The organism is Agrobacterium genomosp. 2 str. CFBP 5494 (assembly GCF_900013495.1).
In the GTDB taxonomy this organism is placed as follows: Bacteria; Pseudomonadota; Alphaproteobacteria; order Rhizobiales; family Rhizobiaceae; genus Agrobacterium; species Agrobacterium pusense.
In genome coordinates this window covers 776,984-828,756 of the sequence record NZ_LT009719.1, presented here as the reverse complement: position 1 = coordinate 828,756, position 51,773 = coordinate 776,984, and the positions used below count along the sequence as shown (strand labels likewise).

Genomic DNA, 51,773 nt, shown 5'->3' with positions numbered 1-51,773 from the left:
TTTTATTGGTTCCGGACGCCTTAGGAGGCGCCAGCGGCGCCGCGCGTGCGGGCAACGCCATCCAGTGCGGGCTTGTATTTGGGATCGAGTCGCGCCGCATGCGCATAGGACTTGGCCGCCTTGGCCATTTCGCCGCGTCGCTCATAGACCAGCGCCTGGTTGGCCCAGGATTCCGCCACATTCCCGTCAAGCGAAATGGCGTGGTTGAAATCCGCGAAGGCGTTTTCGTCGTCATTGAGCGCGACGTAGGAAAGGCCGCGACCGTTATAGGGCTCCGGTGACGTCGATGACAACGAGATTGCCTTGGAGAAGTCCTCGATGGCCTGGGCATGCTGGTTACGCAGCTGGTAGATCAGGCCGCGATTGTGCCAGGCGCGACCGTCGGTGGTTTCCAGCTCGATGGCGCGGGAGAAATCGTTGAAGGCTTCGTTGACGCGTCCGGACTGCCGGTAAAGATTGCCGCGACCGATCAGCGCCACATCGTAGCTCGGATTGATCTGCAGGGCGGCGTTGTAGTCCTGAAGGGCCTGCTGCTGCTGGCCGCTATTGCGGTAAACCAGCGCGCGGTTGGCATAGGCCTGGTAAAAGCGCGGGTTGAGCTGCAGCGCCTTGTTGAAATCTTCGATGGCACGGCGCGAATCGCCGGCGCGGCCGTAGGCCGAGCCGCGGACGTTGTAACCTTCAGGATCCTGCGGATTGGCGTTGATGACCGAGGTGAGCGAGGCGATGTTTTCCTGCGAGCCCTGTGCGCGGTCGATCCGGAACACATCTTCCGTCTGGTTGGATGTCGCGCAGCCGGAAAGACCGGCAAGCACGGCGCAGACGACCAGAGAAGCGCGGAACCCTCTGTTGTTTTTTAATGGCAACCGGCGCGTGGAGGCATCGGCGTTTTTCACAACACAGGTGTCGACAGCGATCATTCGGTGTGGGTTCCCTCGCAGGCCGGTCTCACGGTCGTTTTCAAGAGCGTTCTCCGGCCACAAACACAAAGAGCGGCGGCGAATTGATCGCCCCCGCCCAACAAGCATTCAAAAACGTCCAAAAGACGGCCTATTAACGGCCTGCGCGGGGGCCAGCAACCAGACCTTCGCGCTGTGCACGCTTGCGTGCCAGCTTGCGAACGCGGCGAACGGCTTCAGCCTTTTCGCGAGCGCGCTTCTGGGAGGGCTTTTCGTAATAATCACGCATCTTCATTTCACGGAAAATGCCTTCGCGCTGCATCTTTTTCTTCAGGGCGCGGAGCGCCTGATCAACGTTATTGTCGCGGACTAGTACCTGCACGTTAAACCCGTTCCTTTAGTTTGGTTATCTTGCTGTGTGAATAAAGGCATTCGCACGCAAACAAAAAGTGGTTCATCCGGCTGTTGAGCCGGGCGATTGGTGACGTGCAATAACAGATCATTTGCAGCAAGTCCAGCCGGTAGCGCATATTCAGCCACAAAATGCGCGCCGTCCCGCAATCTTTCGGTCATGTCGAAACAAAACCATTGCCGCGTCGCAAAATGGATATTGCCTCCCATCCCGATTTGCCATGTGTATGATACGGGCCGGGGCTATGTTCCAGGCCTCTGGCCGGTTCTCGAGGAGCAGATTGCGAATGCGCAAATATTCCGTTTTTGCCGTGGCGCGTGAGGCGCTCAGGGGTCATAAGGGCTGGGATGCGCAATGGGCCTCACCCGAGCCGCGCAAGGACTATGATGTCATCATCATTGGCGGGGGCGGCCACGGTCTCGGAGCGGCATATTATCTTGCCAAGGAACATGGCATTACCAATGTCGCGGTTCTGGAAAAAGGCTGGCTCGGCGGTGGCAATACCGGCCGCAACACCACCATCATCCGCTCCAATTATCTCTATGAAGAGAGCATGGATATTTACGAGCATTCCCTGAAACTGTGGGAAGGCTTGAGCCAGGATCTCAATTATAACGTCATGTATTCTGCGCGCGGCGTGATGATGCTGTCGCACAATATCCATGACCGGCAGTCCTTCAGCCGTCATATCAATGCCAACCGTCTTTATGGCATCGACAATGAGTGGCTGACGCCGGAGCAGGCAAAGGCGTACTGTCCGCCGCTCGACATATCCGGCAATGCGCGTTACCCGATCAATGGCGCAGCCCTTCAACGTCGCGGCGGCACGGCACGCCATGACGCTGTCGCCTGGGGTTATGCGCGCGCGGCCTCCGACCGCGGCGTGCATATCATCCAGAACTGCGAGGTGACCGGCATTCGCCGCGGGCCTGATGGCGCGGTGACGGGTGTCGAGACAAATCGCGGCTTCATCGGCGCAAAGAAGATCGGCGTATCGGCCGCCGGTCATTCCTCCGTCATCATGAAGATGGCAGACGTGCGCGTTCCCTTGCATTCCAACCCGCTGCAGGCGCTGGTTTCGGAGCCGCTGAAGCCGATTTTCCCCTGCGTCGTCATGTCCAACACGGTGCATGCCTATATTTCGCAGTCGGACAAGGGCGAGCTGGTCATCGGAGCTGGCACCGACCAGTATAATTCCTACTCCCAGACCGGTGGTCTGCAGATCATCACTCACACGCTCGACGCCATCTGCGAGCTGTTTCCGATCTTCCGGCGGGTGAAGATGATGCGCCAGTGGGGCGGCATCACCGATAACACACCTGATCGTTCCGCCATCCAGAGCGTGACGCCGGTGCCAAACCTCTTCGTTAATTGCGGCTGGGGCACCGGCGGCTTCAAGGCGACGCCGGGCTCCGCCAATCTCTTCGCGCATCTCATCGCCCGCGGTGAACCGCATCGCCTGGCGGCCGGGCTGACGCTTGACCGGTTCCGCACCGGCCGCCTGATTGATGAGGCTGCCGCTGCCGCGGTGGCGCATTGATGCTGGCGGCGGCCATGCTTGCGATCAATATATCAGGCGCGGCCGAGGCCGTGCCCGCCGGTAGCGTCATTCCCGGGGCCGAGGATTTTCGCAGCCAGAAGATTGCGAAGATGCAGGGTGAGAAAGACTGGCCCTTCACGGCGGAAAAAGGCCTGCTTTTGTGTGCTCCCAGCCTCGCGGACAAGATGGTCTATTTTGTCGGAGAGAAGGAGGATGGCGAGCAGGATTATCCCTTCGCGATCGACACCGACATGATGGCGGTCGCCATCGTCAATATGGGCCGGGCCTCGGCGTTGCGCCCCTTCGATAATTTTGAGCAGCTTTTAAAGCGGCTTTCCCCTTTTGTAGCCATGGGGAAGCGGCTGTGTGACCAACCCGCCGGAACGATCCTTCCGGAAAATTCTCTCTAGGTGGAGCGACGATGCTTCTGATCCATTGCCCCTATTGCGGGGAAGACCGTTCCGAACTGGAATTCCGCTGGGCGGGCGAAGCCCATATCGCCCGGCCGGAAAACATCGCCGATATTTCCGACGAGGCCTTTGCGGAATATTTCTTCATCCGCGACAACGACAAGGGCCTCGTTTTCGAGCGCTGGCGTCACATTCACGGCTGCGGCCGCTTTTTCAACGCCGCCCGCGATTCGGTGAGCGACAGATTCCTGATGACCTACAAGGCGGGTGAACCGAAACCCGATATTGAAACGGTCCTTTCGGCAGAAAAGGGAGCCGGGCAATGAGCGGCGATTATCGTATCAAGGGCGCAGGCCGTCTCACGCCGGCGAGAACCGCGCGCTTTACCTTTGACGGCAAGATTTATCCTGCGCTGGAGGGCGATACGGTTGCATCAGCCCTTCTGGCCAATGGCGTGCATCTGATCGGCCGCTCGTTCAAATATCACCGTCCGCGTGGTTTCCTGTCCGCCGGGCCGGAGGAGCCGAATGCGCTGATAGACGTGTCCCGTGACAGCCTGCGCAAGCAGCCCAACGTGCGCGCCACGGTCCAGGAAGTCTTCGACGGCGCGATTATCGCCTCGCAGAACCGTTTCCCGTCACTGTCCTTCGATCTGAGCGCCATCAACGATCTTCTGTCGCCGATGTTCGCGGCCGGTTTCTACTACAAGACGTTCATGTGGCCGAAGGCCGCCTGGCACAAGATTTACGAACCGCTGATCCGCCGCGCCGCCGGCCTCGGCAAGGCGCCGAGCGAGCCGGATGCGGATCATTATTCCGGACGTTATGCCCATTGCGACGTGCTGGTGGCCGGCGCCGGTGTCGCCGGTCTCACAGCTGCGCTTTCTGCCGCGAAAACTGGCGCCAGCGTCATTCTGGTGGATGAGAATGCGGACGTCGGCGGAGCCCTGCGTTTCGATGCCGGCGCGGTCATCGACGGTCTGCCCGGTTATGAATGGGCGCAGAAGGTTTTTGCCGAGCTGAAGTCCCTGCCCAATGTGCGGGTTCTGACGCGCACGACCGCCTTTGGTTATTACAACCACAATTTTGTCGCGCTCGCCGAACGCGTCACCGATCATCTCGCGACGCCGGCCAAACATCAGCCGCGCGAGCGCCTTTGGCAGGTCCGCGCCAAAAAGGTCGTGCTGGCGGCCGGTGCGATCGAGCGCCACATGGTCTTCGCCAACAATGACCGGCCTGGCATCATGCTGGCTTCGGCCGCCCGCACCTATCTGAACCATTACGGCGTCGCCGTGGGCCACAATGTCGGTGTCTACACCGCTCATGATTCCGCCTATGAGACTGCCTTTGATCTGAAGAAGGCCGGGGTGAAGATCGCCGCCATCGTCGATTGCCGCGAAAATCCGGACCAGCGTCTGCTGGACGAGGCCCGGGCGCTCGGCATTGAAGTGCTGGCGGGTCACAGCGTTTACAACACCGCCGGCCGCCTGCGCGTATCTTCCATGACGGTCGGCCGCAATGGCGGGTCGAACAAGCGCAAGATCGCCATCGACGCGCTTGTTGTCTCCGCCGGCTGGACGCCTTCAGTGCATCTGTTCTCGCAATCGCGCGGCAAGCTGAGGTTTGACGCGGCTAACCAGCGTTTCCTGCCTGACATTCATGTGCAGAACTGCGTCTCCATCGGCGCCTGCAATGGCACGGATGATCTTTCGGCGCTGATCGCCGAGGCCGCGGCTGCGGGTGGCGGCGCGGTGGCGTTTTCCGGTGAAAACGCCCGGGCCTGGACAGGCGGCATGATTGGTGCGGCGGAGGGTGCAGGCGAGGGCACCGGCGTCAAGGCTTTCATCGATTTCCAGCACGATGTCTGCGCCAAGGATATTCGCCTTGCCGTCCGCGAGGGCATGCATTCGGTCGAACACATCAAGCGCTTCACCACCAATGGCATGGCGTCCGACCAGGGCAAGATGTCGAACATGCATGGCCTTGCCATTGCATCGGAAGCGCTCGGCCGGGATTTGCCCAAAGTCGGTCTCACCACCTTCCGCCAGCCCTATACGCCGGTTACTTTCGGCACGCTCATCAACCATTCACGCGGCGCGCTGTTTGATCCCGCGCGCAAGACGCCGATGCACGACGAAGAGCTGGCGGCTGGCGCGGTATTCGAGGATGTCGGCAACTGGAAGCGTGCCTGGTTCTTCCCGCGGGCGGGCGAGGACATGCATGAAGCGATCAACCGTGAATGCAAGACGGTTCGTGAGAGCGTTGGCGTGTTTGATGCCTCAACCCTCGGCAAAATCGAGGTGGTTGGCCCGGATGCGGCGAAGTTCCTGAACCTCATCTACACCAATGCCTGGGATACGTTGAAACCCGGCCGCTGCCGTTATGGCATCATGACCCGCGAAGACGGCTTCATTTACGACGACGGCGTTGTTGGGCGCCTGGCCGAAGACCGTTTCCACGTGACGACGACGACGGGCGGCGCGCCGCGCGTTCTCCAGCACATGGAGGACTATCTCCAGACCGAATTCCCCGATCTCAATGTCTGGCTGACATCGGCAACCGAACAATGGGCCGTGATTGCCGTGCAGGGGCCGAAGGCGCGTGAGGTTATCGCGCCTTTCGTCGAGGGTATCGACCTTTCGCCGGAGGCCTTCCCGCATATGGCGGTGGCGGAAGGCAAGTTCTGCGGCGTGCCGACGCGGCTTTTCCGCGTCTCCTTCACCGGCGAACTCGGTTTCGAAATCAATGTGCCTGCCGATTACGGCGCAGCCGTCTGGTCTGAAATCCGGGAGAGGGCGGAAGCCGTCGGCGGCTGCCTCTATGGTACCGAGACAATGCATATCCTGCGTGCCGAAAAGGGCTATATCATCGTCGGGCAGGATACGGACGGCACCGTGACGCCCGATGATGCCGGGCTTGCCTGGGCTGTCTCCAAAAAGAAAACGGATTTCGTCGGTATTCGCGGTCTGAAACGCCCCGATCTAACGCGCTCCGGCCGCAAACAGCTTGTTGGCCTGAAGACGAAGGACCGGCTGACCGTTCCGGAGGAGGGCGGTCAGATCGTTGCCGATCCAAACCAGCCAAAGCCAATGACCATGCTTGGCCACGTCACTTCAGCCTATTGGTCGGAAAATCTCGGCCACTCCATTGCTTTCGCCTTGGTGGCGGATGGCAGGGCGCGCATGGGCGAAACGCTCTATATTCCGCTTGCCGATAAAACCATTGCCGTCGAAGTGACCGACATGGTCTTCCTCGACAAGGAAGGAGCCCGTCTCAATGGCTGATATGCTGCACGCAAAACGCAAATCCTTGCTTGAGGATTTTCACGGCGGTTCCCCCTTCGTATCGCTGAAGCCTGCGGCTTCTGCCTCGCGGTTGTCGCTGCGGGCACGCGAGAGCGCCGTGCCGGCGCTGTCCGAAGCGCTCGGTCTTGCCCTGCCGACCAGCCCGAAAAGCTCGGTCACCTCTGGTCTGCGATCCGCTCTGTGGCTCGGCCCGGATGAATGGCTGGTGATCGATCAGGGCGAAAGCGATCTCATGGTGGCGCTTGCCGGCGTTTCCGGCCTGTTTTCGGCAACTGATATTTCCCACCGCAACACCGCCATCATCGTTTCCGGCGCTGGCGCGGAAGCGGCTCTCAATGCCGGCTGCCCGCAAGACCTTTCTCTTGCGAGGTTCCCGGTAGGTGGCTGCTCACGCACTATTTTCGGCAAGGCGGAAGTGGTCCTGCTGCGCACGGCGGATGACACATTCCGGGTAGAGTGCTGGCGATCCTTCGCGACCTATGTCGGCGGGCTGCTGCAGGAGGCGGCTGAGGACGTGGCGGTTTAACTCTCTGTCCAACCCCGCCATTCCACCCATCGCCCATGGAAATCGGCGCGGCCGATTTCCTGCTTTTCGCCGCCCGGCCAGATTTGAAGCGTCATTGCAGCACCGCCGGGCGTCGCATCCGCCTCCATTTGCAGCCGGGCAAGCGGGGCGTCCGGCGTGGCGCGGGCGCCGGCCTCGGCAATCACAGTCTCGCCGGCCTGTTTCAGGTCATCGGGCAGATATTGCCAGGCGACGGAATGATAGATGACATGGGCAGCGCCCGGATATTGCGTGGCAAGGCGGCGTTGCAGCCAGTCGACAGCGTCGGCCTTCTCGACATGCAGAGCGTGTTCCATCGCTATGCGCAGGGCTGCGGCCGTTCGTTCCAGCCTGTCCGTCTGGTCGGCCCAGACATAGGACATCAGCCGCAGACGATCTTCCGCGGATGACGGATCGAGTGGGTTGATATCGCAGCCGGCGCGCTCGATAACGTCGATCCGCTCATGGGCGGGGGTGTCGCCGCGCCATTCCGGTGACAGGAAAACATCGGACTGTTCACCCCAGACGAGATCGCCGAGGCGATATCGGTAACGGTCAAATTGCAGGTTGAGGCCAGCGCTGGCTCCGACTTCGGAAAGCACCAGCGGCTTGCCCGTCATTTTCGCAATCGAAAGAAAGCCAGGCAGCAGAACGGCAGAACGGCGAACCTCGTTGGTCTGCGGCGGTGATTGCAACCTTTCGAGGATGAAGGCGGAATGAAAACGCAGGGCGTTTGCACATGCCTGCCAGAGCGCTTCTTCGTTTTCCGGCGGAATATCGGTGAGCGGCGCGATCTTTTCCTCTATGGCAAGCGCATGCAGGGCGCCGGCCAGCCGTAGCGGCACGGAATCTCCGGATGGGCCGACATCGCCGGACCAGGACAAAATTCGCTCGCCGACCTCTGTCTGGCGGTCGAGCCTTGTTGCCATGGCGCGGCAAAGCCGTGCCGTGAAGGGAGAGCCGAGGCTGTCGCAGGCTCTTGCCTGAACGAGAAACGCATTCCTCACGGCTTCGTCATGCATGCGGTCTCTCCCTCGTGGGTTTCAGGCGTCCTCCGGCCTGTCCTCCGGATTGAACTGGCTGATGGTGGTCCAGCGCGCGGTTAGCGCCGGCTTTTTCTCGTTTTCGATTTCCACCGTCACATCGTAGGTGGTCATCAGCATGGAGGCTCCGCGAAAGCGCGTCTCAGCCAGGGTGAAACGGCCGCGCACGCGAGCACCGCTTTTGACCGGAGCGACGAAACGAATGGCGTCGAAGCCGTAATTGATGCCCATGGTCTGCTCGCGAATGCGCGGCAGGGCGTCGTAATTCAGGGCCGAAAGCAGAGACAGCGTCAGGAACCCATGTGCAATGGTGCCGCCAAAGGGACTTTCCGCTTTGGCGCGTTCCGGATCTGTGTGGATGAACTGGTCATCCAATGTTGCTTTTGCGAAGCTGTCGATCATTGTCTGGTCGACCGTGATCCAGTCGGAAACGCCCATTTCTGTGCCAACGTGGTTTTTCATCTCGGCCAGCGCAATTTCTTTTGTCATGTTACCTCGTCCGCATTGTCTCCCGCGACTTATACGGCTCGTGACGCGACGGGATCAACCGCGCAGATAAAACACCACCGAACGGGCTGGAAGGAAGGCGGGGTTACCGAAATCCGTGCCGATGGCGGACCAGCCACCGCCCGGCAGGGTGAAAGGCACGATCTCACGGCTGCGGTTTATCAGCACGGCAAGTTCAGCGTCGGCACCAGTTTCCCGGTCGAGGGTGGAAAGCACCATGGCAAAAGCCTTCGCAATTGGCCTTTCCCAGTCTGCCGTCGTCATCGGCTCGCCGGCGGGGGCGAGCCATGTCACATCGCCATGGCCTGAGAAGAAGCCTGTCCTCGAAAACACGTCGAAACGTTTGCGCAATGAAGCGAGAAAGGCCGTATGGTCGATCAATTCGCGGGAAAGCGATGACCAGTCGACCCAGCTTATCTCATTGTCCTGGCAATAGGCGTTGTTGTTGCCTTGCTGGCTGCGGCCGCCCTCGTCGCCCGCCGTGAGCATCAGGGCGCCGCGAGAGACGAAAAGCGTGGAAAGCAGCGCCTTCACATCTGCAATCCGGGCTGCTCCAATGGCGGGATCGTCTGTCTGTCCTTCAAAACCATTGTTCCAGGAATGGTTGTCATTGTGGCCGTCGCGATTGCTCTCGCCGTTTTTCTCATTGTGCTTATGTTCGTGGCTGACGAGATCGTACAGGGTGAAACCGTCATGGGCAGCGAGAAAATTGACGCTGCGGGTGTTCTGGCGGCCATGGCGGGAAAAGATCGGCGAGGAACCGGAAAGCGCATCGGCCAGCGCCCCGGTCGTGCCGGCGTCCCCGCGCCAGAACCGGCGCATGTCATCGCGGGCGCGATCGTTCCATTCGAGGAAGCTTTCCGGAAAATTGCCGAGCTGGTAACCGCCGGGGCCGATATCCCACGGTTCGGCGATTAGCAGGCGGTCATAAAGCGCCGGGTCCGAATGCATGGCCGAGAGCGTTTCGCTTGCCATTTCGAAGCCATTGGCCGTTCGTCCGAGCACTGGGGCCAGATCAAAGCGGAAACCGTCCACGCCGGCACTCAGAACGAAATGCCTGAGAGAATCGATAATAAGCTGCCGGATATAGGGATGGTCGCAGGCGACCGTGTTGCCGGTGCCGGTATCGTTGACCAGAACCCCCGGTTTGCCCGGCGGGTGACGAAAGGCGGTGAGATTATCGAGCCCGCGCAGCGACAGAACCGATCCTTCAATATCGCTTTCACCCGTGTGGTTGAAGACCAGATCGAGAATGACGCCGATGCCCTGCGCATGCAGCGCTGCAACCGTTTCGCGCAGTTCCCGCACGCCACCGGGACAGAGTCGAGGATCAAGCGCCATGAAGCCGACGGGATTATAACCCCAGGCATTGGAAAGGCCGAGAGGCGGCAGGTGACGCTCGTCAATCCATGCGGTAATCGGCATCAGCTCCACCGCGTCGACGCCGATTTTTTTCAGGTGGGCGAGGATGGGGGGATGGGCGAGCGCGGCGATGGTGCCCCGGATGTCTTCCGGCACCTCGGGATGCAGCTGGGTGAAGGATTTGACGGCAAGCTCGTAAATCAGTCCGCCTTTGGCAAAATAAGGCGGCTGGCGCTTGACCGTCTCATGCTCGGAAAGGATCGCCTTCGGCATGATCGCGCCGGTTTCCGCGCCAAAAGCATAAAGCGAAGGGTCATGACGGAAGGGGCGGTCAATCTCCGTGGCGTAGGGGTCGAGCAGCAGCTTTGCAGGATCAAACCACAGGCCATGTTCAGGGGCATAAATACCGTGGGCACGGAAGCCATAGCGCGTGCCGGGGCCGGCCTGCGCATGCGTGAGCCGATGAACGTCGTCTTCACCGCGTCTCATCGGCAGACGTGCCGTCTCTTTCTTGCCAGTGTCATCGAACAGGCAGAGATCGATCTGTGAGGCGTGCCGGGAATAGACCGTGAACTCCGTGCCGTTTTCCGTTCGGATTGCGCCTTTGGGGAAAACGGGCGGTGTCTGCATGGTCTGTCTCCGATAGAATATTGTCTCTTCTCAAGGGTGTCGGCAGGGTTGGAGGGCTGGAACCTCTTCTGCGTCGTCCTCGGGCTTGAGCCAAGGATGACACCGAGTGTGACGAGGGGTGCGTCACCCCGAAAAATTTCCTTGCGAAACGCCATGGTATTGCGCGGCGCCTCTCTCCCAAGAGGAGACAAGCGCCGCGGCAACATCAGGTAATGACACTCGGCGCGCTTCGTCCCGTATGGGCCTTGATGCCGGCGATCGTATCGGCAACGGCAATCAGGTCGGCGAGCGCTTCCTGCGTTTCGATGCCGTGACGCGCCGCGTCCGGCTCGTAACGCTCGACATAGAGACGAAGTGTGGCGCCCGCCGTACCGGTGCCGGAAAGGCGCAGCACGATGCGCGAACCGCCTTCGAACAGGATGCGGATACCCTGGTTCTTGCTGACGGACTGATCGACCGGATCGTGATAGGCAAAATCATCTGCCGCGGCGACCTTCAGATTGCCGTAGCTGGTGCCGGGAAGCGTCGCGAGCTTTTCGCGCAGGGTCGCCACCAGCGTGTTGGCGGCGTCCGAATCCACCTCCTCATAGTCGTGGCGGGAGTAATAATTGCGGCCATATTCGGCCCAGTGCTTGGTGACGATGTCCTTCACGCTTTCCTTGCGGGCGGCGACGATGTTCAGCCAGTAGAGCACGGCCCAGAGACCATCCTTCTCCCGTACATGATTGGAGCCTGTGCCGAAGCTTTCTTCACCGCAGATCGTCACCCTGCCGGCATCCATGAGGTTGCCGAAGAACTTCCAGCCGGTTGGAGTCTCGTACATGCCAAGGCCGAGCTTCTCGGCGACACGGTCAGCTGCCGCACTTGTCGGCATGGAACGAGCGATGCCGGAAATGCCTGCCGCGTAACCGGGCGCCAGCCTGGCATTGGCGGCGATGATCGCCAGGCTGTCTGATGGCGTGACGAACATGCCCTTGCCGACGACCATGTTGCGGTCGCCGTCGCCATCGGAAGCAGCGCCGAAATCGGGGCCTTCCGGGCTCATGACATCGTCATAAAGCTCCTTGGCGTGGACAAGGTTAGGGTCGGGGTGATGGCCGCCGAAGTCCGGCAGCGGTGTAGCATTGCGGACCGAGCCCTTTGGAGCGCCAAGCCGCTTTTCGATGATCTCAACGGCATAAGGGCCTGTGACGGCGCTCATGGAATCGACCACGACCTTGAAGCCGCCGGCGATGAGGGCACGGATGGCATCGAAATCGAACAGCTCTTCCATCAGGGCGGCATAATCGGCGACCGGATCGATCACCTCGACCGTCAGCTCATCCACCTTGAAGCTGCCCACCTTGTCGAGGTCGATATCGGCGGCATCGGAGATTTTGTAGCTGTCGATGACCTTGGAACGGGCATAGATCGCGTCGGTGATCTTTTCCGGGGCGGGACCGCCATTGCCGATATTGTATTTGATGCCGAAATCTTCGGTGGGGCCGCCGGGATTGTGGCTCGCGGAGAGCACGATACCGCCGAAGGCCTTGTATTTGCGGATGATGTTGGATGCGGCCGGCGTGGAAAGAATGCCGCCCTGACCGACCAGAACCTTGCCGAAGCCGGCAGCGGCGGCCATCTTGATTGCCTTCTGGATGACTTCGCGGTTGTAGTATCGGCCATCGCCGCCGATCACCAGCGTCTGGCCTTCAAAGCCCTCAAGCGCGTCGAAGATCGACTGGATGAAGTTCTCGGCGTAATTTTCCTGGGCGAAGACGGGCACCTTCTTGCGCAGGCCTGAAGTGCCCGGCTTCTGGTCCTGATAGGGCTTCGTCTGAACAGTCTTGATCATTGGTTCAATGGCCTTTCGAAATAAGCTGGCTGTAAAGCGCGGCGTAAAGGCCGGCGCTCTTTTCCCAGGAAACATCGGATTTCATCCCGAGTTTCTGCATTTGTGTCCATAGTTTCGGGTCGTGATAATAACGGATGGTCCGGCGGATCGCCTGTTTGAGTCCATCAAGCGTGACGGGGGAAAATTGCACACCGGTCGCCGACTTGTTGGCGATGGCGGCATGGTTGGCGTCGATCACCGTGTCTGCAAGGCCGCCGGTGCGGGCGACGACCGGAATGCAGCCGTAACGCAACGCATAAAGCTGGGTGAGGCCGCAGGGTTCGAAGCGCGAGGGGATGATGATCGCGTCGCAGCCCGCCTGCATGAGATGTGACAGGGGTTCGTTGTAACCGATGGCAACGCCGACGCGGCCATGGTGGCGGGATGCTGCCGCTAGGAGCGCACCTTCCAGCGCCACATCGCCCGCGCCCAGCACCACCAGACGGCCGCCGAGAGCAACGATCTCGTCCACGGCTTCGGCCATGAGGTCGATGCCCTTCTGCCAGGTGAGGCGTGAGATGACGCAGAACAGCGGGCTGTCATCGTCGTCGATGCGAAAATGTTCGGCGACAGACTTCTTGTTCAGGGCCCGGTTTCTGAGATTGGCGGCGGAATAATTGTCATGAATCAGATGATCCGTTGCCGGGTTCCAGACGTCCGCGTCGATGCCGTTGACGATGCCGTGCAGCACATGGGCTCGGCTGCCGATAACGCCGTGCAGGCCCATGCCGAATTGCGGGGTGAGGATTTCCTCGGCATAGGAGGGACTGACGGTGGAGAGCGCCGTCGCCGTCTGCAGCCCGCCCTTGAGGAAACTCACATCGTTATAATATTCCACGCCCTCCATGCCGAAAGCATGGGCTGGTAGCCCAAGCTTGCTGAAGATGTTGGCGCCGAACTGCCCCTGGAAGGCAATGTTGTGAATGGTGAGCAGGCTCGGAATTTCAGGCGTTTCGGCATAACGCATGTAGACTGGCGCCATGGCAGCCTGCCAGTCATGAGCGTGCAGAAGATCCGGCCGCCAGTCGGGAAATTCGCCGGCTGCAATGCGGGCCGCCGCCAGCGAAAGCGCCGCAAAGCGCTTCCAGTTGTCGGGATAATCCTTGCCCGTCTGGTCGAGATAGGGCCCGCCGGAGCGCTCGTAATAAGCGGGCGAATCGAGGATGAGGAGATCTAGTCCCTCGTGCCGGCCTTCGAGCAGATCGGCCTTTTCGCCCAGCAGGTCGGTGAATTCGTAACATTTCACCGCGTTCGTCACGGCAGCTTTCACCGCCGGATACCCGGGTATCAGCGTGCGCGTCTTTACGCCATAGGCTTCGAGCGCGATGGGGAGCGCGCCGGCAACATCGGCGAGCCCTCCGGTCTTGATCAGGGGGTAGATTTCGGATGAAACCGAAAGGACATTCATCGGCGCTACAGGTCCAGCTTGTCGATCATCGATTGGGTGATAAGGCAGATGCCGTTTTCGGTACGGCGGAAACGTTTGGCATCCAGTTCTGGGTCTTCTCCTACAATCAGTCCTTCCGGAATGACCACGCCATGGTCGATGACGACATTGCTGAGCTGGGCATGACGCCCGATCTTCACACTCGGCAGTACTACGGCATTCTCAAGGCGGGAGTATGAATTGGCGCGCACGCCTGTGAACAGAAGGCTGCGGTTGAGCGACGCACCCGAAATGATGCAGTCACCGGAAACGACCGAAGACACGGCCGAGCCACGGCGGTTCTCGTCGTCATGCACGAATTTTGCCGGCGGTGTGATTTCCGCATAGGTCCAGATCGGCCAGGATTTGTCGTAGATATCGAGGTCAGGCACCACATCCGTCAGGTCGATATTGGCCTGCCAGTAGGCGTCGATGGTGCCGACGTCCCGCCAGTAGGGGCCATGCTCGAAATCCGAACGCACGCAGGAGTCTGCGAAGCGATGGGCAACGGCTTTGCCGTGTTTCACGATATAGGGAATGATGTCCTTGCCGAAATCGCGGCTGGAAGTGGGGTCTGCGGCGTCGCGGCGCAGCGCTTCCATCAGAAATTTCGTGTGGAAGACGTAGATGCCCATGGAGGCGAGCGCAAAACCCTCATTGCCGGGAATGCCGGGCGGATCGGCGGGCTTTTCAATGAAATCGATGATCTCGTCTTTTTCATTCACATGCATGACGCCGAAGCCGGTTGCTTCCATACGCGGCACTTCAAGGCAGCCGATCGTCACATCCGCACCGGAATCGACATGCTGCTGCAGCATGTATTCGTAGTCCATTTTATAGATATGGTCGCCGGCGAGGATGACCATGTATTCCGGCCCATAGGGCTCGATAATGTCGATGTTCTGGTAAACCGCGTCTGCCGTACCCTCATACCATTGCGTTTCGGAAACGCGCTGGGAGGCGGGCAGGATGTCGAAGCTTTCGTTACGTTCGGGGCGGAAGAAGTCCCAGCCGCGCTGCAGGTGCCGAATGAGGGAGTGCGCCTTGTATTGCGTGGCGACGCCGATGCGGCGAATGCCGGAATTAAGCGCGTTGGAGAGCGCGAAATCGATGATGCGCGCCTTGCCGCCGAAATAAACGGCGGGTTTTGCCCGGCGGTCCGTCAGTTCCTTCAGGCGGCTGCCTCTGCCGCCCGCGAGGACATAGGCCATTGCATCACGCGCCAAAGGCTGAACTCTTTTTTCCGACATGGTGTCCTCCCTCTCTGTCTGTCAGTTTTCCGGCTCGAGCATGATCGTGGCGAGCGGCGGCAGGACGAGCATCGCCCCGATATCGCCGCCGGCATCGACCGCCTGAACGCGTCCGCCATTTCCCTTGCCGCTGCCGCCATAAATTTCGGCATCGGTGTTGAGAATCTCCCTCCACCGCCCAGCCTGGGGCAGCGGCACATAATAGTTTTCCCGATAGACCGGGGTGAGGTTGCAGATGACCGCGACCGGCTTTTCGCCGGGCGCCGTGCGCAGCCAGGCGAAGACGGAATTCTCGTGATCATCGACGACAAGCCAGCGAAAGCCGTCAGGTTCGCAGTCCCGGGCATGCAGGGCGGCTTTGGATCGGTAGGTGAGGTTGAGATCGCGCACGAGGCGGCGCATGCCTTCATGCATCGGATATTGGCGAAGGTTCCAGTCGAGCGCGCCCTTTTCGCTCCATTCGCTCCACTGTGCAAACTCCTGCCCCATGAACAGCAGCTTCTTGCCGGGATAACCCCACATGAAGCCGTAATAGGAGCGGAGATTGGCGAATTTCTGCCAGTCATCGCCGGACATTTTGGCGATCAGCGACCCCTTGCCGTGCACCACCTCGTCGTGGGACAGCGGCAGCACGAAATTTTCGGTGAAGGCGTAAAGCAGGCCGAAGGTCAGTTCCTGATGATGGAACTTGCGATGCACAGGCTCCCGCGAGAAATAACTCAGCGTGTCGTGCATGAAGCCCATATTCCACTTGAAACCGAAACCGAGGCCACCCTCATGAACGGGCTGCGACACTTTCGGCCAGGAGGTGGATTCCTCGGCAATCGTCATGACACCCGGATGCGTGCCATAAACGAGGGAATTCATCTTCTGCAGGAAGCGCACGGATTCGAGATTTTCACGCCCGCCATATTCGTTCGGGATCCACTCGCCTTCCTTGCGGGAATAATCGAGATAGAGCATCGAGGCGACTGCATCGACGCGCAGGCCGTCGAGATGGAATTTTTCAGCCCAGTAAAGCGCGTTGTTGATGAGGTAGGACATGACCTCGACGCGGCCGAAATTATAGATCGCCGTGTTCCAGTCGGGATGGAAACCCTGACGTGGATCGGCGTGCTCATAGAGTGCGGTGCCATCGAACCAGCGAAGTCCATGTTCGTCGGTCGGGAAATGTGCGGGAACCCAGTCCAGCAAAACGCCGATGCCAACTTTGTGAGCGCCATTGACGAAGCGGGCAAACCCTTCGGGATCGCCAAAACGTGCACTTGGGGCGTAGAGACCCGTCGTCTGGTAACCCCAGGAAGGGTCATAGGGATGTTCCGTAATCGGCAGGAACTCGATATGGGTGAAGCCCATATCCGTACAATAGGGAATGAGCTGGGCGGCGAGCTCGTCCCAACTTAGGAAGGTGCCGTCCTCACGACGCTGCCAGGAGCCGGCATGTACCTCATAGATGCTGATCGGCTGGCGGCGCTGGTCCACCTGCGCCCAATGCTCCCTATGGGCCTGATCTTCCCATTTTTGCGTCAGTTCGGACGTAGTGACGGAAGCGTTCTTCGGCCGCAACTCGGCGCGGCGGGCATAGGGGTCGGCCTTCAGCGGCAGCAGCTCGCCGTTTGCACCGAGAATCTCGAATTTGTAGGCGCAGCCGGCATAGACGTCGGGCGCGAAGATTTCCCAGATGCCCGTATCCTTGCGGAAACGCATCACATGCCGGCGGCCGTCCCAATTGTTGAAATCGCCGACGACGGAAACGCGCCGCGCATTCGGCGCCCAGACGGCGAAGTGAAAACCTTCAACGCCTTCGAGTTTCAGCGGGTGCGCGCCCATCTTGTCGAACAGCCGCAGATGCGATCCTTCCCGGACGAAATAATCATCCATGGGGCCGAGAACCGGGCCGAAGCTGTAGGGGTCTGTCACCGCCCATTCGGCATCGTCGCGGCAGGCGCGGTAACGCACCGGCTGGCGTTTCGAAATATCGATCGGGCCTTCAAAAAAGCCGTCCGGGTCCAGCTGCTTCAATTCGCCCACGAAATTTCCGTCCAGCGTCAGGACGGAAACCTCCTCGGCACCCGGAATGAAACAGCGGGCAGAAAACCCTTCCGGCGTTTCGTGAACGCCGAGAAGGGCAAAGGGATTGGAATGCAAACCGCTCTTGATCGCCTCGATTTCAGCCTTCGTGATGTCGCCAGTCTTTTTTTCTTCGGCCGAATTGAGCGGTTTTTTCATCAGGCTCTCCAGATCTCGGTGGCATATTGGCGGATCGTCCTGTCGGACGAGAACCAGCCCATGCGCGCCGTATTGCGCACTGTTTTGGCGTACCAGCTATCCGGATTACTCCAGATCGCATCTACTTCTCGCTGCGCACCGGCATAGGCGTCGAAATCGGCGGCAACCATGAACCAGTCGCTGTTGTAAATACCGTCGATCAGGCCGGCGAATCGTGAGCGGTCATCCGGCGAGAAGACGCCTGATGCGATGGACGAAAGGGCCTGCGACAGTTCCGACGATCCTTCGATGATCGCGCGGGGATTGTGACCCTCTGCACGGGCTCTGGCCACCTCATCGGCCGTCATGCCAAAAATGACGATGTTTTCTTCACCGACATGATCGCGCATTTCAACGTTGGCGCCATCGAGCGTGCCGATGGTCAGTGCGCCGTTGAGGGCGAATTTCATGTTGCCGGTGCCGGAGGCTTCCATGCCGGCCGTCGAGATCTGTTCGGAGAGATCGGCGGCGGGTACCATGATTTCCGCGAGCGAGACGTTATAGTTCGGAACAAATACCACTTTCAGAAGCCCGCGCACGGCCGGATCGTTGTTGATGACCCGGGCAATATCGTTGGCAAGCTTAATGATCAGCTTCGCGTTGTGGTAACTCGGCGCCGCTTTGCCTGCAAAGAACTTAACGCGCGGAACCCAATCCAGTTCCGGGTGAGAACGAATCTGGTCATAAAGCGCGACGGTTTCCACGAGGTTCAGAAGCTGGCGCTTATATTCATGGATACGTTTGATCTGGATGTCGAACATGGCCGACGGATCGACGCGAATGCCCATTCGCTGCGCCACCGTATTGGCAAGGCGCACCTTGTTCAGACGCTTCACCTCGGCAAATTTCTCGCGGAACGCGGCATCGTCGGCGAAACGGTCGAGCGCTGTCAGCTTTTCCGCATCATCGAGGAAATCGTCGCCGATCGTTTCGCGAAGCAGGCTGGTGAGGCCCGGATTGCACTGCATCAGCCAGCGGCGCGGTGTGATGCCGTTGGTCTTGTTGTTGATACGGTCAGGATAGAGGCCGTGGAGATCGGCAAACACCGTCTCCTTCATCAGCTCGGTATGGAGGGCAGAAACGCCGTTGATCGAATGAGAGCCGATGAAAGCGAGATTGCCCATCCGCACGCGGCGCTCGCCGCCTTCATCGATGAGCGAGATGGAGCGGATCTGCTGATCCGCCATCTTCTTTTCCTTGCGGGCAAAGAGCAGCGTATTTGCGTTGATGGCGTAGACGATCTGCATGTGCCGGGGCAGAAGACGTTCGAGCAGCGGCACGGGCCAGCTTTCCAGCGCCTCCGGCAGCAGCGTGTGATTGGTGTAGGAGAAGGTACCCTGGGTGATCTTCCAAGCCTCATCAAATTCCAGCCCGTGCACATCGCATAGAAGGCGCATCATCTCCGCAATGGATATGGCCGGATGTGTATCGTTTAGCTGGATCGAGACCTTTTCCGGCAGCGAAGTAAAATCCGGATATTGCTGCAGATGGCGGCGCAGAATGTCCTGCAAGGAGGCGGAGGAGAAGAAGAATTCCTGCCTCAGGCGCAGTTCCTGACCGGCAGGCGTCGAGTCCGCAGGATAAAGAACCCGCGTCAGGCTCTCCGCCTTGTTGCTTTCACGCAGCGCGCCGATGTGGTCGCCAGCGTTGAAGGCAGCCAGCAGAATGGGATCGATCGGCTGTGCCGACCAGAGGCGGAGCGTATTGACGCGGGTGCCGCGCCAGCCGACGACCGGCGTGTCATAGGCCATGGCGATGACGCGTTCGGCCGGTTTCCAGACGAAACGCTGCGGATCTTCATAACCGCCGATTGTCTCCACCGACCCGCCGAAGCCGATTTCATAGGAGCTTTCGCGGCGTTCGAATTCCCAGGGGTTACCGTGGGCAAGCCATGTTTCCGGCAGTTCCACCTGCCAGCCATCTGCCATCTGCTGGCGGAAGAGGCCGTGCACGTAACGGATGCCGTAACCATAGGCGGGGATATCAACGGTCGCCATGGATTCCATGAAACAGGCGGCGAGACGGCCAAGGCCGCCATTGCCGAGCGCGGCATCCGGCTCCAGCCCGGCGATGACGTCAAGATCGACGCCGAGGGAGGACAGCGCGTCGCGGATTTCATGCATCAGGCCGATATTGGAGATGGCGTCGCGCATCAGGCGGCCGATCAGGAATTCGAGCGACAGGTAATAAACGCGCTTGGAATTGTTGGCATAGGCCTTGCGGGTGGATTCCATCCACTTGTCGATGATGCGGTCGCGTACGACGAGAATGGTTGCGGTCAGCCAGTCATGCGGCTTGGCAACCTTGACGTCCTTGCCGATACGGTAGGTGAGGCGTTCGATGATTTCCGACGCCATGATTTCCGGGTTGGAACTGCGCGGCGCGGGACGGGGGAGATCGGCGGCGTTGAGATTATTGATCATTGGTCGGTCAGCACCTTGGTGGGAGGAGAGGGTCTGATGAGGTCGATCCGTGTTGCCTTTGCTGATGCCAGTTTATGCATCGATATGGAGGTGTGGCAACAGCAATTTTTTCGGAAAGTTGAACGGCTTAGGGTGATGAAAAATAAGACTTTTTACTCTGCGTTCCGAGGATCGCCGAAGGGGTTGCCGGCCCATTATGGGTCGGTCCTGAACGGGTTTGCATGGTCTTCGCGATGGCGGGCAACGTGCAAGAAAGGGAGAGGCTGCAACACTTCTAAATGGTTCACCGGTCCTGAAATCTGTTTCGCTCTAATATTCCGTTTTGCGCGTCGAGCCGAAAATCGTGCTTATTCCGATCCGACGCCATGGACCACACACTAGCCTTCGCGGCTGCAAAAATTCAATGAAAATAAACGAGGCATCGCGGCAGCCGCACCGGTCGACGGAAGCGACGCCGCGAAACCGGGAAAATGCGGCCAGCAAAGCCGGGATTACGGAAGGAAAAAAGCCTGTGTCGTCATTTTTCCGGCGCGGATCGTCACGCTGGTATTTGGTGGAACGGCGCACCAGGGAGCACAATCGAAGGAAAAGGGTTCCGAACTCAACGCAATGCCTTCGTCCAGACCGCGCCAGTAAAGTGTCGGCGGCTTGTCATCGCTTGACCAGCGGAAGGCGTGAACGCAATCACCATCCATCAGAACGGCGCTGAATCTCAATGCGGAAGAGACACCTGCCGCCATCATCTTTTCCTGACAAAGCCGCAGCGCGGTAGAGATGGCATTGACCGGGTCCACCTCAAGGCCATGGCCGGCGGCAATCAAGAAGATCGCTTCGCTATCGCCCGTGCCGCGTCGGGATGCATAGATGTCATCGGGGATAAGGGAATCGATATCGCGCCTGATCTGCTCATAGCCACCGATCTGGCCGTTATGCATGAAAAGGTATTTCCCATGCGCAAAGGGGTGGCAATTGGCGCGCGAGACTTCGCCCGACGTGGCGGATCGCACATGCGCCATGAACATGCCCGACCGAAGCTGGTGGCAAAGTGCCGCGAGGTTGGCGTCTGACCAGGCCGGCCGCGTGTCGCGAAAGACGCCGGGCGTTCCGCGTTCGCCATACCAGCCAAGGCCGCAACCATCACCATTGACGACGGTCTTGGCTTCCCTTGCTGCCATGGACTGGCTGACCAGCGAGGCTTCCGGCTCGATCAGCAGGCTGTCGAGCCAGACCGGTTTACCGGAATAGGCAAAGAGGCGGCACATTCATGCGGCTCTGTCGAAAGCCTTGTCTCCGAGCGCAAAGCCGACGGCGGCCTTCGCGTGAATGGCGGTCGAATCGTAACCCGGCAGCGGCAGGGCGTCGGGATCGATCAGCAGGGAAATTTCGGTGCAACCGAGAATGACGGAATCAACGCCGAGTGCGCGGGCCTTCTCGATGACCGCAAGATAGCGGTCACGCGAGCAGGACTTGATCTCGCCCTGGCACAATTCACCGAAGATGATGTCGTGGATGGCGGCCCTGTCTTCGGCATCCGGCACGACCACGTCGACGCCGTGGCGGCGCATCCGGTCCGTGTAGAAACCGTGTTCCATCGTGTAGCGGGTGGCGAGCAGCAGCGGCTTGCGGCGTCCATCCGTTTTCAGGGCGGCTGCGGTCTCGTCGATGATGTCAATCAGCGCCACCCCGGACATTTTCGCAACGGTATCGGCAACGAGATGCATGGTATTGGTGCAGATCAGTACACAATCCGCGCCGGCATTGGCAAGGCGCGCGCCTGCTGCACCCAGCAGCGCGCCGGCCTCATCCCAGCGGTCTGCCTTCTGAAGGGCGACGACCTCGGAAAAATCGAGCGAATGCATGACGATATCGGCCGAGACCAGACCGCCGCGGCTGTCGCGAACCGCCTCGTTGATCATGCGGTAATAGGTTGCGGTGGATTCCCAGCTCATGCCGCCGATCAGGCCGATCCGTTTCATAAGAGTTCCCTTTTCAACTTTGATTGAAAGTAAGAATGCCATCGTCGCAACGAAAACGGCATGCGTTTTTGCGCAGTTTTCGCGGCTTGGATGCAAACTCGGCGCGCTTTCAGTCCCGATGTCGCAAATTTCTTGCGCGCTTGCATTAACCTGTGCATTGTTCAGTGATGATTGATGACCGCGACCGCCGAATCCTTGCGATTCTCCAGGAAAATGCCGAAACCCCGCTCGCCGATATCGCGGAGGAAGTTTCCCTGTCGCTATCGGCCTGTTCGCGCCGCATCACGCGGCTACGGACGGAAGGTTACGTGACAGGCACCATGGCGCTGCTCGACCGGCGGAAGATCAATCTTCCGACCACGGTTTTCCTGCTGGTAAGAACGGGCCTTCATGCGGAGGACTGGCTAGACCGGTTCCATGCCGCGGTCAGCACCATCCCTGAAATCGTCGAGGTTCACCGGCTCACCGGCAATTTTGATTATATTCTGAAGCTCGTACTGCCGAATGTCGAATATTACGACACGGTCTACAAACAGATTCTGCGCCGCGTGCAGCTTTACGACATGTCCGCCTATATCTCCATGGAGACGGTGAAACTGTCGTCTTCGCTGCCGACGACGCATATCTGAGGGCTATCGAACCTTGATCAGCGTGCTGCCTTGAAACGGACGCCAAAGCGGAAGCTTCGCGTCTCGCCCGGTTGCAGCGTAATTGCATCCGCGAGTTCCGTCTGGTTGAAGGCGTTGGTCGGCGTTTCCACGGGTTCGAGCGCGATGGAGCGCCGCCTGTCGCGTGCGAGCGTATCCCCGGTAAAGACATGCATGTGCCCACGCTCCTGCCAGACCGTCAGGCTTGTACCGTCACGCGGGTTTTCGAGCCTCGTCTCGTAAAGCCCGTTTGCGGAAGCAATCAGATCGGTGAAACAGGCATCGACCACATGCCCGGCCAGCGGGGTATGGAGAAAAAGGGTGTCGTTCCGTTTGACTAACCCGCCCTGTGGGTTTCGCAGGGGGATGAGATACTCGTTTGTTTCAATTGCCGTTCGCGAAGGCAGGGTGAGGAGAAGGTCGTCGATAGACGTGGTGCCGGGCAGGTGGAAATAGGGATGCCAGCCGGCGGCGAAGGGCAGGGGCCGGTCGTCGCGGTTGATGCCGCGTATGTCGATGGTAACGTCATGGCCGACGAAGCAATATTCCACTTCGATGGCGAGACGGTAAGGGTAACCGCTGAAATCCGCAGGCGATATTTCGGCACGGAAGATGAGAGTATGAGCGCCGTTTTCCTCCGATGACTGGGCGAGGACGAAGGGCAGGGCTCTGGCAAATCCGTGGAAGACGAGGGCTTCATGGGCAAGCACCGGCTCAATGCGGTGCGTCTGCCCGGCAAAACTAAACCGACCATCCGGGATGCGGTTGGAGAAGGGCGCGAGAATGCCGTTCCTCACGCCATTTTGGGACTGCATTTCGGCGGGCGTCGAATATCCGTCGACGAGATTTTCGCCTCCGCTGCCATCGGCAGAGACCGGCCGCCAGCTCAGAAGCGTCGCCCCTTGATAAGCGATTTCGGCAATGAAACCGGTTCCGGAAACGGTCAGACTGGCAATTCCCGTGCCTGTCGCGGAGGTGGTCATCGGGAAATTGTCCTTTGCATACATGCGTCTGCTGTCATCGGGGCCAATGCCGTGCCGATTCGCCTGATCATCTTCCCTGAAAGACAATTTCGCAATGGCTCGCAGGGACTGTATCAACAGGCTCCGGCCATCCCCTGTCTGCCGGTCAATCAGTCCGGAAAGCTTTGCTTTGCGCCGCTGAAAAACTCCATAAGCGCTGCCTGGTCCTCTCCACCGAGCCCTGCTGCCGTGAGCATCCGGTGCACCTCGGCGCAAACAGCCGTCAGCGGCATGGCCGTGTTGGTGCGTCGGGCGAGATCCTGCGCGCCGTTCAGGTCCTTCACCATATTGTCGATCCGGCCGGTGCGGCGGTAATCCCTTGCCACGTAACGCGGCATGTACTCCTGCAGGATGGCGCTGTCGGCGCGGCCGCCCTTCAGTGCCTGCGGAATTTTTGCGGCATCGACGCCGGCGTCCAGCGCCAGTTGCGTCGCTTCCGCTACAGCAAGGAAGTTCAGACCGCACAGAACCTGGTTGATGAGTTTCGTGGTCTGCCCTGCGCCGCAGGGTCCCATATGGGTGTAATTGCTGGCCACATGTCGCAGCACGCGATGCGCATCGGCCACATCCTTTTCGCTGCCCCCCGCCATAAGCGTCAGTTGGCCGACAAGCGCCTTGGGCGCGCCGCCCGAAAGCGGGCTGTCCACCCAGCGCAGGCCCTTTTCGGCGGCATCGGCTGCCAGTTCCTTTGTGGCTTCCGGATCGATGGAAGACATGTCGATGATGAGCGTGCCGGGCTTCGCCCCCGCCGCGACGCCATCCTTGGCGAAGACGGCAATGCGAACGATTTTGGGCGAATTGAGGCTGAGAATGACCACATCGGAAATCGACGCTGCTTCCGCCGCTGTGCTCGCGCTCTGCGCGCCGAGGCTCGTCAGTGCCGCCACCTTTTCCGCATCCAGATCGAAGACCGTCAGCTGATTGCCGGTCTCTATGAGCCGTGTCCCGATCGCCCCGCCCATGGCGCCTGCGCCGATCAGTGCAACTTTGTTCTTCTCGGTCATGGTGGTCACGGCCTCCTCCCAAAGCGTCGTGGTGTCGTCGTTCAAGCCCGGATGGCGGTGCAGCCGGCCATCGGGGCCTGATGTGTCAAAGCGAGGCGGTAATGCCGCCGTCGACGTAGAGAATGTGGCCGTTCACAAAGGATGAGGCATCGGACGACAGGAAAATGCAGGCGCCGACGAGCTCTTCGACCTTGCCCCAGCGACCGGCCGGCGTGCGCTTTTCAAGCCATGCCGAAAAGGGCTCGTCCGCAACAAGGGAGGCGTTGAGCGGGGTGTCGAAATAACCCGGCGCAATGGCGTTGCACTGCAGTCCATATTTGGCCCAGTCCGTCGCCATGCCTTTTGTCAGGTTGCCAACGGCACCCTTGGTGGCGGTGTAGGGGGCGATGCCGGGGCGGGCAAGGGCGGTCTGCACGCTGGCAATGTTGATGATCTTGCCACGGCCGCGGCCGATCATGTGGCGCGCGGCAGCCTGCCCGGCGTGAAACACCGAGGCGACGTTGGTTTGCAGCAGGCGCTCGAAGGCATCCGCCGGAAAATCCTCCAGCGGCGTTCGGTGTTGCATACCGGCATTGTTGACGAGGATATCGATGGCGCCGACCTCCGCTTCGAAACGGTCGATCGCCTCGCGCACCGCGCCGTGATCGGTAGCATCGAAGGCAAGCGTTCTGGCACCCTTGATGCTGGCTGCCGCCGCCTTCAGCTTCACCTCATCGCGCCCGTTCAGCACCACTTCCGCCCCTGCTTCCGCCAGCCCGTGCGCCAGCGCCAACCCGATGCCCTGGGACGAACCCGTGATCAGGGCGCGGCGGCCGGAAAGATCGAACAAATTAAGGCCCACTGTTTCCTCCAGTCTCTCGACATTGCATTCTTGAAAGTATATGTTACCGATAACATTCATCCGTTTGAGGGCGGATGTCAAGGCTGATGCGCCCGCTTTCGGTACGTATCGGGCGGGTGGCGAACTGACAAGGTGCGTCGAGGCGCATCTTGCGGCAGCAATGGGATGAAGAATTTTATGCGCCATAATGGCGCGCGCTTGAACGGGAGTTGTCATGAAAGCGATTGTCGCCCACGGGGCAAAGGATGTGCGCATCGAAGACCGGCTGGAGGAAAAGCCGGGACCGGGTGAGGTGCGGCTCCGTCTGGCCAGGGGCGGAATCTGCGGCAGTGATCTGCACTATTACAATCATGGCGGTTTCGGCGCCGTGCGGTTGCGTGAACCGATGGTGCTGGGCCATGAGGTCTCCGCCGTCATTGAGGAACTGGGCGAAGGCGTCGATGGGCTGAAGACCGGCGGTCTGGTTGCGGTTTCGCCATCCCGGCCGTGCCGAACCTGCCGCTTCTGCCAGGAAGGCCTGCACAACCAGTGCCTGAACATGCGGTTTTATGGCAGCGCCATGCCTTTCCCGCATATTCAGGGCGCCTTCCGCGAGGTCCTGGTGGCCGATGCCCTGCAATGCGTGCCGGCTGATGGCCTGAGCGCCGGTGAGGCCGCCATGGCGGAACCGCTGGCGGTAACGCTGCACGCCACCCGCCGCGCCGGTGATATGCTGGGAAAACGTGTACTTGTCACGGGCTGCGGCCCGATCGGTATCCTCTCCATTCTGGCCGCGCGCCGCGCCGGTGCAGCTGAGATCGTCGCCACCGATCTTTCCGATTTCACGCTTGGCAAGGCGCGTGAGGCGGGTGCGGATCGCGTCATCAATAGCAAGGACGAGCCCGACGCGCTTGCCGCCTACGGTGCGAACAAGGGAACCTTCGATATTCTCTATGAATGCTCAGGCGCCGCCGTGGCGCTTGCCGGGGGCATCGCGGCGCTTCGCCCGCGCGGCATCATCGTCCAGCTTGGCCTTGGCGGCGATATGAGCTTGCCGATGATGGCGATCACCGCCAAGGAACTCGATCTGCGCGGTTCCTTCCGCTTCCATGAGGAATTCGCAACCGGCGTTGAATTGATGCAAAAGGGCCTGATCGATGTCAAACCTTTCATCACCCAGACCGTTGATCTCGCCGATGCCATCTCGGCCTTCGAATTCGCTTCCGACCGCAGCCGCGCCATGAAGGTTCAGATCGCTTTCTCGTAAGCAAGGTTTCTACGTGCAAATACGCCGACGTTTCGATTGGCGGCGGGTTATCCCGCCGCCAATTTTTTTGGGCTGATTGTTGGTCGTAGCGACTCGCGTAGATGTTATCGATATCATCGACTGCTTCGGGGACTTCATTCCGGCCTTGAGCCGGAATCCAGCCGACACGCGTCTGCGCGACGAGAGAGTCCTTGCGGCCCAAGGACTTGGGCTGGCTGGATTCCGGCTCAAGACCGGAATGACGGATGGAAAGTGACGGACGCCAGCAAACGCTCCAGCCTGTCATACCCCCCAACACGACTGCCGCATATTTTGCCCGGACTGCACCCAGGACCGTCTATACCAGCGTCGTCTCTGCCCATTTGCACATTTTGACGCAGGTCAAAAAGGTGATTTGCCGCCAGTCGTTTTTTGCGTTATCGAAATTTCAGAAATTACTGAAAATTCAGAAAGAAGAGAAATGTCTTCCAATCTCTCCCCGCTCGTTCAGTCCTTCGTGCTGCATTTCGGTGAGATGGGCAGCCGCTGGGGCATCAACCGCACTGTCGGCCAAGTCTATGCTCTGCTTTACATATCGCCACAGCCGCTCTGCGCGGACGATATTGTGGAGGCGCTCGGCATTTCGCGGTCCAACGTGTCGATGAGCCTCAAGGAACTGCAAGCCTGGAACCTGGCAATCCTCAAGCACTTCCCCGGAGACAGGCGTGATTTTTTCACGACGCCTGAGGATGTCTGGCACATCCTGCGAACGCTTGCTGAGGAGCGCAAGAAACGCGAAATCGATCCGACCCTCAGCGTGCTTCGGGAAATCCTGATGGAAACGCCGGAAAACGAAGATGAGCGTCATGCGCAGAGGCGTATCGATGAGATGAAGACGCTGATCGAGCAGCTGACGGGTTGGTATGACGATGTGAAAAGGCTGGAGACGGAACGGCTGGCTTCTCTTCTGGCGCTCGGCTCCAAAGTCACCAAGCTTCTGGAGGCCAAGGACAAGATCGTTTCCCTTGGTCGGCCCCGCGTCGCGAAAAAGGACGGCTAAGGCGATCATGACCATGTCAGCCCAGACCCCTCCCTTGGCCGACAGCCGCGATGACGGCTGTTCCGCGCCGGTTGCACTGTCGCTCGGTACGCGGCGGCGGGTTTTTTCCATTCCTGGCGGCAAGCCCCGCGCCGATAAAGCGCCCACCCCGCAAAAAATGCACGCACCGGGGGCGGCAAGGTCGGCTTCCCTGCTGCATGTTCTCGTTTCGCTGTTCTGGTTGCCACAGGCGGGTCTGCTTGCCTTTTCCGTCGGAAAAATTGCTGATGGTGCACCAATGATGGCGCTCATGCCGCCGGCTGCCGCCATTTTTCTTCTCGGTATCCTCAAGGCCCTTCTGGAGAAAACCGCAGCGCGCATGTCATTCCGTATGGCGCGGGCGGCTCTTTCGCAGCGGCGGCTGGAAGCGCTCCACGCCCTCGCCAGGGTCTCCCCGCTCGACCTCTCGCGAACGGCTTCCGGTGAGGTGGCAGCTGTCGTCGCCGAAACGTCGGAGGCACTGGTGCCCTATCTTTCCCGTTTTCAGCCGGCAAGGATGAAGGCAACGATCGTTCCCGTGGCATATGCCCTCGTCATCCTTCCGTTCAGCTGGATCGCGGCGCTGGTGCTTTTGCTTGCCATGCCGACCATTCCGCTGTTCATGGCTTTGATTGGCTGGCAGGCCAAGGCCGCCAGTGAAAAGCAGCTTGTTGAGGCCGGCAATATGAACGCCTTCCTGCTCGACCGGCTGCGCGGGCTGGAAACGATTCGGGCGCTGGAAGCGGTCGATCTAACGGCCACACGCCTGAGCGCCGATGCGCAGAATCTCAAGAAGCGAACGATGGCGGTGCTCAGGATCGCCTTTCTCTCATCGGCAGTGCTTGAGCTTTTCGCGGCGCTCGGCGTCGCCATGACGGCCGTTTACATCGGTTTCCATCTGCTCGGCTTTCTCGATTTCGGCGCGTGGGGTCAGAAACTGACGCTTGCCGAAGGTCTTTTCATCTTGCTTCTCGCGCCGGCATTTTTCGAGCCTCTGCGGGAATTGTCCGCCGTCTGGCACGACCGGGCGGCCGGCGAGGCTGCGCTCGGCGCGCTCGACAATCTGGCGAAGGGTGGATCGGCTATTGCAGGCACGGGCAAGGACGCGCCGGACGTGACAGTTGCGACGCCGGCAACCGTGGATTTGCATGACCTGACCTTCGCCTATCCCGGTGCATCGCCCGTGCTTCGAAATTTCGATTTCAATGTCCGGGCGGGTGAAACAGTGGCACTTCTCGGACCCTCCGGTTGCGGCAAATCCACGGTGCTCTCCCTTATTGCCGGGCTCGCCAAGGCACAGGGCGGCACGATAAAAATCGGCGGCACCGTACTCGACGATGAGACGGCGGACATACTGCGCAAATCCATCGGGTGGATTGGCCAGAAGCCGTTTTTCACAGCCGGCTCGCTTGAGGCGAACATTCGCTTCGGCCGGGCCGGCGTCACGCGGAGCATGGTTGACATGGCGCTTGAAAGCACCGGCCTCGATCAATTGTCGTCTTCCCGCGGGCATCTGCCGGTGGGAGATGGCGGCCATGGCATTTCCGGCGGTGAAGCGGTGCGGCTCGCCATTGCCCGTGCCTTCGCCGACCCCGCCGCACGGCTCATTCTGGCCGATGAGCCGACAGCGCATCTCGACCGCGAGACGGCCGAACTCGTTACGGAAAACCTGCTGCAACTGGCAAAGGGAAGGACGTTGATCGTCGCGACCCACGATCCGGTGCTGGCCGCGCGCATGGACAGGGTCGTGGATATGGCGGCGGTGAGATCGGGAGATCCCTCATGATGTCGCGCTTCGCCATATTGAAACCCGTTATCGCCCTCTTCTGGTCGGCACGGAGCGGCATGTTGCTGGCCGGTGCGGTTCTGGCGGCGACTACAGTGCTGGCAGGCATCGGTCTGCTTGGCATATCCGGCTGGTTTATCACGACCACCGCCATTGCCGGCCTGCTTCCAGCGACAGCTTATGCTTTCGACGTTTTTGCACCTTCAGCCGCCATTCGCCTTCTCGCGCTGGCCCGCACCGCCGCGCGGTATGGTGAGCGCATGACGACCCACGAGGCCACGCTTTCCATCCTCGCGGCACTTCGGGAAAAGCTGTTTCGCGGTTTTGCCGCGCCGCAGGCGGCGAAAAATCTCCAGGCAAGGCCGGCGCGCCTTTTGAACCGGCTGACAGCGGATATCGATGCGCTGGATTCACTCTACCTGCGTGTGCTGCTTCCCGCGGCCGTCGCGGTCCTTGCGGCGATCGCAACCGGCATCGGGCTTGCTTTCATTGATCCGCTTGCCGGTCTTCTGGCTGCATTGTTTCTTGTCGCTTCCGGCCTCGGTATTGCGGTGCGCGCAGCTTTGCGGGCGGAGAAATTCTCGCGCCGCAGGGCGGTCGGTCTGGAGGCGCTACGCGCTCGCGCGGCGGATCTTGTCGGCGGGCAGGCGGAACTGCTCGTGGCCGGCCGGCTTGCCTCACAGGTTGAGGCGGTGAAACGGGCCGATGATTATCTGCTCGATTGCGATGAAGCTTTGAACCGCATTGAGACGAATGCCGGGTTTTCCTTCGGCGTTGCAACGGCGGTACTTTTGAGCGCGACGCTTCTCGGCGTGGCCTGGCTGGCGGAGCAGGAAAAGCTCGGTGCGCCCGCCGCGGCGCTTGGCCTGCTGGTCTGTCTGGCGGCGCTGGAGCCGTTCACGGCGCTGCGCCGTGGGGCGATGGAACTGGGACGAACGCTTTTTTCCGCACGCCGCATTGCACCACGGCTCGCGCCTGCAGCTGCGTTGCACTGTCCGCCCCTGCCGGCTGGCGGCATTGCGGCCAAGCTTCAGGGCGTGCGCCTCGAACGTGAAGGCAACGTAGTGCTGACCGGTATCGAGCTTGAGATCTGCGCCGGAGAAAGGCTTGCGATCGTCGGTCCAAGCGGCGCGGGCAAGACAAGCCTCATCCAGCTGCTGGCGGGCGAATTGCAGCCGTCGGCAGGCACGGTCAGCGCGCTGCCGTCCAGCCCTATGACACAGAGAAGCCAGCTCTTCCGCGACAGCATCGCCGACAATCTACGGCTGGCAAATCCTGCCGCGACCGAGAGCCAGTTGTGGGAGGTCCTCACGGCGGCGGGCCTCGCCGAACACGTCAAGGCCATGCCGGGCCGACTGGAGGCGAGGCTTGGCGAAGCGGGACAGGGGCTTTCCGGCGGCCAGTCGCGCCGGCTTGCGCTGGCCCGCTTCCTGCTCACCGACAAGCCTCTCTGGCTTCTCGACGAGGTGACGGAAGGGCTGGACGGCGAGACCGCCCGCGACGTGCTTGCGCGCCTGTTTGCCTCGGCGGAGGGCAGGACCGTCGTGGTCATCACCCATAATCGCCGCGAGGCGGAATTCGCAGACCGCATCGTCGTGCTGAAAGAGGGGCGTCAATTTGATGAATGTCAAAGCGGCACTCCGGAATACGGCGTAGTGCTGAACACATTGCGCCCGGACTGAGATTTTTTTGAGAGCCGGCGTCGTCTTACAAATGGAAGGCCGGCCTTCCGGAAAAGGTGGATAAGACCATGGAACTCGACATAGTGGCGCTGTCGCGCCTGCAATTTGCGGTGACGGCTCTCTATCACTTTCTGTTCGTTCCCCTGACGATCGGACTGTCGGTGGTGATCGCCATCATGGAAACGGTCTATGTCATGACCGGCCGCGCAATCTGGCGGCAGATGACGAAATTCTGGGGCACCCTGTTCGGTATCAATTTCGTGCTGGGCGTCTCCACGGGCATCGTCATGGAATTCCAGTTCGGTATGAACTGGAGTTACTACAGCCATTATGTCGGCGATATCTTCGGTGCGCCGTTGGCGATCGAGGGCATGATGGCCTTCTTCCTGGAAGCCACCTTCGTCGGTCTGTTCTTTTTCGGCTGGGATAAACTGTCGAAGCTCGGCCATCTCGTCGCGACATGGTGTGTGGCGCTCGGCTCCAATTTCTCAGCGCTTTGGATATTGATCGCCAATGGCTGGATGCAGAACCCCACGGGCTCCGCCTTCAATCCCCAGACCATGCGCATGGAAGTAACTGACTTCTTTGAAGTCCTGTTCAACCCGGTGGCGCAGGCGAAGTTCGTTCACACGGTTTCCGCCGGTTATGTCACGGCATCCATCTTCGTGCTCGGCGTTTCCGCCTGGTATGTGCTGAAAGGCCGCCATGTCGATCTTGCCAAACGCTCGATGACGGTTGCTGCCTCATTCGGCCTGGCGTCCGCGCTGTCCGTCGTCGTGCTGGGTGATGAAAGTGGTTATCTTTCGACCGAACACCAGAAGATGAAGCTCGCCTCCATCGAAGCCATGTGGGAGACGGAGCCTGCGCCGGCCCCGTTCACCGCCATCGGCTTTCCGGATCAGGAATCGCGCGAGACACATTTTGCCGTGAAGATCCCGTGGGTCATGGGCCTCATCGGCACACGCTCGCTCGATACGGAAATTCCCGGTATCAACGATCTCGTGGAGCAGGCCAAAACCCGCATCCGCGACGGCATCAAGGCCTATGATGCCCTGATGCAGATTCGCGCCACCGGCAAGGGCGCCGAATTGCCGGAAGAGGTGCGCGGCACCTTCGCGGAACTCGGCCATGAGCTCGGTTACGCCCTGCTGCTGAAACGCTACGTGGACGATCCTCGTCAGGCGAGCGAAGAGCAGATCGCCAAGGCGGCGGCGGATACCATCCCGCATGTGCCGACGCTCTTCTGGTCGTTCCGCATCATGGTTGGTCTCGGCATGTTCTTCATCCTTCTGACCGCGACCTTCTTCTATCTTTCGGCCCGCCGCCGGCTGGATCATTACCCGTTGCTGCTGAAGGTGGCGGTATTCGCCATTCCGCTACCCTGGATCGCGGCGGAAATGGGCTGGGTCGTGGCCGAGTTCGGCCGCCAGCCATGGATCATCGAGGGCGTGTTGCCGACCGCAGCCGCCGTCTCCAGTCTCAGCGCGTCCACGGTCCTTATCACGCTCCTGTGCTTCATCGCCATCTACACGGTGCTGTTCATCGTCGAGATGGGCCTGATGTTGAAAGCGATCCGCAAGGGCCCCGATCCGGACCATCAGCCGGAAGCGCCACTCGTTCCTGAAAAACTCGTCGCTGCGGAGTAAACGATCATGATATTGCACCAACTCATCGACTACGAAATCCTCCGCATCATCTGGTGGCTGCTGCTTGGCGTGGTGCTGATCGGTTTTGCCGTGACCGGCGGTTTCGATCTCGGCACCGGCGCGCTGTTGCCCTTCGTGGCGAAAACGGATGTGGAGCGGCGTGTCGTCATCAATTCCATCGGCCCGGTCTGGGAGGGTAATCAGGTCTGGCTCATCCTTGGTGGCGGAGCGATCTTCGCGGCCTGGCCGCCGCTTTATGCGGTGTCATTCTCGGGGTTCTATCTGGCCATGTTCGCCACCCTGTTTGCACTGATCCTGCGGCCGGTCGGTTTCAAATATCGGTCCAAGCGCGAGAGCACCGCATGGCGCACCGGCTGGGACTGGGCGCTCTTCATCGGCGGCTTCGTTCCTTCGCTTATCTTCGGCGTGGCGATCGGCAACGTACTGCAGGGTGTTCCCTTCCACCTTGATGACGATCTCAGGATTTTCTATGACGGGACGACGCTGTTTGAACTTCTGAACCCCTACGCCATTCTCTGCGGGCTTGTATCCGTCGCCATGCTGGTCATGCATGGCGCCGCATGGCTGGTACTGAAAACGGATGGTCCGGTGGCGGCCCGCGCCCGCAGTTTCGGCTCCGTCGCCGCACTTGCCACCACCGTTCTCTTCGCGCTTGGCGGCGTTCTTCTGTGGCTTGGTATCGATGGTTATCGCTTCACCTCGGAAGTCGTGACCGATGGACCGTCCAATCCCTTGTCAAAGACGGTGGAGATTGCAACCGGGGTCTGGTTCTCCAATTATGCAGCGCATCCATGGATGATGCTGGCGCCGACCCTCGGCCTTGTTTTTCCGCTCGTCGCATTGCTGTTGTTGACGCTGCGCCGGGAGGTGATGGCGCTGCTTGCCAGTTCGCTCGCAATCTTCGGCATCATCTCGACGGTGGGGCTCACGATGTTTCCTTTCATCCTTCCGTCTTCGGTCGATCCGAAATCGAGCCTGACGGTATGGGACGCGTCCTCCAGCCATATGACGCTGTTCATCATGCTGGTCGTCGCCCTCATCTTCATCCCGATCATCGTCGCTTACACCTCGTGGGTCTATCGGGTGCTGTGGGGCAAGGTGGATGAAGAGGCGATCCGCGATGAGAGCGGTCATGCTTATTGATTAAGAAAGAAGGAGATCGAACATGTGGTACTTCGCCTGGCTGCTCGGCCTGCCTCTCGCCGCCATCTTCGCCGTCATGAATGCGATGTGGTATGAGTTGATGGAAGAAAACGCGAAAAAGGCCGAAGCCAAGCTGGATAGATAGCGGCTTGATGTGCGCGACACGAAAGGGGCGGCATCCAAACCGGATGCCGCCCCTTTTTTATGCCGGTGCCCGCTAGGCGCTGCTTCAGTGGATAGCAATACCGCGCTTGTCCGCTTCTTCCTTGATAATGTCTTCGACGATGGTTCGCTTCAGACCCGGATCTCCCAAAAGGTAATCGTCGGCGATTTCGAAGATCGATTTCGGGTTCTCCGTTCCCTGCAGGGTGTCGAGATCGCGACCGATCTGCTCCCTCAAGCTGGAATAGTCGTCCATGGCGGCCTCCCGTTTATCGGTTCAGTCCAGAAGTTCGGCCGGAACCTTGCCGCCGTTTTCGGAGAGTTTCTTGATGACGGCCTTGTGCAGCCAGATGTTCATGGTCGCCGAATCCGAGGTATCGCCGGTGTAACCGAGTTCGCTGGCGAGTTGCTTTCGGGCGGTCAGGCTGCTGTCGAGGTCGAGGGCCTTGAGAAGGTCGACGATGGAGTGCTTCCAGTCCAGCTTCTGGCCGTTTTTCTTGACCGCCGCATCCAGGATGGACGCTACATCGACGTTGCCGGTAGAAGCCGGTGCCGCCGTTGTCGGTGCAGGTGAAGCCGGTGCGGCAGGGGCCGCTGCAGTTGTGCTGGCAGTGCCCGTCGGCGTGCCGGCCGGAGCCGAAGTCTGTGGGGCGGCTTCTGCCTTGCCGAAAATCGCGTTCTTGATCTTGTCGAAAAAGCTCATTCTGTCCTCCCCTTAGCGGCGAAATGCACGCCCGACGGCAATAAGAATGCAGGCGCCGATGAAACCGGCAATGAGATAGCCAATCCAGCCGCCGAGCGAAACGCCCACCAGTCCCAGAAGGAAATTGGCGACGATGGCACCGACGATGCCAAGGATAATGTTCATGAAAACACCCATATTGCTTTTCATGAACTGTTCGGCGAGCCAACCAGCTACGCCGCCAATGATGATTGCTGCAATCCAGCCAACTTGTGCGTCTTCCATAACAGGCCTTTCCTTTCTAAGAGAGGTCAGAAGGCATATGGACCCGCTTTGTGCGCACGTCCCCCCGCCTTGAATCGACCCCAGGCGGGATAATAACGATGGCGCGGAAAATTTGTTCCGTGCCGCGTGCAGGCTTCAATTTTTGCTCTCGAAATCCAGTCCGATATCCAGAACCGGCGCGCTGTGGGTCAGCCAGCCGATGGAGATGAGGTCGACGCCCGTGGCGGCGATGGCTGCAGCCGTCTGTGGAGTGATGCGGCCGGACGCTTCGGTAATGGCACGACCGGCGACGATTTTCACCGCTTCGCGCAGCTGTTCAGGCGTCATATTGTCGAGAAGAACCGCATCGACACCTTCATCCATCGCCTCGCGCAACTGCGAAAGCGTATCCACCTCGACTTCTATCTTGACGAGATGGCCGACACCCTTTTTTGCACGGCGGATCGCGTCACGCACGCTGCCCGCCACGGCGATGTGGTTGTCCTTGATGAGAACAGCGTCATAGAGTGCAAAACGGTGGTTCATGCCGCCGCCGGCGCGCACGGCGTATTTTTCCAGTGCCCGGAGGCCTGGTGTGGTCTTGCGGGTGCAGGCGACCGAAGCATTGGTCCCGGCGATGGCCGCGACGATCTTAGCCGTGACGGAGGCGATGCCCGACAGGTGGCCGAGGAAATTCAAAGCCGTACGCTCCGCCGTCAAAAGCCCGCGTGAAGGCCCCCTGATCGTTGCGACGGTGTCGCCCGGTGCGACGGAAGCTCCATCCTGCACGTTCCGCTCTATCGTGATGGCGGGGTCCACGAGCTGGAAGGCCAGTTCCGCAGCATCAAGCCCGGCGACGACACCCTCTTCGCGTGCCGCCATGACGACGACCGACCGGTGATCGGCGGGAATGACGGTGGTAGAAGTGACGTCGCCCGCAAGGCCCAGGTCTTCCAGAAGGGCGTTACGGACCAGCGGTTCGATGATGAGGCGGGGCAGGGGGGCAAGGGTCATGTCAGGCGGTCCGTGCGAAGCTGGAAGAGAGGGGGCTGGTCGAGGAAAGGGCATGGGCAAGGTCAATCACCTCTGCCATGCTCAGGCGACGCCTCGTCGCCGTCGCATCCTTCCCAGGAAAATCATCGCGGAAATGCGCTCCGCGCGATTCCGTCCGCAAGGCGGCAAAAACGGCGATTGCCAGACCCACGAGGGCGGGATCGGATGCCGGGCCCTTTCCCTCCACGAGCGGCAGTAAATCCCGGATCGCCTCGGTTAGACCCGCCGCATGTCTGACGATACCGAGATGTCGGGATATGATGGCGCGGACGGTGGCGGGATCGGCGGCAGGATGGTCCACCGTGCGGGTTGCAGAAGCGGTGGTACTCGGCCGTGCGAACGAGGGCTGGGTGGCGATATCCTGTGCCGCACGCATTCCCATTGCGGCAGCTTCCAGCAGGGAATTGCTGGCCAGCCGGTTGGCGCCGTGAAGCCCCGTGCAGGCGGCCTCGCCGGCGACCCACAGGCCCGGCACCGAACTTCGGCCTCTGCCGTCCGTGGCAATGCCGCCCATATGATAGTGCACGGCAGGGCGGACGGGGACCAGTTCACGGGCCGGATCTATTCCAGCCTCCCGGCAGAGCAGGTCGATTGCAGGAAACCGGGCTGAAAAGCCGGAGCCAAGGGCCTTGCGGGCGTCAAGAAACACCCTGCCGCCGCGCAGGATTTCACGATCTATCGCGCGTGCGACGACGTCGCGGGAGGCGAGTTCCGCGCCGGGAACAGGGGCCATGAACCTTTCACCGCTTTCGTTGAGGAGAAGTGCGCCTTCGCCCCGCACCGCCTCGCTGACCAGCGCCAGCGGCCGCCGCGCTGAAGAAAGCGCCGTCGGATGGAACTGTACGAATTCCATGTCGACAAGGATTGCGCCGGCGCGGGCGGCCAGCATGATGCCCTGTCCGAAATTGCCGGAAGGATTGGTCGTGGCCTCGTAGAGGCCGCCGAGGCCGCCGGTGGCGAGAACCACCCGCGTTGCTGGCAGAACGAAGCCGCCTTTCGGTCCGGCGCAGGCGAGGCCAGCAATCGCGCCGTCCTGTGTCAGCAGCCGGCGCACTTCGGTGCCTTCAAGAACCGTGATCGACGGTGTGCGCAGAACGGCAGCGGCGAGAGCCCTGACGATGGCCGCGCCCGAACCGTCGCCCTCGGCGTGCAGGATGCGCCTTCGGCTGTGGGCGGCCTCCAGCCCGAAGATGGGCCTGCCATCGGCGTCCCGGTCGAAGCGCACCCCGGCCTGCTCCAGCGCCTCGATGACAGCAGGGGCGGCGGAAACGATATCGGCGGCCATTTCCGCATCGCAGAGACCGTCTCCCGCGGCGAGCGTATCGGCAAGATGCAGCGCGACGCTGTCATCGGGACCGAGGCTTGCGGCAATGCCGCCCTGCGCCCAGGCGCTCGACGTTTCGCCGCCAAGCGCACCACGTGTCAGAAGGAGCACGGGCTGCGGCGCAAGTGTCAGCGCCGCCATCAGGCCGGCAATGCCGCTGCCGACGATGGCCGTCCAGTCCTGCTGCGGCAAGCGCTCGCTCATACTTCCAGCATCCTTTCCACCGCGCGACGGGCGGCGGCGGCGATGGCCGGATCGACAGTCACTTCGTGGCGGTTTTCCTCAAGGGCTGTGCGGATATTTCCGAGCGTGATGCGTTTCATGTGCGGGCAGAGATTGCACGGGCGGATAAATTCGACGTCCGGGTGATGCACGGCGACATTGTCGCTCATCGAGCACTCCGTCAGAAGCACCACGCGGGCGGGGCGCTCACGACCGACATAGTCGGACATCACGGCGGTAGAGCCGGAAAAATCCGCGGCCTCGACAACCTCAGGCGGACATTCGGGATGCGCCAGTACGATCACGCCGGGATGGCTTTCCCGCAGCTCCCTGATGTCATCGGCGGTGAAAAGCTCGTGCACTTCGCAATGGCCGCGCCAGGCGATCAGTTCGACATTGGTTTCCATGGCCACGTTCTTCGCCAGATATTCATCCGGCAGCATCAAGACGCGCGGCACGCCGAGCGATTCCACCACTTGGCGGGCATTACCCGACGTGCAGCAGATATCGGACGCCGCCTTCACTGCGGCGGACGTGTTCACATAGGTCACAACAGGCACGCCGGGATAGGCCTTTCTCAGGAGGGCGATATCCTCCGGCGTGATGGAATCGGCAAGCGAACAGCCGGCAGCCATATCCGGAATGAGCACGGTCTTTCTCGGATTGAGCAGCTTCGCCGTCTCGGCCATGAAATGCACGCCGGCGAGAACGATGACATCCGCCTCCACCTCCATCGCCTTGCGGGCAAGGGCAAGGCTGTCGCCGACGATATCGGCGACAGCATGGAATATTTCAGGTGTCTGGTAATTATGGGCGAGGATGACGGCATTACGCTTGCGCTTCAACTCAAGGATCGCCTCCACATCGTCCTGGAAACCCATCCATTCGGCCTTGGGAATGACGCGGGCAACGCGGTCGTAAAGGCTTGCGGCGGAAATCTGCTCGTTCACGGTGCGCTCCCATTTATGCTCGTTTTGAGTATATCTAGAACGAAGGAATATTCTCATTATGAGCATATGTCAATTGCGGGAGAGCGGTAGTTTCGTTCCGGAAAGGGCGCGTTCATCGAGGACGGTCTGGCGGAAGCGGAAAAGCTTTGCCGGTCGTCCGCCGGTTTCGGTGGCCATGTCGCCGGTTTCTTCCACCAGTTGCTGCTGTTCGATCAGCCGGCGAAAATTCTGCTTGTGCAGCGTCAGCCCGGCCAACGCCTCGACGGCGCGCTGCAATTGCAGTAGCGTGAAGGTATCGGCCATCAGTTCGAATACCACCGGCCGGTATTTGATTTTGGCCCTCAACCGGGCAATTCCGGTGGCGAGGATGCGGCGGTGATCGGCGAACATCGGCCTTCCGAAATTGATCCGGGGTTCGGCCTGCGCTTCCTCAACCAGCCCCGCCTCATACAGCAGCTCATAGCGCTGAAGGGTGAGTTCCTCGTTCCAGCCGCCGCCGTCGAGGCCGAAGGTAAAATCGGCCCGCAAGTGGCGCTGGTTTTTACAAGATGGGTCGGAATCCGCCCATGCCCGCAGCTTCTCGACGATGCTGGCGAGAACCGCGGGGCGTCCTTGGCGATGGTCTTCCCACGGGAAATAATCGTACCATCCGTGCCAGAAAGGACGTTTGCCGTCCATCGCCTCCTGTTCGCGGACAAGTCCCAGATAGCCGATGGAGATGGTTCTGCCGCCCGGAATATCGTTGTTTCGGTCGCGGTCGGCGAAGGTGTAGAGCTGCTCGAGATAACCGACGGGATGATGCGTCTGCTCGTGAATCCATTCCCGCAAGCCGCTTTGAAGCGTCCTGTGACCGAATTCGAAGGGTCCCGAAGGAAGCGCCGCCCCCGCCCGAACGGTCATCACGCGCGGTTCATCTCCGGTAATGGCGGTGACGACGGCAATGAGTTCGGCATGGGCAAGCCCGATGGTCACGGCGGCTCCTGTGATCTGTAGCGGCAAGGTCAATCTTCTTTGGCACAGGAAGATCGCTTCGCCAACATGGCTGCCGAAATGGCCTGTCGATAAGCGACCGGCCAAAAAAGATACTATATCAGACAAAAGAATGAATTCTTGTGGTTAGCCGTTTATCGTCCATTATGGTAGAGACCCGCCACAAGCATCTCAGACTGTTGAAGGCCGATGTTGAAGAACATATCTCTCGAAGAGACACTTGTGGGTTACTACACCTGGAATATCGGGCAAAATCTGGTTTATCTGGATGCCGTGGCCGCGCGCCTGCGGGAGGTTCTTCCGGAAAAGGCCGCCCGCGGTATCCCGGTAGAGGATTTTATTGCACAAATCGAAAGCGGCTCCCGGGCGCGTGTGGCTGAAGCCGTCTATAATTCGCTGACGAACGGCGTGTTTTACGATCAGGAATACCGTATCCAGCTCACCTCCGGTGGTTTTCGCTGGCTGCGGACAACAGGACGCGTGATCCTCGACAGCGATCGGCTTCCGATCATGGCCATGGGCACGGTCAGGGATATCAGCGCAGGCAAGCTTCTATTGATGTGATGGGCGGCCGTGGCCTCTCGCAAGGGAACGTCAGACCGATTTTATTTTGTTCATTGTTTTTGATGTTGCGGTGACATGGTCCGGCAGGTCGCAATTTTGCTGTTTCAGATCGCCCTGGTCATAGGCGTCGCCATAGCCGGCATGCGGATTGCCTCGCTCGTCAATGGCGAGACTGCCTCCGCCCCGGCAGGACTTGCGGCCAACACCGAACAGCTGTGGACCACCTCGCCCGTACGGGTTGACCCCACCCGGCAGGAATACGAGCGCGTCCCGACCCCGCCGGATCCCTTCCCGCTGAAGATGCATGCCGACCAGCGCCTTCGCGTCATCTCCAGCAGCCGCTTCACCTTCAAAAACGAGGAGTTCCGCCTCGCGGGCGTGGAGGAGGTGGAGAGAAACCGTGTCTGCACCACCCCGGACGGCCGCCGTTATGCCTGCGGCCTCAATGCCTTCAAAGCGCTGGAGAACCTTTTGCGCGGCAGATATATCGAATGTCGCGTGGTGGGGGAGAGCGGCGCGCTCCGTTCTCTGGAATGCCGTATCAACGGACAGGATGTGCGGGCGTTATTACGATAGATGGCCGGGTGAGGTTGGACTGAAGGTCGCACGATTCAGATTTACTGACGTGATGAATTTTATCTTGGGAAATTTGGTGGAGCTAAGCGGGATCGAACCGCTGACCTCTTGCATGCCATGCAAGCGCTCTCCCAGCTGAGCTATAGCCCCATAAGGGTTCCGGCATTTCTTCCGGTTCCGGGAACCGAAGCGGTTGTTGTTCCGTTCGGTGGCGGCTTACTACTGCGGCTTTCCGACGAGTGCAAGCATAAAAAACGGCCCGGCGTCATTTTTTTGTCGTCGGGCCGAATTATCGAATAAAATCAAGCTTCTTCGTCGTCGCCCGATACGCCGATGATACCGGACATGTCGTCGTCGTCATCTTCGTCGTCGGTTTCCAGGAAGGTGTCGTCGTCGTCGTCGATTTCGACGTCATCGTCGTCGCCGAGATCAGGGATATCGTCGCCGCTGTTGTCGCCGTCGGCATCTTCCAGCGACACGAGTTCGACTTCCGTGTTTTCGGTATCGACTTCCGCTACATCCTCTTCTTCAGCCTGCTCGAGCTTTGCCTGAGCTGTGCTTTCCTCGAAGAAGGAGAGCGGCCAGGACTTGCCGGTGTAAGGAGAAACGACCGGATCGCGGTTCAGATCGTAGAACTTCTTGCCGGTATCGGGGTCTGTGCGCTTGGTACCAAGTTCCGCTTTTGCCACTGTCTAAGCCTCAAATTGTCGAATGAGTTTCGGTGTGTACGCCGTAAAACCGGCATAGACGGTAAAATTTATAGCCGGTCCCCTTAATCGTTGCGCTCTTTCGTGTCAAAGACAAACTTCGGGTGCCTCCTGCCTTGGCGCAACCCCTGTGCGGGAATGCTGATATAAATCGTAAGGCGTGTCGCACTCTATTATATGAATAACAGATGCACAGGCGGAAAGCTTAATGACCTTCACGATCGCCATAGACGGGCCGGCTGCGGCGGGCAAGGGAACCCTGTCGCGAAAGATCGCGGAAGCCTACGGTTTTCATCATCTCGATACCGGGCTGACCTACAGGGCGACAGCGAAGGCGCTTCTGGACGCGGGCCTGCCGCTGGATGACGAGGCCGTGGCGGAGAAGGTCGCCCTGGAGGTCGATCTTGCGGGGCTCGACCGCTCCGTCCTGTCCCGGCACGATATTGGCGAAGCCGCGTCGAGGATTGCGGTGATGACGCCGGTGAGGCGGGCGCTCGTGATGGCGCAGCAGCGTTTTGCCTTGAGGGAGCCGGGTACGGTTCTCGATGGCCGCGATATCGGCACGGTAGTATGCCCGGATGCGCCAGTGAAGCTATATGTCACCGCCTCTGCCGACGTGCGGGCGCGCCGGCGCTACGATGAGATTCTGGCAAATGGCGGCACCGCGGATTATGATGTCATTTTCGCCGAGGTGAAAAAACGCGACGAGCGCGACATGGGCCGCGCCGACAGTCCGCTGAAGCCGGCGGAAGACGCACACTTGCTAGATACGTCGGAAATGAGTATAGAGGCGGCGTTTCAGGCCGCGCGCACGATCATCGACGCCGCTCTGAAGAGATAGGTTTTTCGCGGAACGGCTTCCTGCCGTCTGCGTTTAGTCAGGAATTGCCCGAAGACATGTCCTTGCGCCGGAAAGCCTCTTGAAAAGGCGGGCATGGGGTCGGGTATCAACAACACTAGCCCACCGGCGCTTTTGTATTCGCCATCGCGCGGATGCAATCAGGAGATTTCATGTCAGTATCTACCCCCACGCGCGAAGATTTCGCAGCGCTTCTCGAAGAATCCTTTGCCTCCAACGATCTTGCCGAAGGCTATGTTGCCAAGGGTATCGTAACGGCAATCGAGAAGGACGTTGCCATCGTCGACGTCGGCCTCAAGGTTGAAGGCCGCGTACCGTTGAAGGAATTCGGCGCGAAGTCCAAGGACGGCACGCTGAAGGTCGGCGACGAAGTCGAAGTTTACGTCGAGCGCATTGAAAACGCTCTCGGCGAAGCCGTTCTGTCGCGCGAGAAGGCTCGCCGCGAAGAAAGCTGGGTCAAGCTCGAAGCCAAGTTCGAAGCTGGCGAGCGCGTCGAAGGCGTCATCTTCAACCAGGTCAAGGGTGGTTTCACCGTCGATCTGGATGGCGCTGTTGCGTTCCTGCCGCGTTCGCAGGTCGACATTCGTCCGATCCGCGACGTTACCCCGCTGATGCACAACCCGCAGCCCTTCGAAATCCTCAAGATGGACAAGCGTCGCGGCAACATCGTTGTTTCGCGTCGTACGGTTCTCGAAGAGTCGCGTGCCGAGCAGCGTTCTGAAATCGTTCAGAACCTCGAAGAAGGTCAGGTTGTTGACGGCGTCGTCAAGAACATCACCGATTACGGTGCGTTCGTTGACCTCGGCGGCATCGACGGTCTGCTGCACGTCACCGACATGGCATGGCGCCGCGTCAACCATCCTTCGGAAATCCTCAACATTGGCCAGCAGGTCAAGGTTCAGATCATCCGCATCAACCAGGAAACCCACCGTATCTCGCTCGGCATGAAGCAGCTCGAGTCGGATCCGTGGGATGGCATCTCCGCCAAGTACCCGGTTGGCAAGAAGATCTCCGGTACGGTCACGAACATCACCGACTACGGTGCATTCGTTGAACTGGAGCCGGGCATCGAAGGCCTGATCCACATTTCCGAAATGTCCTGGACCAAGAAGAACGTACACCCCGGCAAGATCCTGTCCACGAGCCAGGAAGTTGACGTTGTCGTTCTCGAAGTCGATCCGTCCAAGCGCCGTATCTCGCTCGGTCTCAAGCAGACGCTTGAAAACCCGTGGCAGGCATTCGCTTACAGCCATCCGGCTGGCACGGAAGTCGAAGGCGAAGTCAAGAACAAGACCGAATTCGGCCTGTTCATTGGCCTCGAAGGCGATGTCGACGGCATGGTTCACCTGTCGGACCTCGACTGGAACCGTCCGGGCGAGCAGGTCATCGAAGAGTACAACAAGGGTGACGTCGTTAAGGCTGTCGTTCTCGACGTTGACGTTGAGAAGGAACGCATCTCGCTCGGCATCAAGCAGCTCGGCAAGGACGCTGTCGGCGAAGCCGCTTCTTCCGGCGACCTGCGCAAGAACGCAGTCGTTTCCGCTGAAGTCACCGCGGTCAACGATGGCGGTATCGAAGTGAAGCTCGTCAACCACGAAGACCTCACCTCGTTCATCCGTCGCGCTGATCTTTCCCGTGACCGTGACGAGCAGCGCCCTGAGCGCTTCTCCGTTGGCCAGGTTGTCGACGCCCGCGTCGTCAACTTCTCGAAGAAGGACCGCAAGGTCATGCTTTCGATCAAGGCTCTGGAAATCGCTGAAGAAAAGGAAGCCGTCGCACAGTTCGGTTCGTCCGACTCGGGCGCTTCGCTCGGCGACATCCTCGGCGCGGCTCTGAAGAACCGCGGCGAATAATCGTCTAGATCGTTGAAATGAAGAACCCGCCGGAATTTTCCGGCGGGTTTTTTCTTGGGCAATCGGCCGGCAGGCAATGTGGCGTTCAGAGGACGCCGCTCATCTTGAGGTAATAATTCTCCGCACTGTCGTCGGCGGCCGTCGCCGTCGGACGTTCCTGCGTGTCGATCCCGTCATTGGCGGCAACGCGCTCTTCCAGGCCGTCGTCATCGCCGGAATTTTCAGACTCCGCTCCGCTTTCGCTTTCCGCCTCATCGTCGGAAAAAGGCCCGCCGCCCCGGGGTGGCGCTTCTGATTCGTAATCATCATCGGCAGGGGGATAAGCGACGAGCGGCAGCGGCGTGCCGTCTTTTGCCAGAGCGGCGGCAACCAGCGATTGCGAGGCGGATTGCTCCATCATCGCCATTCTCGCTTCCGGGTCCAGCGGGAGTCGCGAAGAGTAGGGAGCTTCAGGCCGGTGAGCCACTGTTTCCGCTTCTTCCCCTGTTGGGTGGGCAGCGGACGTCATCAGCCCCGACTTTTCGGTTGGCTGATCCTCCGGCGATGGCGGCTCGATGCCCTGCGGCATGGCGGGGGGCTGCTGCGTCGTGCTTGCTCTCGCCGGCAGTTTGCCGGCCGTGGCGGCCAGCACAAGACTGGCCACGTTCTCTGCATCAGTTGCAGGCGGGCCGAAGATTGGTGGTGAGGCGGTGCGGACGTCTTTCTGCTCGGTCTTCATCATCTCCCGAGGCGGAAGGGCAGGGCGTGTTTCGCCGGTTTGCGCGCGAGGCGAATTGCCTGGACGGGTCTCTGCCGGCGCTTCTTTTGTCATGCTGCCCGTCTGCGGCTGAAGCGGACGCGTCGTGTTTTCCGTCCTGCCTTCCGGTTTTGCCGGCTGGTCTGGCAGGTCGGGCGCATCTACTGGCGCGGCGGAATGCCGGACGGCTCCTTCCGGTTGCGCGGTCAGCGCCGCGGGAGTTGCCTTCATTGCCGCACCGCTGAGGGCGAGTGGGCCGGTGAGCAGCGGCAACAGACGGCCGGTTGTCGTGGAGCCCGGCAATTGCGCTGCCGCGGGTGGATTGGAACGGAACTCCGCATTGGGGCTCGCGGCGGTCGGCTGCTGCCTGGGCTGGGCGGGCGCCGGACTGGCGGAATTATTCTGCTGATAGGAGGAGACCACCGCCCTCGCAGCCAGATCGGCCCCCCTGTAACGCGATAGTTCGATCAGCAGCGCAAGCCGCGCCGCATCCGGTCCCGTCGGCTGTTTCAGGATTTCCGCGAGCATCGAAAGGCTGAGACCCTGCAGTGCTTTGCCAATCTGCTGTTCCAGCGCAAGACGCTGCGCGGGCGGCAGGGCGCGTAAGGCTTCCGTCAGACGCCCGACATAGGTTTCGACGGCTTCGCCGTCCCGTCGCGGCAGGTTCATCAGCTTGCCGAGTGTTTCCGCCAAGACTGCGGTGCTCCGGGCCAGATGGAACTCGCCGGCGAGGGAGGCCACTGCAGCCCGTGAAAAAAGGCTGGCGCTCTGTTCGGGAAGGGCAGCGCTTGGTTGCGGCTGCACGACGCCTTTCGGCTGCGCGCGCTGCGCCGGCGCGAGCGAGGCTCCATAGGTGGCATCGGCTGCGGAAACTTTGGATACAGGCGGTAACATGCTGCGCTCCGTTTCTATCGGTGGCCGGCGCCGGCTGCGAAAGCGCCAATCCCCATTGGCTCTGTGATCCGCATCTGCCTCGAATGTTGAAAATCGCCACGCCGCTGGCATACAGGTGTCATCTCGCCCGCTCATGCGGGAGCGCCATGTGCACCATAGGCTCGAAGGCCGCTCTTTTCAGCGCACACAGAATCATCAAGCCGAATCCTCGCCTGCAGATATTAAGATTTGGCTAACCAAGTGATTGCGCACGGCCGGACCGGCTCAGGGCGAAACGCCTATGAACATGCGATAAAGCCCGTTGTCGTCCGAGTTGACGGAGGAGATACGATCGGGTTCGCTCACCGTGACTTCCAGCGCCTCCGGCGGCATGGCATCCAGCCAGCTCGCTTTCGGAAAGCTTCGCTCCGGCTGGATTTCTGCGGGCGCGATAGTCGCTTCTTCGCCAGCCAGTGGAATGATGGTGGCATCCTCCGGCGCGAGGGGCGGAGCCGCCATGGAAAGAAGGGCCTGGGCCGCGTTCGGTTCGGCATCGTGAATGGCGCCGCCTGACACGCCTGAGATATCGACCATGTCTGAACTCACATCATGTTTCGCTCACGTGACAGTTCCAGACGGCAATCATGCCGCCTTTTTCTTCAGCAATGCATAAAGGCCGTTTTCATCGACCGAAATCGGCAAGATGTCGGCTCCGGCAGCTTCGACAGCGGCCTGTGCATCAAGCAGCTTTTCCGCCTCGTTTTCCGCATCGGCCGGCGTGGTGGCCGCATCCGCTCCCTCAGGCTCGTTATCGCCTTCAGCAGGTGGGGCCTCTTCCGCCGGCGTCGCCGCGAGCACGGAAATCAGGGCGATTTCCGATGACATGTCGGCGGGGTCCTGGCCGGCTGCGCCATCCGCCTTCTCATCGGCGGAGGCGTCAATGTGCTCCTTCACGACGTCCTGAAGTTCCTGCACGTCCTCAAGCTTGCCCTGTGCGTCACGGGTCTGGATATCTTCTTCCCGTTCGGCTGCCACTTCCGCATCGTTGATTTCGCCAATGCGCTTTTCGCCACGTTCGGCCTGCAATTCTTCCTTAGACTTCGGATCTGCCACGTCTTCCAGACGCTGGATGACCTTCAGGGTCTCCCTCGTCATGAAGAGAGTGCCTTGTGCCTCGTCATTGAGCGCATCTTTTACCGCTCGCGCCTGATCTCCGTAAGGATTGGCGATGGCGGCGATCATCGCGCTGGCTGAGATGCCGAGCTCCTCGAGACCGGTCGATTCCTCCAGTTCACTGATGTTCATGGGCAAGGTCGCCCGCGCGGCCATGATGGCCTCCGACATCTGCGCGCCAAAATCCTCCTCCGTTCCGGTGAGGCCGGCACGCTCGGCGATGCGGGCGGCAAGCGCCGCCATGGGATCGGTTTTGGCGTTGACGCCGTTGTTCAGCACATCGACGACCTGCAACTGCGAAACACCGAAGGAGGCGAGGGAAATTGTGGTGGCTTTTCCCCGCGCATCGGTTTTTTCGAAACTCTGGGTCAGGGTCAGCGCATCCTGAAGCCTTTGTGCAAAGGAAAAATTGGATTCATCCACGTCCTGCGTGATGCCGAGGGCGGCGGAAAAGCGGGAAACAAGCGAGGCGAAGGCATCCGGGTCCGGCTTCATGGCACCGAAGAGATAAGCGCTTATCTTCTCATTGGCGACGCGCTGGCTTTCATCCGGCTGCGGGTTCGTTCTGACCGCATCATCCTTCTTGGTGCCGTTGGCCTTTTCCTGCTCCTCGCGCTGGCGTTCCTCGATGGATTCGACCATCGAGCGCATGAGGTCGCTCACTGCAATGCCCGCCGTCTGTTGTAGCGGAGTAATCATCTGGAAAGTCCCCGGCCGCCCAAAGTTACGGCCGAGAATAGGCAAGTCTGGTAAATCAGTGTTTAAACGAAGGCGAAAACGCTCAGCTATGGGCGAAAATGTCGGTTTCGTCCCAGCCGAGCAGGTCTAGCTTTGCACGGGTCGGTAAAAACGCGAAACAGGCATCGGCATGATCAAGGCGGCCGTCGCGAATGAGACGCGCCGTCAGCTTGTCGCGCAGCGCATGCAGATAAAGAACGTCGGAAGCGGCATATTCGAGCTGCGCCGGGGAAAGCGTTTGCGCTGCCCAGTCCGAAGATTGCTGCGCCTTGGAAATATCGACCTCAAGCATTTCCTTGAGGTTGTCCTTCAGCCCGTGCCGGTCCGTATAGGTGCGGGTCAGCCGTGAAGCGATCTTAGTGCAGAAGACAGGCGTGGTCGTCACACCGAACGTATGAAAAAGCACGGCGATATCGAAACGGCCATAGTGAAAGATCTTCTGGTGGGCGGGATCGGCAAGCATGCGCACGAGGTTCGGCGCTTCTTTCTGCCCAGCGGCGATGCGGATGATGTCTGCCGTGCCGTCGCCCGGCGAAAGCTGGACGACGCAGAGGCGGTCGCGACGCGGCACCAGACCCAGCGTTTCCGTATCGATGGCGATGGCGCCGGTATAGCGCGCGGCATCTTCGGCGGAAATATCGCCTTCGTGATAACGGATGGGTGCTGCCATGTCCTGCTCCAGAAATTCCAGTCTACTGCTCCGGCTATAACGGAAAGACCAGCGGGACGATACCGTTTTATCGGTCGGTCCGCCGCGCCACGCCGCACGCCCTTGGCACTTGCCTTTGCGAAAGTCCCCGGGTTAGGGTCGGAAATCTTTTCCTGACAAATTGCATGAATTCCCAATGACAAAGAAAATCTATCTCGCCGGACCGGAAGTGTTCCTCCCGAATGCGCGCGAAATGCTCGACCTCAAGGCAGCACTGGCGCGGGAGGCCGGCTTCATCCCGCTTTCGCCGGGCGATCTGCAGATCCCGCCGGCGGATACCAGGATCGGTCATGGCTGCAACATCAATGAAGTCGACGAAGGGATGATGCTTGAAGCGGATGCCGTGATTGCCAATCTCACACCGTTTCGCGGCATCGCCGCCGACACGGGAACGAGCTACGAGCTGGGTTTCATGTGCGCGCTGGGCAAGCCGGTGTTCGCCTACACCAATGTCGCGGCCAATCACTTCAGCCGCATCAAGGCGCATTACGGCAATGTTGTCACCGTGGATGAAACAGGCCGGTATCGCGGGCCGGACGGGTTGTCAATCGAGAATTTCGACATGGTCGACAATCTCATGCTGCACGGCGGGATTTTGCGGCGGGGCGGCAACGTTATTGTCGGCGACGTTTCCGATGAGGACTTATATACGGATCTCGCGGCCTACCGGCGTTGCCTTGCAGCGGCGGCGGAAAAACTACTGACACCGATTGACCCTGAAAAAACGAATAGAGTGGAGGCATCATCATGAGCGGAACCATCCTCATCACCGGCGCGACGTCGGGCTTCGGAGAGGCTACGGCCCGACGCTTCATCAGAGAAGGCTGGAAGGTCATCGGCACGGGCCGTCGGGCGGAACGACTGGAGGCACTGGCGGCCGAACTCGGATCGGCTTTCTACGGCGCCGCCTTCGACATCACCGATGAGGACGCGGCCGAAAAAGCGCTTGCCGCCTTGCCGGAGGGCTTCCGAGACATCGATGTCCTCGTCAACAATGCCGGTCTGGCACTGGGCACGGCCCCCGCGCCGCAGGTGCCGCTAAAGGACTGGCAGACCATGGTGAACACCAACATCACCGGTCTACTGAACATCACCCACCATCTCCTGCCGACACTGATCGACCGTAAAGGTATCGTCGTCAACCTTTCGTCTGTTGCCGCGCACTATCCCTATACGGGCGGCAATGTATACGGCGGCACCAAAGCCTTCCTGCGGCAGTTTTCGCTCGGTCTGCGCTCGGATCTGCACGGCAAGGGCGTCAGGGTAACCTCGATCGAACCGGGCATGTGCGAAACGGAATTTACGCTGGTGCGCACCGGGGGCAATCAGGAAGCTTCGGACAATCTCTACAAAGGCGTCAATCCGATCACGGCCGATGATATCGCCAACACCATCTATTGGGTCGCCTCGCAGCCCAAACATATCAACATCAACAGTCTTGAGCTCATGCCAGTCAACCAGTCCTTCGCCGGTTTCCAGGTCTACCGGGAGAGCTGACTTGTCGCGGTAGGGTAGGTTCTGCCGAAAAACCGGGCAGTCATTCCGGAGCTATGCAGAAATGCAATGCTGCATTGCGAGACTTGCTCTGTTAAAATTCACAGATACCGCTATATTCAAATCATCGAAGCGACGCACTCCTCCTCCCAGCGTCGCTCGATGTGGATCGGTGGTACTCCTCCTCCCAATCACCGATCAAGTTTGAAGCCTGCCGCACCTCCTCCCGCGGCAGGCTTTTTCCTTTTCTTGGCTCTTTTTTTGTAGTGGATTGGCGTCCGTTTCCCGGCTGCACGCGATGCGTGGATAAGGGGCTGGTTTCTCCCTTGGATTCCGGGGGATTTTCGATTTCCGCGTCAAGGCAACGACTGCTGAAATCAGGCTCGCATCGATCACGATTTCGTTATGTCTAGATAAATATGCACAGTTTTGTGGCGGTGCGTCCTCCCGCCCCATTGCTTAGCCTTCCCCCTGTGGTTAAGCATGGGCAAAAGAACGCTTGGGAGGTGCCGGCACGCCAGTGTCCGTGCGCCCGAAGGCGGCGGGGAGAGAATGGCAGACTTTCAAGAGGCGCTGAAGCAGTTTCAGCCGATCGCGGTTTCATCGATCGCTGAAGACGAGCTCAGGTTGCGGTTGCGTGGCCTGCAGGCGCGAATGACCCAGCAAAACATCAAGGCGGTCTGGCTCGACGCTTCGTCGTCGCTGACTTATTATACCGGTCTGTCGCTTGGCCTTTCCGAGCGTATTCACGGTGCTCTGGTGCCGGCCGAGGGCGAGCCGATCTATATAAGCCCGACCTTCGAGGAACCGAAACTCCAGACCCTGATCCGTATCCCCGGCGCAGTCGCCACCTGGGAAGAGGATGAAAGCCCGTTCGACCTGATGACAAGGCGTATCGGTGCGCTGGCCTGTGCAGGTCACTTCGTCGCCATTGATCCCGCCACGCCCTTTGTTTTCGCATCCGCGCTCATGCAGCGTCTGGAAGGCCGCATCATTTCCGCTCAGCCGTTGATTGTCGCCCAGCGGCAGGTCAAGTCTGCAGCGGAGATCGCCCTCATTCAGACAGCGATGGATGCGAGCTATAATGTGCAAAAGGCCGTGTTCGAAGGCCTGCGTCCCGGCATCTCCACCACGGAAGTCGCGGATTTCGTCAATGCCGCCCATATTGCCCTTGGCATGAAGCCGCTTTTTGTGGCGGTGCAGTTCGGCGAGGCGACGGCCTATCCGCATGGCGTGCCCCATGCGCAGACGCTGAACCAGGGCGACATGGTGCTGGTCGACCTCGGTGGTATTCTTCATGGCTATCGTTCCGATATCACCCGTACCTATGTCTTTGGCAAGCCAACGGAACGGCAGCGTTTTCTCTGGAATGCCGAACGCGACGCACAGGCCGCGGCCTTCGCTGCCGCCCGCGTTGGCGCCGCGTGTTTCGAGGTGGACAAGGCCGCCCGTGACAGTCTGAAGGCGGCCGGATTTGGTCCGGATTATCAGCTTCCCGGTCTGCCGCACCGTACGGGTCACGGGCTTGGGCTGGATATTCACGAAGAACCCTATATCGTTGCAGGAAATGCCACGGCGCTTGAGCCCGGCATGTGTTTTTCCATCGAGCCGATGCTGTGCGTTTATGGGGAATGCGGCGTTCGTCTCGAAGATATCGCGTACATGACGGAGGCAGGGCCGCGCTGGTTCTGCCCACCGGAAACGAACCTCGACCGGTTGTTTCAGCCGGTCGCCGGGTAATTGGTCGGGAGGCAAAGACCGAACGGCGAGACGGGCATCCCCGTGCCGCCGCTGACCAGAAGAGGTAGGCCCCTGGAGGGGGCCGCAGGAACTCAGAAAAAGAGGGAAAGGACCATCAGATGAAAATGCTGACCCGCAGTTT

The 51,773-nt window shown here is 60.2% G+C and carries 48 protein-coding genes and 1 tRNA gene (1 of these 49 cut by a window edge); 21 read left to right on the top strand and 28 right to left on the bottom strand.

The window, feature by feature from the left end; translation table 11 throughout:
• Positions 1 to 20 precede the first annotated feature (20 nt).
• Together AGR2A_RS18695 and rpsU are read right to left on the bottom strand one after the other, a co-directional pair.
• Entirely contained in the window at positions 21 to 920 is a 900-nt protein-coding gene (locus tag AGR2A_RS18695) for a tetratricopeptide repeat protein (RefSeq protein WP_006698105.1), read from the bottom strand.
• Between the two features lie 133 nt (positions 921 to 1,053).
• Positions 1,054 to 1,281, bottom strand: coding sequence for a 30S ribosomal protein S21 (gene rpsU, locus AGR2A_RS18690; protein ID WP_003508541.1), 228 nt, complete (start codon positions 1,279 to 1,281; stop codon positions 1,054 to 1,056).
• Between the two features lie 316 nt (positions 1,282 to 1,597).
• Here rpsU and AGR2A_RS18685 point away from each other — a divergent pair, with 316 nt between their 5' ends.
• The 5 genes from AGR2A_RS18685 to AGR2A_RS18665 are packed head-to-tail and all read left to right on the top strand — an operon-like array spanning position 1,598 to position 7,091.
• Positions 1,598 to 2,851, top strand: coding sequence for a sarcosine oxidase subunit beta family protein (locus AGR2A_RS18685; RefSeq protein ID WP_003522141.1), 1,254 nt, complete (start codon positions 1,598 to 1,600; stop codon positions 2,849 to 2,851).
• Entirely contained in the window at positions 2,851 to 3,261 is a 411-nt protein-coding gene (locus tag AGR2A_RS18680) for a hypothetical protein (protein WP_037090607.1), read from the top strand. The genes AGR2A_RS18685 and AGR2A_RS18680 overlap by 1 nt, the downstream gene beginning before the upstream one ends.
• Before the next feature lie 11 nt (positions 3,262 to 3,272).
• Positions 3,273 to 3,587 (top strand): sarcosine oxidase subunit delta, encoded by a 315-nt coding sequence (locus AGR2A_RS18675; RefSeq protein ID WP_004437737.1) that lies wholly within the window; start codon positions 3,273 to 3,275, stop codon positions 3,585 to 3,587.
• A complete protein-coding gene (locus AGR2A_RS18670) occupies positions 3,584 to 6,544 on the top strand; it encodes a sarcosine oxidase subunit alpha (protein WP_037090608.1) in 2,961 nt (986 codons plus the stop codon). The genes AGR2A_RS18675 and AGR2A_RS18670 overlap by 4 nt, the downstream gene beginning before the upstream one ends.
• A complete protein-coding gene (locus AGR2A_RS18665) occupies positions 6,537 to 7,091 on the top strand; it encodes a sarcosine oxidase subunit gamma (protein WP_037090609.1) in 555 nt (184 codons plus the stop codon). Before AGR2A_RS18670 ends, AGR2A_RS18665 begins: the two co-directional genes overlap by 8 nt.
• Here AGR2A_RS18665 and AGR2A_RS18660 read toward each other — a convergent pair.
• The 10 genes from AGR2A_RS18660 to AGR2A_RS18610 all read right to left on the bottom strand — a co-directional run bounded on the left by AGR2A_RS18660 (position 7,088) and on the right by AGR2A_RS18610 (position 21,867).
• Positions 7,088 to 8,131: a DUF2332 domain-containing protein gene (locus AGR2A_RS18660; protein WP_004437746.1), complete on the bottom strand. Its 1,044-nt coding sequence runs from the start codon at positions 8,129 to 8,131 to the stop codon at positions 7,088 to 7,090. The genes AGR2A_RS18665 and AGR2A_RS18660 overlap by 4 nt on opposite strands.
• A gap of 21 nt (positions 8,132 to 8,152) precedes the next feature.
• Positions 8,153 to 8,641, bottom strand: coding sequence for a MaoC family dehydratase (locus tag AGR2A_RS18655; protein WP_004437750.1), 489 nt, complete (start codon positions 8,639 to 8,641; stop codon positions 8,153 to 8,155).
• 54 nt (positions 8,642 to 8,695) lie between these two features.
• Complete coding sequence (glgX, locus tag AGR2A_RS18650) at positions 8,696 to 10,651, bottom strand: glycogen debranching protein GlgX (RefSeq protein ID WP_037090611.1); 1,956 nt, start codon at positions 10,649 to 10,651, stop codon at positions 8,696 to 8,698.
• Between the two features lie 205 nt (positions 10,652 to 10,856).
• Positions 10,857 to 12,485 (bottom strand): alpha-D-glucose phosphate-specific phosphoglucomutase, encoded by a 1,629-nt coding sequence (locus tag AGR2A_RS18645; protein ID WP_037090612.1) that lies wholly within the window; start codon positions 12,483 to 12,485, stop codon positions 10,857 to 10,859.
• A gap of 4 nt (positions 12,486 to 12,489) precedes the next feature.
• Positions 12,490 to 13,932: a glycogen synthase GlgA gene (glgA, locus tag AGR2A_RS18640; RefSeq protein WP_035207572.1), complete on the bottom strand. Its 1,443-nt coding sequence runs from the start codon at positions 13,930 to 13,932 to the stop codon at positions 12,490 to 12,492.
• A gap of 5 nt (positions 13,933 to 13,937) precedes the next feature.
• Positions 13,938 to 15,200: a glucose-1-phosphate adenylyltransferase gene (glgC, locus tag AGR2A_RS18635; RefSeq protein ID WP_004437759.1), complete on the bottom strand. Its 1,263-nt coding sequence runs from the start codon at positions 15,198 to 15,200 to the stop codon at positions 13,938 to 13,940.
• A 21-nt stretch (positions 15,201 to 15,221) separates the two neighbouring features.
• Positions 15,222 to 17,429 (bottom strand): 1,4-alpha-glucan branching protein GlgB, encoded by a 2,208-nt coding sequence (gene glgB, locus AGR2A_RS18630; protein WP_006698098.1) that lies wholly within the window; start codon positions 17,427 to 17,429, stop codon positions 15,222 to 15,224.
• Positions 17,429 to 19,891 (bottom strand): glycogen/starch/alpha-glucan phosphorylase, encoded by a 2,463-nt coding sequence (locus tag AGR2A_RS18625; protein WP_080823300.1) that lies wholly within the window; start codon positions 19,889 to 19,891, stop codon positions 17,429 to 17,431. Before AGR2A_RS18625 ends, glgB begins: the two co-directional genes overlap by 1 nt.
• 491 nt (positions 19,892 to 20,382) lie before the next feature.
• Complete coding sequence (locus AGR2A_RS18615) at positions 20,383 to 21,153, bottom strand: class II glutamine amidotransferase (RefSeq protein ID WP_004437768.1); 771 nt, start codon at positions 21,151 to 21,153, stop codon at positions 20,383 to 20,385.
• Complete coding sequence (locus tag AGR2A_RS18610; RefSeq protein WP_006698095.1) at positions 21,154 to 21,867, bottom strand: aspartate/glutamate racemase family protein; 714 nt, start codon at positions 21,865 to 21,867, stop codon at positions 21,154 to 21,156.
• Between the two features lie 167 nt (positions 21,868 to 22,034).
• Between AGR2A_RS18610 and AGR2A_RS18605 the strand changes: the two genes are divergently transcribed.
• Positions 22,035 to 22,496, top strand: a complete 462-nt coding sequence (locus AGR2A_RS18605) for an Lrp/AsnC family transcriptional regulator (RefSeq protein ID WP_003508584.1) — start codon at positions 22,035 to 22,037, stop codon at positions 22,494 to 22,496.
• Between the two features lie 17 nt (positions 22,497 to 22,513).
• On the opposite strand, the gene AGR2A_RS18600 is transcribed toward AGR2A_RS18605, so the two are convergent.
• From AGR2A_RS18600 to AGR2A_RS18590, 3 genes are all read right to left on the bottom strand, one after another.
• Entirely contained in the window at positions 22,514 to 23,497 is a 984-nt protein-coding gene (locus tag AGR2A_RS18600) for an aldose 1-epimerase (protein WP_072495064.1), read from the bottom strand.
• 149 nt (positions 23,498 to 23,646) lie between these two features.
• Complete coding sequence (locus AGR2A_RS18595) at positions 23,647 to 24,540, bottom strand: NAD(P)-dependent oxidoreductase (protein WP_072495021.1); 894 nt, start codon at positions 24,538 to 24,540, stop codon at positions 23,647 to 23,649.
• 85 nt (positions 24,541 to 24,625) lie between these two features.
• Positions 24,626 to 25,381 carry an SDR family oxidoreductase gene (locus AGR2A_RS18590; RefSeq protein ID WP_072495022.1) on the bottom strand — a complete coding sequence of 252 codons (756 nt, stop codon included), beginning with the start codon at positions 25,379 to 25,381 and terminating at the stop codon, positions 24,626 to 24,628.
• A 214-nt stretch (positions 25,382 to 25,595) separates the two neighbouring features.
• On the opposite strand from AGR2A_RS18590, the gene AGR2A_RS18585 reads away from it, so the two are divergent.
• The 7 genes from AGR2A_RS18585 (at position 25,596) to cydX (ending at position 34,107) form a co-directional block, all read left to right on the top strand.
• Positions 25,596 to 26,627, top strand: a complete 1,032-nt coding sequence (locus AGR2A_RS18585) for an L-idonate 5-dehydrogenase (protein WP_072495023.1) — start codon at positions 25,596 to 25,598, stop codon at positions 26,625 to 26,627.
• 460 nt (positions 26,628 to 27,087) lie between these two features.
• Positions 27,088 to 27,666 carry a GbsR/MarR family transcriptional regulator gene (locus AGR2A_RS18575; protein ID WP_004437788.1) on the top strand — a complete coding sequence of 193 codons (579 nt, stop codon included), beginning with the start codon at positions 27,088 to 27,090 and terminating at the stop codon, positions 27,664 to 27,666.
• 13 nt (positions 27,667 to 27,679) lie between these two features.
• Positions 27,680 to 29,470, top strand: a complete 1,791-nt coding sequence (gene cydD / locus AGR2A_RS18570) for a thiol reductant ABC exporter subunit CydD (protein WP_080823436.1) — start codon at positions 27,680 to 27,682, stop codon at positions 29,468 to 29,470.
• Positions 29,467 to 31,152 carry an amino acid ABC transporter ATP-binding/permease protein gene (locus AGR2A_RS18565; protein ID WP_072495024.1) on the top strand — a complete coding sequence of 562 codons (1,686 nt, stop codon included), beginning with the start codon at positions 29,467 to 29,469 and terminating at the stop codon, positions 31,150 to 31,152. The genes cydD and AGR2A_RS18565 overlap by 4 nt, the downstream gene beginning before the upstream one ends.
• A gap of 68 nt (positions 31,153 to 31,220) precedes the next feature.
• Entirely contained in the window at positions 31,221 to 32,798 is a 1,578-nt protein-coding gene (locus tag AGR2A_RS18560; RefSeq protein WP_072495025.1) for a cytochrome ubiquinol oxidase subunit I, read from the top strand.
• 6 nt (positions 32,799 to 32,804) lie between these two features.
• A complete protein-coding gene (cydB, locus tag AGR2A_RS18555; RefSeq protein WP_072495026.1) occupies positions 32,805 to 33,962 on the top strand; it encodes a cytochrome d ubiquinol oxidase subunit II in 1,158 nt (385 codons plus the stop codon).
• Positions 33,963 to 33,984: 22 nt separating this feature from the next.
• On the top strand, positions 33,985 to 34,107 hold the full coding sequence (gene cydX / locus AGR2A_RS18550; protein ID WP_006698088.1) for a cytochrome bd-I oxidase subunit CydX: 123 nt from the start codon (positions 33,985 to 33,987) through the stop codon (positions 34,105 to 34,107).
• A gap of 84 nt (positions 34,108 to 34,191) precedes the next feature.
• Here the strand turns inward: cydX and AGR2A_RS18545 are convergent, their stop codons facing one another.
• The 7 genes from AGR2A_RS18545 to AGR2A_RS18515 all read right to left on the bottom strand — a co-directional run bounded on the left by AGR2A_RS18545 (position 34,192) and on the right by AGR2A_RS18515 (position 39,591).
• The gene (locus AGR2A_RS18545) at positions 34,192 to 34,380 is read right to left on the bottom strand and encodes a hypothetical protein (protein WP_004437805.1); all 189 of its coding nucleotides are present in this window, start codon (positions 34,378 to 34,380) and stop codon (positions 34,192 to 34,194) included.
• Between the two features lie 21 nt (positions 34,381 to 34,401).
• Complete coding sequence (locus AGR2A_RS18540; protein WP_072495027.1) at positions 34,402 to 34,827, bottom strand: DUF3597 domain-containing protein; 426 nt, start codon at positions 34,825 to 34,827, stop codon at positions 34,402 to 34,404.
• A gap of 12 nt (positions 34,828 to 34,839) precedes the next feature.
• Complete coding sequence (locus AGR2A_RS18535) at positions 34,840 to 35,091, bottom strand: GlsB/YeaQ/YmgE family stress response membrane protein (RefSeq protein WP_004437812.1); 252 nt, start codon at positions 35,089 to 35,091, stop codon at positions 34,840 to 34,842.
• 135 nt (positions 35,092 to 35,226) lie between these two features.
• Positions 35,227 to 36,084, bottom strand: a complete 858-nt coding sequence (gene nadC, locus AGR2A_RS18530; protein WP_072495028.1) for a carboxylating nicotinate-nucleotide diphosphorylase — start codon at positions 36,082 to 36,084, stop codon at positions 35,227 to 35,229.
• 1 nt (position 36,085) lies between these two features.
• Complete coding sequence (locus tag AGR2A_RS18525) at positions 36,086 to 37,651, bottom strand: L-aspartate oxidase (protein WP_072495029.1); 1,566 nt, start codon at positions 37,649 to 37,651, stop codon at positions 36,086 to 36,088.
• A complete protein-coding gene (nadA, locus tag AGR2A_RS18520) occupies positions 37,648 to 38,619 on the bottom strand; it encodes a quinolinate synthase NadA (RefSeq protein WP_072495030.1) in 972 nt (323 codons plus the stop codon). Before nadA ends, AGR2A_RS18525 begins: the two co-directional genes overlap by 4 nt.
• 69 nt (positions 38,620 to 38,688) lie before the next feature.
• Positions 38,689 to 39,591, bottom strand: coding sequence for an NUDIX hydrolase (locus tag AGR2A_RS18515; RefSeq protein ID WP_037090691.1), 903 nt, complete (start codon positions 39,589 to 39,591; stop codon positions 38,689 to 38,691).
• A gap of 207 nt (positions 39,592 to 39,798) precedes the next feature.
• Between AGR2A_RS18515 and AGR2A_RS18510 the strand changes: the two genes are divergently transcribed.
• Together AGR2A_RS18510 and AGR2A_RS18505 are read left to right on the top strand one after the other, a co-directional pair.
• Complete coding sequence (locus AGR2A_RS18510; protein ID WP_072495031.1) at positions 39,799 to 40,173, top strand: PAS domain-containing protein; 375 nt, start codon at positions 39,799 to 39,801, stop codon at positions 40,171 to 40,173.
• 75 nt (positions 40,174 to 40,248) lie between these two features.
• Entirely contained in the window at positions 40,249 to 40,749 is a 501-nt protein-coding gene (locus AGR2A_RS18505) for a hypothetical protein (RefSeq protein WP_072495032.1), read from the top strand.
• 74 nt (positions 40,750 to 40,823) lie between these two features.
• On the opposite strand, the gene AGR2A_RS18500 is transcribed toward AGR2A_RS18505, so the two are convergent.
• Together AGR2A_RS18500 and AGR2A_RS18495 are read right to left on the bottom strand one after the other, a co-directional pair.
• Positions 40,824 to 40,899: transfer RNA gene (locus tag AGR2A_RS18500), tRNA-Ala, on the bottom strand.
• Between the two features lie 152 nt (positions 40,900 to 41,051).
• A complete protein-coding gene (locus AGR2A_RS18495; protein ID WP_004437826.1) occupies positions 41,052 to 41,438 on the bottom strand; it encodes a TIGR02300 family protein in 387 nt (128 codons plus the stop codon).
• A 226-nt stretch (positions 41,439 to 41,664) separates the two neighbouring features.
• Here AGR2A_RS18495 and cmk point away from each other — a divergent pair, with 226 nt between their 5' ends.
• Together cmk and rpsA are read left to right on the top strand one after the other, a co-directional pair.
• Complete coding sequence (gene cmk, locus AGR2A_RS18490; protein ID WP_037090627.1) at positions 41,665 to 42,297, top strand: (d)CMP kinase; 633 nt, start codon at positions 41,665 to 41,667, stop codon at positions 42,295 to 42,297.
• Positions 42,298 to 42,467: 170 nt separating this feature from the next.
• Positions 42,468 to 44,168 carry a 30S ribosomal protein S1 gene (rpsA, locus tag AGR2A_RS18485; RefSeq protein WP_004437832.1) on the top strand — a complete coding sequence of 567 codons (1,701 nt, stop codon included), beginning with the start codon at positions 42,468 to 42,470 and terminating at the stop codon, positions 44,166 to 44,168.
• A gap of 85 nt (positions 44,169 to 44,253) precedes the next feature.
• Here the strand turns inward: rpsA and AGR2A_RS18480 are convergent, their stop codons facing one another.
• The 4 genes from AGR2A_RS18480 to AGR2A_RS18465 form a co-directional block, all read right to left on the bottom strand.
• On the bottom strand, positions 44,254 to 45,798 hold the full coding sequence (locus tag AGR2A_RS18480) for a hypothetical protein (RefSeq protein WP_072495033.1): 1,545 nt from the start codon (positions 45,796 to 45,798) through the stop codon (positions 44,254 to 44,256).
• Between the two features lie 264 nt (positions 45,799 to 46,062).
• The gene (locus AGR2A_RS18475) at positions 46,063 to 46,371 is read right to left on the bottom strand and encodes a hypothetical protein (protein ID WP_004437838.1); all 309 of its coding nucleotides are present in this window, start codon (positions 46,369 to 46,371) and stop codon (positions 46,063 to 46,065) included.
• 48 nt (positions 46,372 to 46,419) lie between these two features.
• On the bottom strand, positions 46,420 to 47,649 hold the full coding sequence (locus AGR2A_RS18470) for a hypothetical protein (protein ID WP_044459449.1): 1,230 nt from the start codon (positions 47,647 to 47,649) through the stop codon (positions 46,420 to 46,422).
• An 82-nt stretch (positions 47,650 to 47,731) separates the two neighbouring features.
• The gene (locus tag AGR2A_RS18465; RefSeq protein WP_006698074.1) at positions 47,732 to 48,358 is read right to left on the bottom strand and encodes a ribonuclease D; all 627 of its coding nucleotides are present in this window, start codon (positions 48,356 to 48,358) and stop codon (positions 47,732 to 47,734) included.
• A 175-nt stretch (positions 48,359 to 48,533) separates the two neighbouring features.
• On the opposite strand from AGR2A_RS18465, the gene AGR2A_RS18460 reads away from it, so the two are divergent.
• From AGR2A_RS18460 to AGR2A_RS18440, 4 genes are all read left to right on the top strand, one after another.
• Complete coding sequence (locus AGR2A_RS18460; protein WP_037090633.1) at positions 48,534 to 49,148, top strand: nucleoside 2-deoxyribosyltransferase; 615 nt, start codon at positions 48,534 to 48,536, stop codon at positions 49,146 to 49,148.
• Complete coding sequence (locus AGR2A_RS18455; RefSeq protein WP_035210670.1) at positions 49,145 to 49,894, top strand: SDR family oxidoreductase; 750 nt, start codon at positions 49,145 to 49,147, stop codon at positions 49,892 to 49,894. The genes AGR2A_RS18460 and AGR2A_RS18455 overlap by 4 nt, the downstream gene beginning before the upstream one ends.
• A 549-nt stretch (positions 49,895 to 50,443) precedes the next feature.
• Positions 50,444 to 51,631 carry a M24 family metallopeptidase gene (locus AGR2A_RS18445; protein WP_072495034.1) on the top strand — a complete coding sequence of 396 codons (1,188 nt, stop codon included), beginning with the start codon at positions 50,444 to 50,446 and terminating at the stop codon, positions 51,629 to 51,631.
• A 119-nt stretch (positions 51,632 to 51,750) separates the two neighbouring features.
• Positions 51,751 to 51,773 carry the beginning of an ABC transporter substrate-binding protein gene (locus AGR2A_RS18440; RefSeq protein WP_004437852.1) on the top strand. 1,582 nt of this gene lie beyond the right edge of the window, so the window shows 23 of its 1,605 coding nt (coding positions 1-23); it begins with the start codon at positions 51,751 to 51,753; its stop codon lies beyond the right edge, outside the window.

Bases quoted from the DNA above. Each gene is read 5' to 3' on its own strand.
- AGR2A_RS18585 (WP_072495023.1), top strand. From the start codon at position 25,596: ATGAAAGCGATTGTCGCCCACGGGGCAAAGGATGTGCGCATCGAAGAC.
- glgA (WP_035207572.1), bottom strand. From the start codon at position 13,932: ATGAATGTCCTTTCGGTTTCATCCGAAATCTACCCCCTGATCAAGACC.
- AGR2A_RS18625 (WP_080823300.1), bottom strand. From the start codon at position 19,891: ATGATCAATAATCTCAACGCCGCCGATCTCCCCCGTCCCGCGCCGCGC.
- rpsA (WP_004437832.1), top strand. From the start codon at position 42,468: ATGTCAGTATCTACCCCCACGCGCGAAGATTTCGCAGCGCTTCTCGAA.
- AGR2A_RS18470 (WP_044459449.1), bottom strand. From the start codon at position 47,649: ATGATTACTCCGCTACAACAGACGGCGGGCATTGCAGTGAGCGACCTC.
- AGR2A_RS18660 (WP_004437746.1), bottom strand. From the start codon at position 8,131: ATGCATGACGAAGCCGTGAGGAATGCGTTTCTCGTTCAGGCAAGAGCC.
- AGR2A_RS18615 (WP_004437768.1), bottom strand. From the start codon at position 21,153: ATGTGCCGCCTCTTTGCCTATTCCGGTAAACCGGTCTGGCTCGACAGC.
- AGR2A_RS18480 (WP_072495033.1), bottom strand. From the start codon at position 45,798: ATGTTACCGCCTGTATCCAAAGTTTCCGCAGCCGATGCCACCTATGGA.
- AGR2A_RS18535 (WP_004437812.1), bottom strand. From the start codon at position 35,091: ATGGAAGACGCACAAGTTGGCTGGATTGCAGCAATCATCATTGGCGGC.
- AGR2A_RS18445 (WP_072495034.1), top strand. From the start codon at position 50,444: ATGGCAGACTTTCAAGAGGCGCTGAAGCAGTTTCAGCCGATCGCGGTT.
- cmk (WP_037090627.1), top strand. From the start codon at position 41,665: ATGACCTTCACGATCGCCATAGACGGGCCGGCTGCGGCGGGCAAGGGA.
- cydB (WP_072495026.1), top strand. From the start codon at position 32,805: ATGATATTGCACCAACTCATCGACTACGAAATCCTCCGCATCATCTGG.
- glgC (WP_004437759.1), bottom strand. From the start codon at position 15,200: ATGTCGGAAAAAAGAGTTCAGCCTTTGGCGCGTGATGCAATGGCCTAT.
- AGR2A_RS18610 (WP_006698095.1), bottom strand. From the start codon at position 21,867: ATGAAACGGATCGGCCTGATCGGCGGCATGAGCTGGGAATCCACCGCA.
- AGR2A_RS18455 (WP_035210670.1), top strand. From the start codon at position 49,145: ATGAGCGGAACCATCCTCATCACCGGCGCGACGTCGGGCTTCGGAGAG.
- AGR2A_RS18565 (WP_072495024.1), top strand. From the start codon at position 29,467: ATGATGTCGCGCTTCGCCATATTGAAACCCGTTATCGCCCTCTTCTGG.
- AGR2A_RS18575 (WP_004437788.1), top strand. From the start codon at position 27,088: ATGTCTTCCAATCTCTCCCCGCTCGTTCAGTCCTTCGTGCTGCATTTC.
- nadC (WP_072495028.1), bottom strand. From the start codon at position 36,084: ATGACCCTTGCCCCCCTGCCCCGCCTCATCATCGAACCGCTGGTCCGT.
- AGR2A_RS18680 (WP_037090607.1), top strand. From the start codon at position 2,851: ATGCTGGCGGCGGCCATGCTTGCGATCAATATATCAGGCGCGGCCGAG.
- AGR2A_RS18595 (WP_072495021.1), bottom strand. From the start codon at position 24,540: ATGACCGAGAAGAACAAAGTTGCACTGATCGGCGCAGGCGCCATGGGC.
- cydD (WP_080823436.1), top strand. From the start codon at position 27,680: ATGTCAGCCCAGACCCCTCCCTTGGCCGACAGCCGCGATGACGGCTGT.
- AGR2A_RS18510 (WP_072495031.1), top strand. From the start codon at position 39,799: ATGTTGAAGAACATATCTCTCGAAGAGACACTTGTGGGTTACTACACC.
- AGR2A_RS18545 (WP_004437805.1), bottom strand. From the start codon at position 34,380: ATGGACGACTATTCCAGCTTGAGGGAGCAGATCGGTCGCGATCTCGAC.
- AGR2A_RS18600 (WP_072495064.1), bottom strand. From the start codon at position 23,497: ATGACCACCTCCGCGACAGGCACGGGAATTGCCAGTCTGACCGTTTCC.
- AGR2A_RS18605 (WP_003508584.1), top strand. From the start codon at position 22,035: ATGATTGATGACCGCGACCGCCGAATCCTTGCGATTCTCCAGGAAAAT.
- AGR2A_RS18465 (WP_006698074.1), bottom strand. From the start codon at position 48,358: ATGGCAGCACCCATCCGTTATCACGAAGGCGATATTTCCGCCGAAGAT.
- AGR2A_RS18460 (WP_037090633.1), top strand. From the start codon at position 48,534: ATGACAAAGAAAATCTATCTCGCCGGACCGGAAGTGTTCCTCCCGAAT.
- AGR2A_RS18675 (WP_004437737.1), top strand. From the start codon at position 3,273: ATGCTTCTGATCCATTGCCCCTATTGCGGGGAAGACCGTTCCGAACTG.
- AGR2A_RS18655 (WP_004437750.1), bottom strand. From the start codon at position 8,641: ATGACAAAAGAAATTGCGCTGGCCGAGATGAAAAACCACGTTGGCACA.
- AGR2A_RS18540 (WP_072495027.1), bottom strand. From the start codon at position 34,827: ATGAGCTTTTTCGACAAGATCAAGAACGCGATTTTCGGCAAGGCAGAA.
- AGR2A_RS18685 (WP_003522141.1), top strand. From the start codon at position 1,598: ATGCGCAAATATTCCGTTTTTGCCGTGGCGCGTGAGGCGCTCAGGGGT.
- AGR2A_RS18670 (WP_037090608.1), top strand. From the start codon at position 3,584: ATGAGCGGCGATTATCGTATCAAGGGCGCAGGCCGTCTCACGCCGGCG.
- AGR2A_RS18695 (WP_006698105.1), bottom strand. From the start codon at position 920: ATGATCGCTGTCGACACCTGTGTTGTGAAAAACGCCGATGCCTCCACG.
- AGR2A_RS18525 (WP_072495029.1), bottom strand. From the start codon at position 37,651: ATGAGCGAGCGCTTGCCGCAGCAGGACTGGACGGCCATCGTCGGCAGC.
- glgB (WP_006698098.1), bottom strand. From the start codon at position 17,429: ATGAAAAAACCGCTCAATTCGGCCGAAGAAAAAAAGACTGGCGACATC.
- glgX (WP_037090611.1), bottom strand. From the start codon at position 10,651: ATGCAGACACCGCCCGTTTTCCCCAAAGGCGCAATCCGAACGGAAAAC.
- AGR2A_RS18505 (WP_072495032.1), top strand. From the start codon at position 40,249: ATGGTCCGGCAGGTCGCAATTTTGCTGTTTCAGATCGCCCTGGTCATA.
- AGR2A_RS18665 (WP_037090609.1), top strand. From the start codon at position 6,537: ATGGCTGATATGCTGCACGCAAAACGCAAATCCTTGCTTGAGGATTTT.
- AGR2A_RS18645 (WP_037090612.1), bottom strand. From the start codon at position 12,485: ATGATCAAGACTGTTCAGACGAAGCCCTATCAGGACCAGAAGCCGGGC.
- AGR2A_RS18475 (WP_004437838.1), bottom strand. From the start codon at position 46,371: ATGGTCGATATCTCAGGCGTGTCAGGCGGCGCCATTCACGATGCCGAA.
- AGR2A_RS18560 (WP_072495025.1), top strand. From the start codon at position 31,221: ATGGAACTCGACATAGTGGCGCTGTCGCGCCTGCAATTTGCGGTGACG.
- cydX (WP_006698088.1), top strand. From the start codon at position 33,985: ATGTGGTACTTCGCCTGGCTGCTCGGCCTGCCTCTCGCCGCCATCTTC.